This is a genomic window from Streptomyces sp. NPDC026515, from assembly GCF_055567595.1.
The window spans coordinates 1-57,671 of the sequence record NZ_JBVHQD010000027.1; the positions used below are offsets into that span (position 1 = coordinate 1).

Below are 57,671 nucleotides of genomic sequence, written 5' to 3' on the forward strand. Positions count from 1 at the left end.
ACGCCCGGTTACATTCCGAACCCGGAAGCTAAGCCTCACAGCGCCGATGGTACTGCAGGGGGGACCCTGTGGGAGAGTAGGACACCGCCGAACAATTTTTGAGGACCCCTGGTCACCAGCGTTCAGCTGGGACCAGGGGTCCTTTTGTTTTTACAATGCTTGCGGTACCGAAGACAGGAGTCACCATGTCCACCAACTCTCCCGACGAGCGACCGGAGCGCGACCAGCGGCGACGGGACAGTGGTGACCGTGGTGACCGCGGCGGGTACCGCGGAGACCGCAACGACCGCGGTAACGACCGCAGCAACGACCGTGGAGACCGCGGCGGTTACGGCCGGCGGGACGACAACCGTGGCGGTGGCGGCGGCGGTGGCTACGCTCGTCGCGATGACAACCGTGGTGGTGGGTACGGCCGTCGGGACGACCGCCGTGGTGACGAGCGGCGGGGCGACGACCGCGGTGGCCTCGGTCGCCGCGACGACAATCGCCGTGACGACAGCCGCCGTGACGACAACCGCGGTGGTGGGTACGGCCGTCGTGACGACAACCGCGGCTCCCGTCCGGCGTTCCAGCGGGACGACCGCAGGGACGACCGTGGCGGCTTCCGCCGTGACGACAACCGCGGTGGCGGCGGCGGTTACCGCGGCCGCGACGACCGACGTGACGACCGTGGTGACCGTCCGACGTTCCGTCGTGATGACCGCGACGACCGTGGCGGGCGCGGCGACTTCCGTCGTGACGACAACCGCGGTGGCGGTGGCGGTTACCGCGGCCGTGACGACCGACGCGACGACAATCGCGGGGGCGGCGGTGGCTACGGCGGTCGCCGTGACGACAACCGTGGTGGTGGCGGCTACGTGCGTCGTGACGATCGTCGCGATGACAACCGTGGTGGTGGGTACGGCCGTCGTGACGACAACCGGGGCTCCCGTCCGGCGTTCCAGCGGGATGACCGCCGGGACGACCGTGGCGGCTTCCGCCGGGACGATCGACGTGACGACCGACGTGACGACCGACGTGACGACCGTGGTGACCGCCCCGCGTTCCGTCGTGATGACCGCGACGACCGCGGCGGGCGCAGCGACTTCCGTCGTGACGACAACCGCGGCGGCGGTGGCGGTTACCGCGGCCGTGACGACCGGCGTGGTGACGACCGGCGTGACGAGCGCCGCGACGACCGGCGCGATGACAACCGGGGTGGCTTCCGGGGTCCCCGCAGCGACGACCGAGGACGTGGCCCCCGGCGTGACGACCGCCGGGACGACCGTGGCGGGCGCAGCGACTTCCGTCGTGACGACAACCGCGGCGGCGGTGGCGGTTACCGCGGCCGCGACGACCGTCGCGACGACCGGCGTGGTGACGACCGGCGTGGCGGTGGTTACGGACGCCGTGACGAGCGTGACCGCGACCGCGACCGCGAGCCGATCAAGCGGCTGCCGATCCCGGAGGACGTCACCGGCGACGAGATCGACAAGGACGTACGGCAGGAGCTCCAGAGCCTGCCCAAGACGCTCGCGGAGGACGTCGCCAAGAACCTGGTGATGGTCGCGCGGCTCATCGACGAGGACCCCGAGGGCGCGTACGGCTACTCCAGGGTGGCGCTGCGCCTCGCCTCCCGTGTCGCAGCCGTACGGGAGGCCGCCGGGTTCGCCGCGTACGCGAACCAGAAGTACAGCGAGGCGCTCGCCGAGTTCCGGGCCGCGCGGCGGATGACCGGCAGTGTCGAGCTGTGGCCGGTCATGGCCGACTGCGAGCGCGGGCTCGGGCGGCCGGAGAAGGCGCTGGACATGGCCGGCACGCCCGAGGTGCACAAGCTCGACAAGGCCGGCCAGGTCGAGATGCGCCTGGTCGCCGCCGGTGCCCGGCGTGACATGGGTCAGTTGGACGCGGCGATCGTCACGCTGCAGAGCCCCGAGCTGGCGTCCAGCTCCGTACAGCCGTGGACCGCACGGCTGCGGTACGCCTACGCCGACGCACTGCTCGCGGCCGGCCGCGTGGACGAGGCACGGGAGTGGTTCGCCAAGGCCGTGGAGGCCGACCGGGACGGCAGCACGGACGCCTCCGACCGACTGGCCGAGCTGGACGGGGTCGAGTTCGTCGACGCCCTGAACGACGAGGACCAGGACGACGAGACGGACGCCGACGAGGCGGACGAGTCCGAGGAGACCCCTGTCGAGGCCGCGACCGAGGCCGAGCCGGAGACGGTTACCGACTCGAAGTCCGAGTCGGAGTCCGAGTCCGAGGCCGACAAGGACTGATCACTGCGTCAGACGAAGGGCAGGCCCCGACCGGGGCCTGCCCTTCGTCGTACTCCCGGCCGCTCTTGGCGGGCGTCAGAAGTCGAGCGCCCGCAGCACCAGCCCCGATGCCGGCTTCGGGCCGAAGGAGGTCGACTTGCGGGGCATCGTCACGCCCTGGCGGGCCAGGTCGCGGACGACCTCCTCGCGGACCGGGTGCAGGAGGACGGCCGTACTGCCGGCGCGTTCGGCCTTGGCGACCGTCGCCGCCGTGTCGTGGATGTACGCGATGTGCGCGTTCGAGTCCTCGGGGATGCGCCAGACGTGGTCGAGGAGCGTGGCGTGCAGGACGGTGGCGTCGAGGGTACGCCAGGCGTCCGGGCGGTCGGCGGGGATCGTGCGGGCCAGGAGGTCCGGGTCCGGGCGGTCGATGAGGTGGAACGTGCCGTCACCGGCCAGCAGGAACGCGTTCCCGGTGCGGGCCGCGTCCGCGAGCGCCTCCTGCGCCTGCGGCAGGGGCACGTCGAGTCGCCGGACCCGGAAGTGATCCCGTACGGCCGTCAGGGCGTCCGGCACCGACAGGCCGTGCAGCAGGCGGTGGATGGCGCGCACGCGCAGCGGGTAGCGGCCGGTGTCGACCAGGAGGACCAGACCGTAGTCCCAGGGACTGGGGGAGGGGTGCTCCGCGCGTAGACGCAAGTAGGTGGCCCAGCGGTGGTGTCCGTCGGCGATCAGGGCCTGGTGGTGGGACAGGTCGGACTGGACCCGGGCCACCTCGCCGGGGTCCGTGACCGACCAGAGGCGGTGGTGGAAGCCGTCCTCCGTGGTGGTGGCGAGGAGCGGGGGGCGGTCGGCGGCAGCTTCGACGACCTCGGCGGTCGCGCCGTCGCCCCGGTAGGTCAGGAGCAGGGGTTCGAGGTTCGCGGAGGTCGCGCGCATCAGGGCCGCGCGGTCGGCGACCACCGGGGGCATGACCTCCTCGTGCGGCAGGACCACGCCCTCCGAGGGTTCCGAGACGCGAAGGGCGCCGATGACCCCCCGCTGGAGCATGCCGTCGCCGTCGTGCTGCTCGTAGACGTACAGGCCGGGTTCGGGGTCCGCGGTGAGGATGCCCTCGGCCTGCCAGCGCTTCAGCGTGTCGGCCGCCTGTTCAGTACCGGCACTGGGGGTACCTGCCTGGGGCAGGATCAGGCGGACGATGTTGTACGGGTCGGCGGACTGGAGGTGGTGTACGCCGTCGGGGCGTACGACGACGTCGTACGGCGGGGAAGTGACGGCGGCGAGGCTGCCGACCCGGTCGGGGTCGTAGCGGAGGCCTCGGAACGGGTTGAGTTCCAGGCCTCGGTGCTCCGTTGCTTCCGAGTGACCTGCAGTGTTCATCCCGGCATCGTACGTGTGTCAGTGCGTGCGGGATGATCGATGGGGAGAGGCGGGGCAACGAAGAGTGACGAGGAGTAACAGGGAATGAGCCAGAGTGTCAGGACTGGTCCCGAGGGCAGCGCACAGGCTCTGAACAGGGCGTATGACACGGCGCTGCTCGATCTGGACGGCGTGGTGTACGCGGGCGGCAGTGCGATCGCGCACGCGGTGGAGTCGCTGGCGACGGCACGCGAGGAAGGGATGCATCTGGCCTACGTCACCAACAACGCGCTGCGGACGCCGGACACGGTGGCCGGGCACCTCACGGAGCTGGGCATCCCGACCGGCGCCGAAGACGTCATCACCTCGGCGCAGGCGGTCTCCCGGCTGATCAGCGAGCAGGTGCCGGCGGGGGCGCGGGTGCTGGTGATCGGCGGGGAGGGGCTGCGGGTCGCCCTGCGGGAGCGGGGACTCGAACCGGTGGACTCAGCCGACGACGACCCGGCGGCCGTCGCGCAGGGGTACGGCGGCCCCGACCTGACGTGGGCGCGGTTCGCCGAGGCGTCGTACGCCGTCGCGCGCGGGGTGCCGTGGTTCGCGTCCAACACCGATCTGACGATTCCCAGCGGGCGCGGGATCGCGCCGGGCAACGGGGCGGCGGTGGAAGTCGTCCGGATCGCGACGGGTGCCGAGCCGCAGGTGGCCGGCAAGCCGCTGCCGCCGATGCACCGGGAGACGGTCCTGCGGACGGGGGCGAAGCGGCCGCTGGTGGTCGGGGACCGGCTGGACACCGACATCGAGGGCGCGTTCAACGGCGGGGTCGACTCGCTGCTCGTCCTGACCGGTGTCACCGACGGGCGCCAGCTGCTCGCCGCGCCGCCGCAGCACCGGCCGACCTATGTCGACGCCGATCTGCGGGGTCTGCTCACCGGGCAGCCGGAGGTCACGGCGGCGGGCGACGGCTTCCGTTGCGGCGGCTGGACGGCCACGGCAGGGGCGGACCGGCTGGCGCTGGAGGGTGACGGTGAGGCCCTGGACGGGCTGCGGGCGCTGTGCGCGGCCGCCTGGACGGCGGCCGGGGACGGCTCGTGTGAGGCGGACGGAGGCAAGGCGCTGGCACGGCTCGGGCTCTGAGTCCACGGTGCTCGGCCGCTGGTCACCGGTGCGCGCCGCTTGCCGGTGCGCACCCGCCGCTCACCGGTACCGGGCGCCGCTCGCCCGGACCGGCCGTCGAGAGCGTTGGGGAGGGTAGGCTAACCTAACCGGGTGTTGGTCGACAGTCCTCCTGAACAGCGCGCGGAGACCGCCCCCGCGCCCCCGACCCGCCGGGCGATACGGGCCCTTGGGCTCCTCGTCTCCGTCGTGATCCTGATGCTCGTCGCCCTGGCGAGCATCGCGATCGGGGCGAAAGAGCTGCCGCTGGACCAGGTCTGGCACGGCCTGTTCCACGACACGGGGGCCTACGGTGACGTGGTCGTCGGCGAGCGGCTGTCCCGGACCGCGCTCGGCCTGCTGGCGGGTGCCGCCCTGGGCCTGTCCGGGGCGGTGCTCCAGGCACTCACCCGCAACCCGCTCGCCGATCCCGGGCTGCTCGGCATCAACGCGGGCGCGTCGGCCGCGGTCGTCACCGCCATCACCTGCTTCGGTGTCACCACGCTCAACGGCTATGTGTGGTTCGCCTTCTTCGGGGCGGCCGCGGTGGGCGCGCTGGTGTGGTTCCTGGGCGGCAGCCGGGGCGCCACCCCGGTCCGGCTGGCGCTGGCCGGCACGGCGATCAGCGCGGCGCTCTACGGCTACCTCCAGGCCGTGATGATCACGGACGGCGCGGCGCTCAACAAGTGGCGTTTCTGGACGGTCGGTTCGCTGGCCGCCGCGAACGACTCGACGATCGTGCAGGTCCTGCCGTTCCTGGCGGGCGGCACCCTGCTCGCGCTCGGTCTCGCCCGGCCGCTGAACGCGGTGGCGATGGGCGACGACACCGCCCGTGCCCTCGGCACGAACCTGGGCCGTACCCGGGCCCTCTCCATGCTGGCCGCCGTCGTGCTGTGCGGCGCGGCCACCGCGGCCTGCGGCCCGATCGCCTTCGTCGGCCTGATGGTTCCGCACGTCGTGCGCTCCTTCACCGGCCCCGACCTGCGCTGGATCCTGCCGTACGCGACGATCCTGTCGCCCGTGCTGCTGCTCGGCGCCGATGTCGTCGGCCGGATCGTCGCCCGCCCCTCCGAACTCCAGGTGGGCATCGTCACCACGATCATCGGCGGGCCGGTCTTCATTCTTCTCGTACGACGGCGCAGGACGGCCCAGCTGTGAAGAACTCCGCCATGAAGAACACCGCTGCGAAGACATCCGCCGTGACGACAACCGCCGTGAAGAACACCGCGGGGGAGACGAGTGCCGTGCGGAACACGCGTACGCTGCGCACCCCCGGCGGGCTCTCCCTGCGGACGGACGTGCGCGCGCTCGTCGTCGTGACGGCGCTGCTGCTGGCCGCGTGTGCCGCGAGTGTCGTGCTGATCGGTACCGGCGACTTCCCGATCTCCTTCGGCGACGTGGTGAAGACGCTGGCCGGCAACGGCACCCCGGGCCAGGACTTCATCGTCAACGAACTGCGGCTGCCGCGCGTTCTGGTCGGTCTGCTGGTCGGCGCCTCGCTCGGCCTCGGCGGGGCGCTGTTCCAGGCCATCTCCCGCAACCCGCTCGGCAGTCCGGACGTCCTCGGCCTCTCCCAGGGCGCGACGTCCGGCGCGCTCGTCGTCATCGTGCTGACGTCCGGGGGCGCCGCCCAGGTCACGTTCGGCGCGCTGGTCGGCGGTCTGCTGACCGGTCTCGTCATCTACCTGCTCGCCTGGAAGCGGGGCGTGCACGGCTACCGGCTGGTGCTGGTCGGCATCGGTGTCTCCGCGGTCGTCACCGCGGTCAACGGCTACCTGCTCACCAAGGCCGACTTCGTCGACGCGACCCGCGCGGTCGTGTGGATGACCGGATCCCTCGACGGCCGGGACTGGAGCCAGGTCCGGCCGCTGCTCGCGCTGTGCGCCGTCCTCGTCCCGCTGTCGCTGGCCAACGCGCGCGGCCTGCGGATGACGGAGATGGGCGACGACGTGTCCAACGCCCTCGGGGTGCGTGTGGAGCGGGTACGGCTGCTGCTGATGGTGTCGGCGGTGCTGCTGACCGCGGCCGCCACCGCCGCCGCGGGCCCGGTCAGCTTCGTGGCGCTCACCGCCCCGCAGCTCGCCCGCCGCCTCACCCGCTCGCCCGGCCCCAACCTGCTGCCCTCCCTCTGTATGGGCGCCACCCTGCTGGTCACCGCCGACTGGGCCTCCCAGCGTGCCTTCGGCGCCGACCAGCTGCCCGTGGGCGTGGTCACCGGAGTCCTGGGCGGGGTCTACCTGCTGTGGCTCCTCGTCACCGAGCGCAGGGCGGGCCGGACATGAGCGCCCGCGGTGGGCGGGACCTGAGCGCGAACCCCCAGCCGGAAAGCAAGAGGAGCACAGTGAACCGCCTGTCCGCCCAGAACGTCACCCTCGCCTACGACCGGCGCGTCATCGCCGAGCAGCTGTCGGTGGAGATCCCCGACAACTCCTTCACGGTGATCGTGGGCCCCAACGCCTGCGGCAAGTCGACGCTCCTGCGCGCGCTGTCGCGGATGCTCAAGCCCAGCCAGGGCCGGGTGCTGCTCGACGGGCAGGTCATCCAGTCGATGCCGGCGAAGAAGGTCGCCCGCGCCCTCGGACTGCTGCCCCAGTCGTCCATCGCGCCCGACGGCATCACCGTCGGCGACCTGGTCGGCCGCGGCCGCTACCCGCACCAGGGACTGCTGCGCCAGTGGTCCACCGAGGACGAGCGGGTCGTCCAGGAGGCGATGGCGCAGACGGGGGTCGCCGAGCTCGCCGGCCGGTACGTCGACGAACTGTCCGGCGGTCAGCGGCAGCGCGTGTGGATCGCCATGGCGCTGGCCCAGCAGACCCCGCTGCTGCTCCTCGACGAGCCGACCACCTACCTGGACATCCAGCACCAGATCGACGTCCTCGACCTCTGTGCCGAGCTGCACGAGGAGCAGGGCCGGACGCTGGTCGCGGTGCTGCACGACCTCAACCACGCGGCCCGGTACGCCACGCATCTCATCGCGCTGCGCGGCGGCGAGGTGGTCGCCGAGGGCGCCCCGAACGACGTCGTCACCGCGGAGCTGGTCGAGGAGGTCTTCGGACTGCGCTGTCAGATCATCGACGACCCGGAGACCGGGACCCCGCTGGTGGTGCCCGCGGCCCGGAAGGCGCGGCTCACAGCAGCTTCCTGAGCCGGAACAGGTCCAGCAGGTTCGCGTCCAGCTTCACCCGGCCCGAGCCCCAGGCCCCGGCGAAGTTCAGCTCGCCGTCGACCAGGGCCACCAGGTCGTCGCCGGCCAAGGCCAGCCCGATCTGTGCCTTCTGACGCGGCGGCCCGGGATGCGTCTCCTCCACCTCGATCCGGCCGCCGGTGAGCCGGCCCGCGAAGGTGACGTCCAGGTCGGTGATGTGGCAGCTGACGGTGCGGTCCATGGCGGCGGCCGCACGGACGTCGCCCTCGGCGCCGCCCATGGTGTGGGAGAGCTTGTCGAGTGCGGCGCGGCACTCCTCGATCGTGGCCATCGCGATCGACGGTACCCCAGCGGTTCGAGGTAGCGTCGGGGCATGACCGACTCTGTGCCCGAGGGCCGGACGGCGGAGGCGGCGGAAGCGGTACCGGCCGAGCCCGCGTACGACCCCGCCGCCCCCGCCCCGCTGAACGTCCCCCGCACCCCCACCGGCAACGCCGAGGTCGACGAGCGGCTCGACCGGCTGGGCGACGCCGACCACCTCGCCACGGACGGGCACCTGGAGGTGTACGAGGATGTACACCGGGGGCTGCGCGACGCGCTGACCGAGCTCGACGCCCGCCCGGGGCCGCCGGGTCCCCCGCCGCCCGCACCGCCGTACGGCAACAGGGCGCCCGCACCGTCGTACCACCAGAGCAGGAGCTGAACCGAACGTGGCAGGAGTCGCACGCCGCCGTCTGGACGCGGAGCTGGTCCGCCGGAAGCTGGCGCGCTCGCGCGAGCACGCCAGCCAGCTGATCGCCGCCGGGCGGGTCACCGTCGGCAAGACCCTCGCGACCAAGCCGGCCACCCAGGTGGAGACCGCCGCGGCCATCGTCGTGCAGTCCGACGACAACGACCCCGAGTACGTCTCCCGGGGCGGCCACAAGCTGGCGGGGGCGCTGGCCGCGTTCGTCCCGCGGGGCCTCGCGGTCCAGGGGCGGCGGGCGCTGGACGCCGGTGCGTCCACCGGCGGCTTCACCGACGTGCTGCTGCGCGCGGGCGCGGCGCATGTCGTCGCCGTCGACGTCGGATACGGCCAACTCGCGTGGTCTCTGCGGAGCGATGAACGCGTCACCGTCAAGGACCGTACGAACGTACGCGAGTTGACGCTTGAAGCGATCGATGGGGAGCCTGTGGATCTTGTCGTGGGTGATCTGTCCTTCATCCCGCTCGGGCTGGTGCTGCCGGCCCTGGCGCGGTGTGTGAAGCCGGACGCCGACCTGGTGATGATGGTCAAACCGCAGTTCGAGGTGGGCAGGGAACGGCTGGGCAGCGGGGGAGTCGTACGGAGTCCGCAGCTGCGGGCGGACGCCGTGCGGGGGGTTGCCGACAAGGCGTGGGAGCTCGGACTCGGGGCGAACGGTGTCACCGCCAGTCCGCTGCCCGGGCCGTCCGGCAATGTCGAGTACTTTCTGTGGCTGCGGGCCGGGGCACCCCCACTGGACCCGGCCGACATTGACCGTGCAGTGGCGGAGGGGCCGCGTTGACACAGAACCGAGCTCGTACTGTTTTCCTGCTGGCCCACACCGGGCGGCCTGCGGCGATCCGCAGCGCCGAACTCGTGGTCAAGGGGCTGCTGGCGGCCGGAGTCGGCGTACGGGTACTGGACTTCGAGGCCGCGGACCTGCCGCTGCCGGACGAGGTCGAACTCGTCGAGGAGGCGTCGCCGCACAGCCTCGACGGCTGCGAGCTGCTGATCGTCCTCGGCGGTGACGGCACGCTGCTGCGCGGCGCCGAGTTCGCCCGGGCCTCCGGGGTGCCGATGCTCGGCGTCAACCTCGGCAGCGTCGGCTTCCTCGCGGAGGCCGAGCGGGACGACCTCGACAAGGTCGTCGACCGGGTGGTGAGCCGGGCCTACGAGGTCGAGGAACGGATGACCGTCGACGTCGTCGTGCACCGCAACGGGGACATCGTGCACACCGACTGGGCGCTGAACGAGGCGGCCGTGCAGAAGGCGGGCGCCGAGAAGCTCCTCGAAGTGGTGCTGGAGATCGACGGGCGGCCGGTGACCGGGTTCGGCTGCGACGGGATCGTGCTGTCGACGCCGACCGGGTCCACGGCGTACGCGTTCTCGGCCGGCGGCCCGGTGGTGTGGCCGGAGGTGGAGGCGCTGCTGATGGTGCCGATCTCCGCGCACGCGCTGTTCGCGAAGCCGCTGGTGACGTCGCCGGACTCGGTGCTGGCGGTGGAGGTGCTGCCGCACATCCAGCCGGGCGTGCTGTGGTGTGACGGGCGGCGGACAGTCGAGCTGCCGCCGGGGGCGCGGGTGGAGGTGCGGCGGGGCGCGGTGCCGGTGCGGCTCGCCCGGCTGCACCACGCCTCGTTCACGGACCGGCTGGTGGCGAAGTTCGCTCTGCCGGTGTCCGGATGGCGGGGTGCGCCGCAGTAGCGGTCGGTGGGGGCTGGTTTCCGGCACGCAGGCGGGTACGGGTGCGGGTGCGTGGGGGCTGATCGCGCAGTTCCCCACGCTTCTGGCCAGGTGCGCTCGCCGGGGGTGCTGAGATGGCCGGGCATCGGTACGGCCCGGCGCCCCTGGGCGGGTGGGCTCGCCGGGTGTCCAGGCGGCCGCGCGTCGGTGCCGTCCCGCGCCCTTTCGGGGCGCAGCGCCACTCGCCCGGGTGACAGGGTGCCTCGCGCTTCTCCTGCCCTACCTCGTAAGGTCTTCTCCGTGCTGGAAGAAATGCGGATACGGTCGCTCGGTGTCATCGACGACGCCGTCGTCGAGTTGTCACCGGGGTTCACCGCCGTGACCGGTGAGACCGGTGCGGGCAAGACCATGGTGGTCACCAGCCTGGGGCTGCTGCTCGGCGGGCGGGCCGATCCCGCGCTCGTGCGGATCGGCTCCGAGAAGGCGGTCGTCGAGGGGCGGCTCACCGTGCCACCGGGCGCCTCGGCGGTCCTACGGGCCGAGGAGGCCGGTGCGGAGCTGGACGACGGGGCGCTGCTGATCAGCCGTACCGTTTCCGCCGAGGGCCGCTCCCGGGCGCACCTGGGCGGCCGGAGCGTGCCCGTCGGGCTGCTCGCGGAACTCGCCGACGACCTGGTGGCCGTGCACGGACAGACCGACCAGCAGGGCCTGCTGAAGCTGTCCCGGCAGCGGCAGGCCCTGGACCGGTACGCGGGCGACGGGGTCACCGTGCCGCTCGCCAAGTACGGCGAGGCCTACCGGCGGCTGCGGGCCGTGGTGGTGGAGCTGGAGGAGATCGTCACCCGGGCACGGGAGCGGGCCCAGGAAGCCGACATGCTGCGCTACGGGCTCGACGAGATCGCGGGGGTCGAACCGCGGGCCGGCGAGGACGTGGAGCTGGCCGAGGAGGCCGAGCGGCTCGGACACGCCGAGGCGCTGTCCTCGGCCGCGACCGCAGCGCACTCCGCGCTCGCGGGCAACCCCGAGGACCCTGAGGGGATCGACGCCGGCACCCTGGTGGCGGGCGCCCACCGTGCGCTGGAGGCCGTGAGGTCGCACGATCCGGCGCTGGCCGCGCTCGCCGACCGCATCGGCGAGGTCGGGATCCTGCTGGGAGACGTGGCGGGCGAGCTGGCAGGCTACGCCGACGACCTCGACGCCGACCCGCTGCGGCTCGCGGCCGTGGAGGAGCGCCGCGCCGCGCTCACCGCGCTCACCCGGAAGTACGGCGAGAGCGTCGACGCGGTGCTGGCGTGGGCCGAGCAGGGCGCCGCACGGCTGACCGAACTCGACGGCGACGACGAGCGGATCGACGAGCTGACCGCCGAACGCGATGCCCTGCGCGCGGAACTGGGCGGGCTCGCCCAGGCGTTGACCGACGCGCGCACGGGGGCCGCCGAGCGTTTCGCGGCCGCCGTCACCGCCGAGCTGGGCTCCCTGGCGATGCCGCACGCACGGGTGTCCTTCGAGATCCGCCAGACCGAGGACCCGGAGGGCGTGGAGGTCGGCGGGCGTGCGGTCGCGTACGGCCCCTCGGGCGCCGACGAGGTCGAACTGCTCCTCGCCCCGCACCCCGGCGCCCCGCCCCGCCCGATCGCCAAGGGCGCCTCCGGCGGTGAGCTGTCCCGTGTGATGCTCGCGGTGGAGGTCGTCTTCGCGGGCACCGACCCGGTCCCCACCTACCTCTTCGACGAGGTCGACGCGGGCGTCGGCGGCAAGGCGGCGGTCGAGATCGGACGCCGCCTGGCGAAGCTCGCCAAGTCGGCGCAGGTGGTCGTGGTCACGCATCTCCCGCAGGTCGCCGCCTTCGCCGACCGGCAGTTGCTGGTCGAGAAGACGAACGACGGCTCGGTCACGCGCTCGGGCGTGAAGGTCCTGGAGGGCGAGGAGCGGGTCCGGGAACTCTCCCGGATGCTGGCCGGCCAGGAGGACTCGGAGACCGCCCGGGCCCACGCGGAGGAACTGCTCGCCACCGCGAGAGCGGACGCCTGACGCGTCACGGCGGGGGCGCGGGCCGACGGACGCCGGCGCCGCCGGGCGGACGCGACAACGCGCCCGCCCGGTCGTGCGCGCGCCCGAACCATCGCTCGCCCGGTTTGCCGTACTGTCACTCTCACGGGTGACACACTCCTGCGCGTGTCCCGCCCCGCCCCGGTATGCCCCTTCCCGGAGCCCCGCGGTGCCCCCCGCGGCCCGATACCGTCTCCACGTACCCTCGTGACCGCCCCGACGCCGAACACAGGAGCCCGGCTGCGTGAGCCCCGTGAGCAGCAACGCATCGCACGGTCAGTCGCCGCTGCGCACCGTGCAGGTGCTGGGCGGTGGCAACGCCGGCAGCAGTGCGCACGTGCGTTCGCTCGCCGCCGGTCTCGTCGCACGGGGCGTGCGGGTCACGGTGTGCGCCCCCGTCGAGGCCGATCGCGCCTATGACTTCTCGGGTGTCGGCGCCGACCACGTCCACGTACCGCGCAGCAGTGACCCGGGGTCGGTGGCGGCGCTGCGGGCCGCCTGCACCGAAGCCGACCTGGTGCACGCCCACGGTCTGCACGCGTCCTTCCGTGCCGTGCTGGCGCTCAGCGGCCGCCGTACCCCGCTCATCGTCACCTGGCACAGCCGGGCGGAGGCCGAGGGCGCCCGGGCGCAGCTGCTGCGGATGCTGGAACGGCGGGTGGTGCGCACCGCCGCCGTGGTGCTCGGCACGACCTCCGACCTGGTGGACCGGGCCCGCCGCACCGGCGCCCGGGACGCGCGGCTCGCCGCCGTGACACTGCCTGGTCTGCGAAGCCCCGGGAAACAGGAGGAGGCGGACCGGCTGCGGCCCAAGGCGCGCGCCGAACTCGGAGCCATGGGACGGCCGTTGCTCATCGCCGTGGGCTCTCTCGACCGGCACCGCGGCTATGACGTCCTGCTGGACGCGGCGCGTGCCTGGCGCCGGCTCGATCCGGTACCGCTGCTCGTCATCGCGGGGGAGGGCCCGCTGCGTACGGTGTTGCAGCGGCGGATCGAGACCGAGGAGCTGCCCGTCCGGCTCATCGGCCGTCGCGACGACGTCGGCGACCTGCTCGCCGCCGCCGATCTGGCCCTGCTGCCCAGCAGTTGGGAGTCGCGTTCGGTGCTCGCCCAGGAGGCCCTGCACGCGCGCGTGCCGCTCGTCGCGACCGCCGTGGGCGGGATCCCCGACCTGGTCGGCGACGCGGCCGAACTCGTGCCCTACGGCGACGCGATCGCCCTCGCCGACACCGTGCTACGCCTGCTCGGCGACCCCGGACGCTGCGAGGAACTGCGCGAGAAGGGTGCCCGGCAGGCGGCGAGCTGGCCCACGGAGGACGAGACGGTCACCCAAGTGCTCAGCGTGTACGACGAGTTGACCCAGCCCCGGCCGCTGTAGCGGTCACAGGACGTGCCGGCGGGCCCGCAGGGCGAGGCTCAACGCCAGTACCACCTGGGGGTCGTCGAGGTCGGTGCCGAGCAACTCGCCGATGCGGGCGAGACGGTTGTAGAGGGTCTGCCGGTTGAGGTGGAGTTCGCGGGCCGTCTCCGCCTTGCGGCCGGCGTGTGCCAGGTAGGTCTCCAAGGTGGGCAGCAGGGGCGGCCTGGAGCGGTTGTCGTGGTCGCGGAGCGGTCCGATCGCCCGGTCCACGAAGGCCGCCAGGTCCGGGTGGTCGCGCAGCCGCCACAGAAGGAGGTCGATGTCGAGGCGGCGGGCGTCGTACCAGGGGCGGTCGGAGAGGCCCTGGGCCGCCGTCGCGGTCTCGGCCGCGTGCCGCAGCCCCGCCGAGGCGGCCGCCCAGCCGCCGGCCACCCCGACCACCACGACCGGGGGAGCGGACCCGGGGCGCCGCATCCCGGCGCGCTCCACGCCCGCGCGCAGCGCCGCCGCGACCCGGTCCGCGACCGTCGTCCGCTCCGTCTCCGCGCGCAGGCCCAGCAGGAGCGGCACCCGGCCCTCCACCGGCCGTACGCCAAGGAGCACGGGCACGCCCACGGCCGCCAGCTCCTCGCCGACCGCCCGGGCCAGCACCGCCCAGCCGCCGCCCGGGGACAGGGAGTCGCCGACCCGCATGACGACCGGCAGCAGCGGGCCGGTGCCGGGCTTGAAGCCGAGGACGCGGGCCTGGGCCGGGGCGTCCGCCGCGCTGATACGGCCCTCGGCGAGGTCGGTCAGGAAGTCGCCGCGGCCGCGGGCCGCCAGCTCCTCCTCCTGACGGGCCTGCATCAGGACGACGGCCAGGATGCCGGCGGCCCGTTCGGCGGCGATCCGGTGCACCGGGGTGAGCTGCCCGAGGACCGGGAGCAGTACCAGCCGGGCCCGCACCGAGCCGCTCCCCGGTCCGCCGCCCGGCACGTCCACCAGGACCGAACCGGTCGGCGGCGGCGCGTGCTTGTGCTGGCCGCGCAGCCCCTCCCACACCTGGAGCGGATCAGCGCCCTCGGGGCCCGATCCGGCGGCGTACAGCAGCTGGCCGTCGGTGGTCTCCAGGAACACCGGGTTGCCGCTGAACCCGGCCAGGATCGCGAGGACCTGGGGGACCCCGCCGCCGCCCAGCAGGGCCTCGGTACAGCGCCGGTGCATCTCCTCGGCGCGCTGCAGGAGCGTGTAGTGGTGGTTGACGATCTCGGTGTGGATCTCCTCCGTCACCGTCACGAAGGGCACCTCGCGGTGCAGCACGACCAGCGGCAGCCCCATCGTCCGGGCGGTGTCGACGAGGGTGGCGGGCAGCCGGGAGAACCGCGGGCCCAGCTCCACCACCAGGGCGGCGATGCCCCGCTCGGCGAGCGTGCGCACGAACGCCCGCTGGTCGTGCGGCCGGGTGCCCAGCCCGTATCCGGTGGTGAGCAGGAGTTCGCCGCCCTTCAGCAGCGAGGCGATGTTGGGTACCTCGCCGGCGTGCACCCAGCGCACGGTCCGGCCCAGCCGGTCGGCGCCCGCCAGGATCTCCGGAAGCCCGCTGCGCAGCCCGGGCAGCTCCAGCGCCCGCTGCACGGTGATCCCGCCCTGGGTGTCGAATCCGCTGCCCGTACCGCTGTCCATGGGGCGGACGCTACCTGGGCGAACGCCTTCCCGGCACCTTCCGCTAGAGCGGTTCGATGTTGTGGTTGAAGCGGAAGACGTTGTCGGGGTCCCACGTCCGCTTCACCTTGCCGAGCCGCAGCGAGTTCGCCGTGCCGAGGCCGGCCCGCACCCGGTCGGGGCCCTCGTCCCCGATGAAGTTGAGATAGACCGCGCCGGTGGACCAGGGCCCCACGGCGGTCCGGACGTCCCGCACCCAGGCGATGGCCCGTTCGTCGTCGGCGGGCTCCGCCCACATGCCGAAGGGGTGCACGGCCCAGGACGCGCCCCGGTACGGCACCGGGTACTCGGCCGGACCGGCCGCGATCGCCCCGCCCTGCGGGAACAGCACGTGCTGGGTGCCGGTCGGCACCGGCATGTCCTCCGCGCAGGCGCAGTAGGCGTCCACCGCCCCGTCGGGCAGCTCGTCCAGATACTCGGCCGACCAGTAGTTCCGCTGCCCCGCCGGGAAGTCGAGCATGGACTGGGCCTGGGTGTACGGCATCGGGCCGACCACCTCGGCCTCGTGCGGCAGCGCCAGCAACGGCTCGACGACCTTCCGCAGGTCCTCCTCGCCGCCCGCGTAGGTCACCAGCGCGACGCACACCGGCCTGCCCACCAGGTGCTCCGGTACGAACGGCAGCGGCGGGCCGGTGAGGTACTGCACCGCGCCGGCCGCCTCGTCGGGACCGGTGCGGATCACCTCGCGGAAGGTGCGCACCACGTCCGGGCCGGACTGCGGCGGATACACCAGCACCGCGACCGAGAACGCCGGCAGCTCGTGCAGTTCGAGGGTGAGGGCGGTGGCGACGCCGAAGTTCCCGCCGCCGCCGTGCAGGGCCCAGAACAGCTCCGGGTTCTCGTCGGCGTTGGCGTGCACGCGCTCGCCGTCGGCGGTGACCAGCTCGACGCCGAGCAGGTTGTCGACGGCCAGGCCGAAGGCGCGGTCCAGCCAGCCCGTGCCGCCGCCCAGCACGAAACCGCCGACCCCGGTGGTGGAGGCCCGGCCGCCGGTGGTGGCGAGGCCGTACGGCTCGGCCGTCCCGTCCAGATCGCTCATCGTGGCGCCGCCCTGCACGCGTACCGCCCGCCCGGCCGGGTCGACGGCCACCGCGTGCATCCGGCGCAGGTCCACCACGAGCGCGCCGTCGCCGCTCGCCGAACCCGCGACGCTGTGACCGCCGCCCCGCACCGCGATCGAGAGGTCGAGCTCCCGGCCGAACCGCACCGCACGGACCACGTCGGCGTCGTCCGCGCACTGGGCGATGACGGCGGGCCGCCGGTCGATCATGGAGTTGAAGACGGCACGGGCGTCGTCGTACCCGACGTCCCCCGGCGCGAACACCGCACCGGCCAGATCCTCACGCAGCGCGGCGAGCGCCGTACCTGCCTTAGACGGGGAAGCCATGGCAGTCCCCTTCCGGAAAAGGAGGAGTCTCTCCCGACCAGCCTAGGCAGAGCGCCCCGAAGAGGCGCGGGTAAGCGTCAGACACGCGGCTGCCGCCGCGCGGGCGCGACCAGCCGCCACGCACCCGCGGCCGAAGAACGACCGCTCACTACCCTCCGTACGCCCCGGACGCCGTGAGCCGCAGCGCGGTGTCGATCAGCGGCACATGGCTGAACGCCTGCGGGAAGTTCCCCACCTGCCGCTGCAGCCGCGGATCCCACTCCTCGGCCAGCAGCCCGAGGTCGTTGCGCAGCGCGAGCAGCTTCTCGAACAGCTTGCGGGCCTCGTCGACGCGGCCGATCATCGCGAGGTCGTCGGCCATCCAGAACGAGCAGGCCAGGAATGCCCCCTCGTCACCGGGAAGGCCGTCCACGCCCTCCTCGCCGCCCGAGGTCGGGTAGCGCAGGATGAAACCGTCCGACGTGGACAGCTCGCGCTGGATCGCCTCGATGGTGCCGATCACCCGCTTGTCGTCCGGCGGCAGGAAACCCATCTGGGGGATCAGCAGCAGCGACGCGTCCAGCTCCTGGGAGCCGTACGACTGCGTGAACGTGTTCCGCTCCTTGTCGTAGCCCTTTTCGCAGACGTCCCGGTGGATGTCGTCGCGCAGTTCCTTCCAGCGCTCCAGCGGGCCGTCCGCGTCCCCGGACTCGATCAGCTTGATGGTGCGGTCCACCGCGACCCAGGCCATCACCTTGGAGTGGACGAAGTGCCGGCGCGGGCCGCGCACCTCCCAGATGCCCTCGTCCGGCTCGTCCCAGTGGTCCTCCAGGTAGCGGATGAGCTTCAGCTGGAGGAGGGAGGCGTAGTCGTTGCGCGCGAGGCCGGTCATGTGGGCCAGGTGCAGGGCCTCGGTGACCTCGCCGTAGACGTCCAGCTGGAGCTGGTGCGCCGCGCCGTTGCCGACCCGGACCGGAGCGGAGTGCTCGTAGCCGGGCAGCCAGTCGAGCTCCGCCTCGCCCAGTTCGCGCTCGCCCGCGATGCCGTACATGATCTGCAGGTTCTCCGGGTCGCCGGCTACCGCGCGCAGCAGCCACTCGCGCCAGGCACGGGCCTCCTCGCGGTATCCGGTGCGCAGCAGCGAGGAGAGCGTGATGGCCGCGTCGCGCAGCCAGGTGTAGCGGTAGTCCCAGTTGCGGACGCCGCCGATGTCCTCCGGCAGGGAGGTGGTGGGCGCGGCGACGATGCCGCCGGTGGGGGCGTAGGTCAGCGCCTTCAGCGTGATCAGGGAGCGGACCACCGCCTCGCGGTACGGGCCGTGGTACGTACAGTGCTCGACCCACTCGCGCCAGAACTCCTCGGTCGCCTCCAGCGACTGCTCGGGCTCCGGCAGCGCCGGCGGCTCCTTGTGCGAGGGCTCCCACGAGATGGTGAACGCGATCCGGTCGCCCGGGGCGACGGTGAAGTCGGCGTAGGTGGTGAGCGCCTTGCCGTAGGTCTCCGCCGAGGTGTCGAACCACACGGAGTCGGGTCCGGCGACGGCGACCGTACGGCCCTCGTGCTTGTGCACCCAGGGGACGACCCGGCCGTAGGAGAACCGCATCCGCAGCACCGAGCGCATCGGCACCCGGCCGGTGACGCCCTCCACGATCCGGATCAGCTGGGGCGCGCCGTCACGCGGGGGCATGAAGTCGGTGACCCGGACCGTGCCGCGCGGGGTGTCCCACTCCGACTCCAGGATCAGCGAGTCGCCGCGGTAGGTACGGCGGGCCGCGGTCGGCGGTTCGGAGTCGGCCGCGTGGGCCGGGCCGAGCCGCCAGAAGCCGTGTTCCTCGGTGCCGAGCAGACCGGCGAAGATGGCATGCGAGTCGAAGCGGGGCAGGCACAGCCAGTCCACCGTGCCGTCCCGGCAGACCAATGCCGCGGTCTGCATGTCTCCGATGAGTGCGTAGTCTTCGATGCGCCCGGCCACGTGCAACTCCAGTCGAACGGCCACGTCGCCCCCCAGGCAGAAGGGGGCTGTCGCTAGTGCGGTCAAGGGGGGTTGTTGTTGTGCGTCGTTAAGCGGTGAAGCAAAGCAGCCCGCCGCGCCCTGAGGCAAAACGACAGTCATAGCTCAACGAACTGCCGAGCTCTCGTGTTCCGGGGGTGACGGGCGGGGGTGTGCCGTGTTTTCCGGCCGGCTCGGCAGCGAGTGTCCGAGCAGGATACGACGCACGTAGATGATCTGCGTGCCGCTCCGGGCAACCCGCGTGGGCCGAATGGGTGAGCCCTGAGTGAAAACCCGGTAAGCAGGCACCACGTCCGTACCGATGTGTGTACGGAGCGTGGCCGTAAGCCATCTCTCCGCGGCGCTGATACCCTGGTAGCCCGTGGACCGGTGGGCCCGAAACCCCCGAACCGCAGCGACGGCACCCCCGGAAATCCGGTGCCGGACCGCATGACAGACCGCGACCACGGGAGCACCCTCTTGGCCATGCCGCCGAAATCCACGACGACCAAGCACATCTTCGTCACCGGGGGTGTCGCCTCCTCGCTCGGCAAGGGCCTCACCGCCTCCAGCCTGGGCATGCTGCTCAAGGCCCGCGGCCTGCGTGTGGTGATGCAGAAGCTCGACCCCTACCTGAACGTCGACCCGGGCACGATGAATCCCTTCCAGCACGGTGAGGTGTTCGTCACCAACGACGGTGCCGAGACCGACCTGGACATCGGCCACTACGAGCGTTTCCTCGACCGCGACCTGGACGGCTCCGCCAACGTCACCACGGGTCAGGTCTACTCGACGGTGATCGCCAAGGAGCGGCGCGGCGAGTACCTGGGCGACACGGTCCAGGTCATCCCGCACATCACCAACGAGATCAAGCACCGCATCCGGCGGATGGCCACCGACGAGGTGGACGTGGTCATCACCGAGGTCGGCGGCACGGTCGGCGACATCGAGTCGCTGCCGTTCCTGGAGACGGTCCGCCAGGTCCGCCACGAGGTCGGCCGGGACAACGTCTTCGTGGTGCACATCTCGCTCCTTCCGTACATCGGCCCGTCCGGCGAGCTGAAGACCAAGCCCACCCAGCACTCCGTGGCCGCCCTGCGGAACATCGGTATCCAGCCGGACGCGATCGTCCTGCGCTGCGACCGCGAGGTGCCCACCGCCATCAAGCGCAAGATCTCGCTGATGTGCGACGTCGACGAGGCCGCCGTGGTCGCCTGCCCCGACGCCCGCTCGATCTACGACATCCCGAAGACCGTGCACGGCGAGGGCCTGGACGCCTACGTCGTCCGCAAGCTGGACCTGCCGTTCCGGGACGTGGACTGGCGGACCTGGGACGACCTGCTCGACCGCGTCCACAACCCCGACCACGAGATCACCCTCGCGCTGGTCGGCAAGTACATCGACCTGCCCGACGCCTACCTCTCGGTCACCGAGGCGCTGCGCGCGGGCGGCTTCGCCAACAAGGCCCGCGTGAAGATCAAGTGGGTGACGTCGGACGACTGCAGGACCCCGGCCGGGGCGGCCGCGCAGCTCGGTGACGTCGACGGCATCTGCATCCCGGGCGGCTTCGGCGACCGCGGTGTGCTCGGCAAGGTCGGCGCCATCAGGTTCGCCCGCGAGAACCGGATCCCGCTGCTCGGCCTCTGCCTGGGCCTGCAGTGCATCGTGATCGAGGCCGCGCGCAACCTGGCCGACATCCCGGACGCCAACTCCACCGAGTTCGACTCCGCCACCGGCCACCCGGTCATCTCCACCATGGCCGAGCAGCTGGACATCGTCGCCGGCGAGGGCGACATGGGCGGCACCATGCGACTGGGCATGTACCCGGCCAAGCTGGCCGAGGGCTCGATCGTGCGCGAGGTGTACGACGGCAAGGAGTACGTCGAGGAACGCCACCGGCACCGCTACGAGGTGAACAACGCCTACCGCGCGGAGCTGGAGAAGAAGGCCGGCATCCAGTTCTCCGGCACCTCCCCGGACGGCAAGCTCGTCGAGTACGTCGAGTACCCGCGTGACGTCCACCCCTACCTGGTCGCCACCCAGGCGCACCCGGAGCTGCGGTCCCGCCCGACCCGCCCGCACCCGCTCTTCGCAGGCCTGGTGAAGGCGGCGGTCGCCCGTCAGCAGGGCGCCGCCGAGCAGGAGAATTCGAAGTAACACACCAGTTGTACGGTGGCCGGGGCGCATCCCTTCAAAGGCGCGCCCCGGTTTTCTTCTCGCACGTGGAAGGCGGCACGGCATGACCATCAAGGACACCCCCGAGGAGTGGGAGATCCGGGCGACGGAGACCCCCTTCGTGGGCAACAAGACCTCCGTGCGCACGGACGAGGTGGTCATGCCCGACGGGTCGGTGGTCCGCCGTGACTACCAGGTCCACCCCGGCTCGGTCGCCGTCCTCGCCCTGGACGAGGAGGACCGGGTGCTGCTCATCCGCCAGTACCGGCACCCGGTCCGGCAGAAGCTCTGGGAGATCCCGGCCGGGCTGCTCGACGTCCCCGGCGAGAACCCGCTGCACGCGGCCCAGCGTGAGCTGTACGAGGAGGCACACGTCAAGGCGGGGGAGTGGCGGGTGCTCACCGACCTCTACACGACTCCCGGCGGATGCGACGAGGCGGTACGGATCTTCCTCGCCCGTGACCTGTCCGAGGCCGAGGGAGAGCGCTTCGAGACCGAGCACGAGGAGATCGACCTGGAGTACGCCCGCGTGCCGGTCGGCGAACTCGTGCGCCTGGTGCTCGCCGGCGACGTGCACAACAACTGCCTGGTGACGGGTGTCCTCTCGCTGGTCGCCGCCCGCACCGGCGACGGCGTCGACGCGCTGCGCCCGGCGGACGCGCCCTGGCCGGCCCGCCCCTTCGCCTCCTGAGTCCACCCTTCGGGCGTAGTGGTGTGACCATCGCCTGATCCGATCGGGCGATGTCCCCGCCGCGCTCCGCCCGGAACGTCCGTGCACGTGAACTAGGCTCGACGCGATTGAGCCGAAAGGCCCGAACCGGAGTCCCGGCGGGCAGGCGTGTGCGGTGGGACGGGAGTGTGGCCCGTGACGGATCAGGCGGTGGACACAGGCGGTGCACGACTCGCGGCGCCCGCGGCCCCGGACGACCAATTCCTGGGCCGTACAAGAGAGTTGAAGGAACTGCGCGCCGACATCGAGCGCGCAGGCCTGGACACCATCGCCGGCCGCAAGGCCCCCCGTGCCCGGGTCCTGCTGATCGCGGGCAGACCCGGATCCGGACGCACCGCCCTGGCCGCGGAACTCGTCCGGCAGGTCGCCGCCGACTACCCAGACGGGGTGCTGCGCGCCCGCCTGGCCGAGCCCGACGGCACCCCCGTCCCCGTCGAGCGCGCCGCCCGCGAGCTCCTCACCGCCCTGCGGCTGCCCACTCCGGCCGGCGCCGGTGAGGACGACCTCACCCACGCGCTGCGCACCGCCCTCGCCGAGCGCCGGATGCTGCTCCTGCTCGACGACGCGCCCGGCGCCGAACACGTCGACGCGCTGCTCCCGGACACGCCCGACTGTCTGGCCGTCGCCGTCTCCGGCGGCCCGCTCACCGGGATCTCCGACGTCCGCCCGTGCACACTGGGCGGCCTGGACACCAAGTCGGGCGTGGAACTCCTGGCCCGGTACACCGGCTCGGTCCGCGTCACCGTCGACCCGCGCTCCGCCGAGGCGCTGGCCGAGGTGTGCCAGGGGCAGCCCGCCGCGCTCACCCTGGCGGGCGGCTGGCTGTCGGCACACCCCCAGGTGGCCGTCTCCGACCTCGCCAAGCGGCTGCACGCCGACCCCGAGGACGGCACCGCCCTCGCCCGGGTCTTCCGGTTCGTCCACGGCGACCTGCCCGCCCAGGCCGCCCGGATACTGCGACTTCTCTCGCTGGCCCCGGCCGGCCTGGTCGACCCGCACACCGCCTCGGCGCTGGCAGGCTGCTCGGTCGACACCGCCCGCACCACCCTGGACGAGCTGGCCCGCCTCGGCCTGCTGCACCCACTGGCCACCTCGCTGCCCCAGTACGAGGTCCCCGGCTGTCTGCACCCCCTGCTGCGGGGACTGGCTGAGACCCAGGAACGCGCCGGGGAACTCCAGCTGGCCCGGGCCCGGATGCTGGAGCGCACGGTACGGCTGCTGCAGTCCTGCCGGGCGATCACCGAGACGGACAACCCGCAGGCCCGCGAGAAACTCCAGGCGCTCCCCCGCGAGCTGCGCTTCCCCACGCCTCGGGCCGCCGCCGACTGGCTGCGGATCAGGCGCCCGGCCCTGCTCGCCGCGGCCCGCGCGGCGGTCGTCGACGGCGAGCTGGACACCCTGGCCCGCCGGCTGATGTCCCAGCTGGTCAAGGCCATGGCGGCGCACTTCGGCACCCAGGCGGCCGCTCCCGACCTGTACGGGATCCACCGGCTGGTGCTCGATGTCGCCGAGCGCCGCCACCTGCCCCGTGAGCAGGCCGCCGCGCTGCTGAACCTGGCCGACCTGGATGCGCAGACCGGACGCACCATGGACGCGCTGGTGCGCTATCGGTCTGCTTTGAACGCCGGACGCAGTGCAAATGACCCGTACGCGACCGGACGCGCAATGGAATCCGTAGGTGGCGCGTACCAGGAGCTGGGGGACTACGACCGGGCCGCCGACTGGTTCGGCCGCGCCCTCGCCGAGCGACTCGCCCGCGACGAGCGGGCCGAGGCCGCCCGGCTCTACGGCCGCATCGCCGGGGCGCACACCTACGCGGGCCGCTACGGCGAGGCGCTGCGGGCCTGGCGGGCGGCCGTCTCCGGGCACCGCAAGAACGGCGATGTGGCCGCGCAGGCGCGGGCGTTGAGCGAGCTGGCCCGGGTGCAGGAGTACGCCGGCCGGCCCGCGGAGTCGCTGCGCACCTGCCAGGAGGCGGTCGAGTGGGCGCGGCGCGCCGAGGACACCCGGCTCCAGGCCGCGCTCCAGCTGCGGCTCGCCGACACGCTGGAGCGCCTCGGGGACTCCGCCGCCGCGAGCCTGCACCGCTCGGCCGCCGAGCGCATGCTGGGTGAGGAGCCACCCGACCAGGACTCCAGCCCGGAACCGCGAGATAACACCTGCGAAATCCGTAGCGTCTCCGGCGAAGATTGATGCAATGAAAGGCTAGACAGTCGGAACGCCTTCATTAAACTGGCTCTGCCGCCGGTTCTCCTGCGGTGTCTCCTGGTGTGCTCCTTCATGCCGGGTATGTGCTGTTGTGCCCCCACACCCTCTGAGCCAAGGACCGTGATCCACGTGAAGGTCGGCATCCCCCGCGAGGTCAAGAACAACGAGTTCCGGGTGGCCATCACCCCCGCCGGTGTGCACGAGCTGGTGCGCCACGGCCACCAGGTCGTCATCGAGCGCGGCGCCGGTGTCGGCTCGTCGATCCCGGACGCGGAGTACATCGCCGCCGGCGGGCAGATCCTGGACACCGCCGACGAGGTGTGGGCCACGGCCGACCTGCTGCTGAAGGTCAAGGAGCCGATCGCGGAGGAGTACCACCGCCTCCGCAAGGACCAGACCCTCTTCACCTACCTGCACCTGGCCGCGTCCAAGGAGTGCACCGACGCCCTCCTGGAGTCCGGCACCACCGCCATCGCCTACGAGACCGTCGAGCTGCCGAGCCGCGCCCTGCCGCTGCTCGCGCCGATGTCCGAGGTCGCGGGCCGGCTCGCCCCCCAGGTCGGCGCCTACCACCTGATGCGCGCGGCCGGCGGCCGCGGCGTCCTGCCCGGCGGTGTCCCGGGTGTGCTGCCCGCCAAGGCCGTCGTCATCGGCGGTGGCGTCTCCGGCTGGAACGCCGTGCAGATCGCCATCGGCATGGGCTTCGACGTGACCCTGCTCGACCGCGACATCAACAAGCTGCGCGAGGCCGACAAGATCTTCGGCACCAGGGTCAAGGCCGTCATGTCCAACTCCTTCGAGCTGGAGAAGGCCTGCCTGGAGGCCGACCTGGTGATCGGCGCGGTGCTCATCCCGGGCGCCAAGGCCCCCAAGCTGGTCACCAACGAGCTGGTCTCCCGCATGAAGCCGGGAAGTGTTCTTGTCGACATCGCGATCGACCAGGGCGGCTGCTTCGAGGACTCCCGCCCCACCACGCACGCCGAGCCGACCTTCCGGGTCCACGAGTCGGTCTTCTACTGCGTCGCCAACATGCCCGGCGCGGTGCCCAACACCTCCACCTACGCGCTCACCAACGCCACGCTGCCCTACATCGTGTCGCTCGCGGACAACGGCTGGGTCGAGGCGCTGCGCCGCGACGCCGCGCTCGCCAGGGGCCTCAACACCCATGACGGCAAGGTCGTTTACCGCGAGGTCGCCGAGGCGCACGGCCTGGAGCACATCGAGCTCGACACGCTGCTGGACTGAGCCGCCGTTCCGCGGCGGTGGCTAAGTCACCTTTTCGTAAAGGCGATACGTCAACAAGCCGCGTCAAGCACGCCCATCCGGCCGGACCTTGCCCGACAAGGTCCGGCCGGATGTGTGTATGGTCACTTTGCGACGCTCGGTCAACTCGCCTCGAACGTAACTCTTCAACCGATTCGTACACCGGTGAAACCTGCTGTGCGACGGCCGTACGCCCTTGACAGCGAGATGTTTCATTGCCGACACATCCTGCCGGGTCCGGCGGATTGTGTTGCTGCGGATGCCCGACACGCCATAGAGTCGCCGACTGTCGGCATGGTGCCACGCTGACCTGTCTAGAAGTTTCCTGGTCACCAAGGAGGTAAGACGACTTGTGAATGAGTCGACATTTTCTCCCGGGGGTGGTCAACCAGGAATGCCGGTGAGGGACCAGGGTCCCGCGGGGTTCGAGGCTGTCGGCTCCGTCGCGGTGCGCACCTTCGCAGCCCATCAGAGTTCGCTGACCACGCGGACAGCACACCAGAGCATGGATGGCCATCACGTGAACGCCATGGCCGGCGACGGAAGTGGCGCGCCCCACAGCCAGTTCGCCGACTACGACGAACTGCCCGACGGGCACTTCTACGACCCCGACGCCGAGTACGAGCCCGATCCGGAGTACGCGGCCACGCTGGCGCCCGACGCGGCCCGCCAGCGCCGTGAGCGCATCGGCCCGACCGGGCGCCCACTGCCGTACTTCCCGATCCCGGGCCCGGTGACCAGTCACGGCCCCGCGACGATCATCGCGATGTGCAACCAGAAGGGCGGCGTCGGCAAGACGACGTCGACCATCAACCTGGGTGCCGCACTCGCGGAGTACGGCCGACGGGTGCTGCTCGTGGACTTCGACCCGCAGGGCGCGCTGTCGGTCGGTCTGGGCGTCAACCCGATGGAGCTCGACCTCACCGTCTACAACCTGCTCATGGAGCGGGGCATGGCGGCGGACGAGGTGCTCCTGAAGACGGCGGTCCCCAACATGGACCTGCTGCCCTCCAACATCGACCTGTCGGCCGCCGAGGTCCAGCTGGTCTCGGAGGTCGCCCGGGAGTCGACGCTGCAGCGCGCCCTGAAGCCGCTGCTGCCCGACTACGACTACATCGTGATCGACTGTCAGCCCTCGCTGGGCCTGCTCACGGTCAACGCGCTGACGGCCGCCCACAAGGTGATCGTGCCGCTGGAGTGCGAGTTCTTCGCGCTGCGTGGTGTCGCCCTGCTGACCGAGACCATCGAGAAGGTCCAGGAGCGGCTCAACCCGGAGCTGGAGCTCGACGGCATCCTCGCCACCATGTACGACTCCCGCACCGTGCACAGCCGTGAGGTGCTCGCGCGTGTCGTCGAGGCCTTCGACGACCACGTCTACCACACGGTCATCGGACGCACGGTCCGCTTCCCGGAGACCACGGTCGCCGGTGAGCCGATCACCACGTACGCCTCCAACTCCGTCGGTGCCGCCGCCTATCGCCAGCTCGCCAGGGAGGTGCTCGCCCGGTGTCACGCCGAGTGAGTCTGCCGGGGGCCGACGAACTGTTCCGTACGACCGGGGGGATGGCGCTGCAGCCGTCCACTCCCAGGCGCCCGGCCAACGGCGAGGCCCGGGTGCCGGCTCCCGCGAGTCCCGCGGAGAGCGAGGACGCGGCGGCGGAGTCCGGCGCCGACGCGCCGCAGTCGGTGCCCGTGCAGGGCGGCGACGGCGAGGGCGCGGAGCACGCGGCGGCGGATGCCGAACCGGCCGGCGCCGGCGAGTCCCGCAACCACGTCCCGGCGCCGGCCGGGTCCTCGGCGACGATCACGCCGTCGGCGGACCGGTCCGGGCGGCGGCAGGCGGCGCAGGAAGGTTCTGGCGCCTCCGCCGAGCAGGCCCAGCCCCGCAAGCGCGGCGGCCGGGCACCCGCGCGGCGGCCCAGCGGCCGCGAACGGCACGACGAGAAGATCACTGTCTACGTCTCCGCCGAGGAGCTGATGGACCTGGAGCACGCGCGTCTCGTGCTCCGAGGTGAACACGGACTGGCCGTGGACCGGGGACGGATCGTCCGCGAGGCGGTAGCCGTGGTGCTGGCCGACCTGGAGTCCCGGGGGGACGCGAGCATCCTCGTACGACGGCTGCGCGGCCGTTAGGGGTAGCCTGCGGGGGCTATGACCTCGACCGACGCTCCCGTTTCCGGCCCCTCCGGGGGCCGTCGGCGTGTGCTGGGGCAGGGGCCCGGCACGGCGACCGCTCCCGCGCAGGCGGAGGCGGAGTCGGCGGAGCCCGAGGCGGCGGCGCAGGTGGCGCCCGAGGCCGTCGTGACGGTGCCCGAACCCGTCGAACCGGAGCCGGAGCCCGTCCCCGACGGCGTCTTCAAGGTCCGGCTCGCCAACTTCGAGGGTCCCTTCGACCTCCTCCTCCAGCTGATCTCCAAGCACAAGATGGACGTCACCGAGGTCGCGCTCTCCAAGGTCACCGACGAGTTCATGGCGCACATCCGGGCCATGGGTCCGGACTGGGACCTGGACCAGACGACCGAGTTCCTCGTCGTCGCGGCCACCCTGCTCGACCTCAAGGCCGCCCGGCTGCTGCCCGCCGCCGAGGTCGAGGACGAGGCCGACCTCGCGCTCCTCGAAGCCCGGGACCTGCTCTTCGCGCGGCTGCTGCAGTACCGCGCGTACAAACAGATCGCCGACATCTTCAACCGGCGCCTGGACGAGGAGGCCCGCCGCTGGCCCCGTACCGTCGGTCTGGAGCCGCACCTGGCCGAGCTGCTGCCCGAGGTCGTCATCAGCATCGGTCCCGAGGGGTTCGCCAAGCTCGCGGTCAAGGCGATGCAGCCCAAGCCCAGGCCGCAGGTGTACGTCGACCACATCCACGCCCCGCTGGTCAGCGTGCAGGAGCAGGCCCAGATCGTGGTGGCCCGGCTGCGTGAGCTGGGCGAGGCCAGTTTCCAGTCGCTCATCGAGGACACCGGCGACACCCTCACCGTCGTAGCCCGCTTCCTGGCCCTCCTTGAGCTGTACCGCGAGAAGGCCGTCGCCCTGGACCAGGAGACCGCGCTCGGCGATCTGATCGTGCGGTGGACGGGCGGGGACGGGGAGTCCCGGCCCGTGGTGACCGACGAGTTCGACCGGCCGCCGGAGCCGCCCAAGGAGGACAAGGCGTGAGCGAGAACACCACAGAGCTGCCGGCCGGGCTGCGTCCGGTCGCCGAACTAGATCTCAAGCCGGCCCTGGAGGCCGTCCTCATGGTCGTGGACGAGCCCGCCACCGCCGAGCACCTTGCCAAGATCCTGGAGCGGCCGAGGCAGACGATCACGAAGGCGCTGCGGGCCCTGGCCGAGGAGTACACGGCCCAGGGCCGCGGCTTCGAGCTGCGGTTCGTCGCGGGCGGCTGGCGCTTCTACACCCGGGGCGAGTTCGCGCCCGCCGTCGAGCGGCTGGTCCTGGAGGGCCAGACGGCCCGGCTCACCCAGGCCGCGCTGGAGACCCTGGCGGTCGTCGCGTACCGCCAGCCGGTGAGCCGCAGCCGCGTCTCGGTCGTGCGGGGGGTCAACTGCGACGGTGTGATGCGCACCCTCCTCCAGCGCGGTCTCGTCGAGGAGGCGGGCGCGGAACCCGAAACAGGTGCGATCCTGTACAGGACGACGAACTACTTCCTGGAGCGGATGGGCCTGCGCGGCCTGGACGAACTCCCGGAACTCGCGCCCTTCCTCCCGGAGGCGGAGGCGATCGAGGCCGAGACCCAGGAGGGCGTGCCGTCGTTCGATCCGGACGCTCCGGATTCCGAGGACGCAGACGACAAGACGGAACTTTGATGCGAAGCAGCAGCGGCAGGAACAGCAGCGGAAACAACGGCGGGAGCCGTGGTGGCAACAGCGGCGGCCGCGGCGGGAGCAGCGGTGGCCGCGGCGGGAGCAGCGGTGGCCGCGGTAACTACCGCGGTGCCGGAAACGCCCGCGACGACAAGCAGGGCGGCCGGCCGAAGAAGCCGCGCCCGGAGGAGCGGCGTTACGACGTGGGCCCCGGCGCCACCCAGGACGGCCCGAAGTCGGGCCGCGGCGCCTCGGCGCGCGGCGGCGCCAAGGGCGGCCCCCGGCAGGGCCAGGGCACCGGGCGCGGCCGTACGGCGCCGGCGAGCTCCCGTGAGTACGACGCCCGCGCCGAGGAGCGCAACCGGGAGCGGTACGCCGGCAAGCCGGACGTGAAGCTCCCCAAGACCTTCCCGGGCGCCGAGCAGGAGGGCGAGCGGCTGCAGAAGATCCTCGCCCGCGCGGGCTACGGCTCGCGGCGTGCCTGCGAGGAGCTGATCGAGCAGTCCCGGGTCGAGGTCAACGGCGAGATCGTCGTCGAGCAGGGCAAGCGGATCGATCCGGAGAAGGACGAGGTCAGGGTCGACGGACTGACCGTCGCCACGCAGTCGTACCAGTTCTTCTCGCTGAACAAGCCGGCCGGTGTGGTCTCCACCATGGAGGACCCGGACGGGCGGCAGTGCCTCGGCGACTACGTCACCAACCGGGAGACCCGGCTCTTCCACGTGGGGCGCCTGGACACCGAGACCGAGGGCGTCATCCTGCTCACCAACCACGGCGAGCTGGCGCACCGGCTGACCCACCCCAAGTACGGCGTGAAGAAGACCTACCTCGCGCACATCGTGGGCCCCATCCCGCGCGACCTGGGCAAGAAGCTCAAGGACGGCATCCAGCTGGAGGACGGGTACGCGCGCGCCGACCACTTCCGGGTCGTCGAGCAGACCGGCAAGAACTACCTGGTCGAGGTCACCCTGCACGAGGGCCGCAAGCACATCGTGCGGCGCATGCTGGCCGAGGCCGGCTTCCCGGTCGACAAGCTGGTGCGGGTGTCCTTCGGGCCGATCACCCTCGGCGACCAGAAGTCGGGCTGGCTGCGCCGCCTGTCCAACACCGAGGTCGGGATGCTGATGAAGGAAGTCGACCTCTAGAAAGCCCTGCGAGAAGGTCTGAGCCTTCTCCTGACGGCCGGTTCCGTGTGTGGCGGGGCCGGCCGTCGTCGTTTCCGCGAACGGGGCTCCAGCGGCCGCTGAGGGCCTTGCGCGGGAACCGGCGCATTCTTTATAGTCGTAGCGACTATTAACGGGAGTGATCCGTGACCGCGACCAGCAAGGGGGTGGACGGGCCCGTGCGAGGCTACGACAAGCACGCCTACGAACCCTTCGCCGTCACCGTCGACCTCGCCGTCCTCACCCTGCGCGCGGGGGCCCTGCACGTGCTGCTCGTCGAGCGCGGGCAGGAGCCGTACGCCGGACAGTGGGCGCTGCCGGGCGGCTTCGTGCTGCCCCGGGAGTCGGCCGAGACGGCGGCCCGGCGGGAACTCGCCGAGGAGACCGGACTGTCGGACGTGTCGGGGCTGCACCTGGAGCAGCTGCGCACCTACAGCGAGCCGGACCGTGACCCGAGGATGCGGGTCGTCTCCGTCGCCTTCACCGCGCTGCTGCCCGACGCGCCCGAACCGCGCGGCGGCGGTGACGCGGCCCAGGCGCGGTGGCTGCCGTACGACCCGGCGCGGCCGCTCGCCTTCGACCACGAGCGGATCCTGGCCGACGGCCACGAACGCGTCGGCGCGAAGCTGGAGTACAGCTGTCTGGCCACCGCCTTCTGCCCGCCCGAGTTCACGCTCGGCGAGCTGCAGAACGTCTACGAGACCGTCTGGGGCGTCGAGCTGGACCGCCCCAACTTCCGCCGCAAGGTGCTCGCCACGCCCGGATTCGTCGAACCTGTGCCGGGCGCCGCCCGATTGACCGGAGGCCGTGGCAAGCCGGCCGCGCTCTACCGCGCGGGCACCGCCGCCACGCTCCACCCGCCCCTGCTCCGCCCGTCCCGGGAAGGACGCCCATGACCTCGCCCCTCCGTTACAAGCGTGCCGCCGGCGGCTCCCTGATCGGTCTCGCCCTCGGGGACGCGCTCGGCTTCCCGACCGAGTTCAACGACGTGCCCTCGATCCTCGCCAAGTGCGGTCCGTGGCGCGAGATGGAACTGCCCGCGCGGGCCTTCGTCTCCGACGACACCCAGATGACCCTCGCGGTCGGGCACGGACTGCGCACCGCCATGGACCGGGGCGTGCTCGCGCCCAAGCGGCTGGAGCGGCCGCTGCGCGAGGAGTTCGTGGACTGGTACCAGTCGCCCGAGAACAACCGGGCGCCCGGCCGGACCTGCCTGCGGGCCTGCGAGCTGCTGAGGAAGGAGGGGCGGGCCTGGCAGGACGCCAGCCAGATCGACTCCAAGGGGTGCGGGGCCAACATGCGGGTCGCGCCGGTCGGGCTCGCGCCCGGGCTGACCGACGAACAGCGCGCCGGCGCCGCCCAGTTGCAGTCCGCGCTCACCCACGGGCACCCCACCGCCCTGGCCGCCTCCGACCTGACCGCGCGGGCCGTGCGGCTGCTGGCGACCGGGACCGAACCGGCCGCCCTGATCGGGCGGTTGCGGGACTACGCCCTCGACAACCGCACCCACTACCGCCAGACCTGGCTCGGCGACCTGTGGACCCGGAGCCACGACGCGAGCCCCGAGACGTTCGCCGCGCGCGGCTGGGACGAGTGCCTGGCGGTACTCGACCGCCTCCAGGAGGCCGTGCGGACCGCCTCCCCGGAGGACGACCCGTGCCTGGCCACCGGCGCCGGCTGGATCGCCGAAGAGGCTCTGGCGACCGGGCTGCTGTGCTTCCTGCTCTTTCCCGGTGAACCGGTCACGGCCCTGCGCCGGGCCGCCTGCACCTCCGGCGACTCGGACTCCATCGCCTGCCTGACCGGCGCCTTCGCGGGAGCCTGGCTGGGCGCCGACGCCTGGCCGGCGCAGTGGGCCGACCGGATCGAGCACCGGGCGGACCTGATGACGCTCGGAGCGCTCTGGGACGCTTAGCCCCGTGATCGACGACATCGACCTGACGCACATAGTCGCGGAACAGCCCCACCCGCTGCTGTTCGCGACCGTCTCCGGGGCGCACCTGTACGGCTTCCCGTCCCGGGACTCCGACGTGGACCTGCGGGGCGTCCATCTGCTGCCCGCCGCCGACCTGCTCGGACTGCGGGAGCCGGAGGAGACCCGCTCACGGATGTGGGTCGAGCACGGCGTGGAGATGGACCTCGTCACCCACGACCTGCGCAAGTTCGTCCGGCTGATGCTGCGCCGCAACGGCTACGTGCTGGAGCAGCTCCTGTCGCCGCTCGTCGCGCACACCGGTGACACGCACCGCGAGCTGGCCGCCCTGGCCCCGGGCGTGCTCACCAGCCACCACGCCCACCACTACCGGGGCTTCGGGGTCACCCAGTGGCGGCTGTTCGAGAAGTCCGGTGAACTCAAGCCGCTGCTCTACACGTTCCGGGTGCTGCTCACCGGGATCCATCTGATGCGCAGCGGCGAGGTGCAGGCCCATCTGCCCACCCTCGTCGACGAGGTCGCCGAGGCCCCGGCCTACCTGCCCGAGCTGATAGCCGCCAAGGCCGAGCGGGAACACGGCAGAGCCGGTGCCGAGCACGCGCGCGTGGCGGCCGACGTGGGACGGCTGCACGGGCTGCTCGACGACGCGCAGCACACCTCAGCGCTGCCAGGGACCCCCGCCGGGTACGACGCCCTGCACGACCTGGTGGTCCGGGCGCGCCTCAAGGGCTGACGCGCGCCGGACCCGGAACAGGAAGTCCGCCACCCGTGCGCGGTCCGGCTCGGCCGGCAGCGGGCTGACGCTCAGGGCCCGGTCGGTCTCCTCGCCGAGCCGGGCCATCCGGGACTCGACCTCCGCCCAGGAGACCTCGCCCCGCTTCACCGCCAGCAGTTCCTCGCGCCGGTCGCCGACGTCGATCGTCAGGGCTCCGGTGCGTAGCAGGTCCCGGGCGCTGGTCAGCAGCCGCAGCAGATGCATCGCGTGCTTCCAGCGCGGGGCGCCGTGCGTACGGACGTCGGCGTCGAGTTTCCTGCGCTGGCCGAGGGCGTACCGCGTGAAGGTGCCGTACGCCAGCCGGGACAGGAAGGCGTCACGCAGCGCCAGCAGCTCGCGGCCGGTGTCGTCGGCGTGCTCGACCAGGGGCGAGTGCAGGCACTCCAGGATGTTCGGGTTGGCCCGCAGCGCCAGCTCGCAGAATCGTTCCAGCTCCCAGGAGAACCGCTCCTCGCCCGGACCCTCCACATGCGTCGGCGGCTTCTCGAAGCGCCAGAACAGGGGCGTGGGGGCGAGGAACACGCCCCTTCGGTCGGTGTCGCTGTCCCGCGTGGCCAGTCCGAAGGCGCGCGACCCCATGACGCAGGTGTAGACCGTGTGGGCGCGTACCAGGTCCTCGGGCTGCATGCCCCGGAGCGTACGCGGCCCGTCACGTCAGGGTGATCGAATTTCCGCTCACCGTGATGGACTCCGCGGGCAGCGGCCTGGTGGCCGGGCCGTGCGCCACCGAGCCGTCGGCGATGTGGAACCTGCTGCCGTGGCAGGGGCAGTCGATGGTGCCGTCCGCCACCTGCGACACCGTGCAGCCCTCGTGGGTGCAGATCGCCGAGAAGGCCTTGAACTCGCCCCTCGCCGGCTGCGTCACCACGATCTTCTGCTCCTTGAAGATCATGCCGCCGCCCTCCGGGATCTGGCTGGTCTGCGCCAGCGCCTTCCCGGCGGCCGCGCTCGCCGGCCCGGAGGAGGGCGCCTCGGCGGAGGCCGATGCCGAGCCGGACCCGGTGGCCGAGGCGGAGGCGGCGGCTGATTCGGAGGAACCGGAGGAGCCGTTGCCGTTGTCGCTGCCGCATCCCACACAGCACACCGCGAGCGCCGACGCGCCCGTCGTGAGCATTGTGCGGCGGGTGGATCCGTCGGTCATGTCGTCACTCCGAACGTGCGGAAGAACCAGGAGGCGGACGCCAGGGAGTCGCTCCGAGCGGAGCAGCAGCATCTTGGCATCGAAAGCACCGAAGACGAAGCAGATCGGTATGAAGCACCGCAAAACGCGCTTTCCGTACGTCTGACAGCCCAACGAGCCCGGACTGGCTCAGGCAGGACGGGCGTTCCGCCCGAGTAGCGGGACGCGGTGATCCGGACGACATTGACCAGGGGGTCCGCCGGCGCCCGCCGGCGTCGTCTCGAAGACGTGGAAAGGCATGGTCATGGCAGGCAACGATCTGGAAAGCATGCTCGGCAGCCTGCTGGGCGGCGACGGCAAGGACGCCGGGCTCCTGGGCGCGCTGATCGGCTCCCTCAGTCACGGCCAGGGCGGCGGTTCGCTGGGAGGCCTCCTCGACAGCCTGGCCAGGTCCGGTCTCACCACGCAGAAGGACTCCTGGGTCGGCACCGGCACCAACCAGCCCGTCACCGGAGGCCAGATCCAGCAGGCCCTGCCGGACGACACCCTTCAGGAGGTTGCCGAGCAGGCCGGCGTCAGCCCGCGGCAGGCCGCCGACCGGATCGCCCGGGAACTGCCCCAGGTCGTCGACCGGCTCACCCCCGAGGGCGCGGTGCCGCGGGCCTCGATCGAGGAACTGGTCCGGGAGCAGACCCGGTGACCGCCGTCTCAGGGGGCGGGCACCGCGCACCGGCCCGCCGGCGGTCTGACTAGGCTGGACGGATCAGGACGACGACGTGGGACGACGTGAGAACAGGAGCAGCGCCGTGGCGGTACGAGCGGTCCGGGGGGCCGTCCAGCTGGAGCGGGACGAGGCCGGCCACATGGACGAGCAGGTCGGAGCGTTGCTCACCGCCGTCCTGGAGCGGAACGGGCTGACCGCCGACGACCTGATCAGCATCTGGTTCACGGCCACGCCCGACCTGCACAGCGACTTCCCGGCGGCCGCCGCGCGCAAGCTCGGCATCGTCGACGTCCCCCTGATCTGCGCCCAGGAGCTGGACATCGAGGGCGCCATGCCCCGTGTCGTACGGGTCCTCGCGCACATCGAGTCCGAACGGCCCCGCACCGAGATCAACCACGTCTACCTCGGCGCGGCGGCCGCCCTGCGCAAGGACATCGCCCAGTGAGGACCGCGCTCGTCATCGGTACCGGTCTCATCGGTACGTCCGCCGCTCTCGCCCTCTCCCAGCGCGGTGTCGTCGTCCACCTCGCCGACCACGACCCCGAGCAGGCCCGCATGGCCGCCGCGCTCGGCGCCGGCAGCGACGAGACCCCGCGTGGACCCGTCGACCTGGCGATCGTCGCCGCCCCGCCCGCCCACGTGGCCGCCGTCCTCGCCGGCGCGATGGGCAGGGGCCTGGCCCGCGGCTACATCGACGTGGCCAGCGTCAAGGGCGGCCCGCGCCGCGAGCTGGAGGCGCGGGGCCTGGACCTGGCGTCGTACATCGGGACACACCCCATGTCCGGCCGGGAGAAGTCCGGGCCGCTGGCGGCCACCGCCGACCTCTTCGAGGGCCGCCCCTGGGTGCTCACCCCCACCCGGGACACCGACACCGAGGTGCTCAACCTCGCCCTGGAGCTGGTCTCGCACTGCCGTGCCGTGCCGGTCGTCATGGACGCCGACGCCCACGACCGCGCCGTGGCCCTGGTCTCCCACATGCCCCACCTGGTCTCCAGCATGGTCGCGGCCCGGCTGGAGCACGCCGAGGAGGCCGCCGTCCGGCTGTGCGGGCAGGGCATCCGGGACGTGACCCGGATCGCCGCCTCCGACCCCGGGATGTGGATCGACATCCTCTCCGCGAACCCCGGCCCCGTCGCCGACCTGCTCGCCGACGTCTCCGCCGACCTGGACGAGACCGTGCGCGCGTTGCGGGCCCTGCAGTCCTCGGACGACGTCAAGCGGCACGAGGGCGGAGCCGGCATCGAGGACCTGCTGCGGCGCGGCAACGCGGGCCAGGTCCGGGTGCCCGGCAAGCACGGGTCCGCACCTCGCGCCTACGAGGTCGTGGCGGTGCTCATCGACGACCAGCCCGGCCAGCTGGCCAGGATCTTCGCGGACGCCGGCGCGGCCGGGGTCAACATCGAGGACGTGCGCATCGAGCACGCGACCGGACAGCAGGCCGGTCACGTCCAGATCTGGGTGGAGCCCAAGGCGGTGCCGGTGCTCACCGCGGCGCTGCGGGACCGCGGCTGGGCGCTGCGGCAATAGGCTGAATCAGGCGGTCGCGGGGGCCGGTAACCTTGTGCGGGGCGCGACGGCGCCCCGCCACCACCCACCACCCTGCACCCGGAAGGTGTCCCCCCGTGGAAAACGGCGCCGCAAAGCCCGTGATTGTCGCGATCGACGGCCCCTCGGGCACCGGCAAGTCGAGCACGTCCAAGGCCGTGGCCGCCAAGCTGGGCCTCAGCTACCTGGACACCGGCGCCCAGTACCGGGCGATCACCTGGTGGATGGTGCACAACGGCATCGACCTCACCGACCCGACCGCCATCGCCGCGGTCGCCGGCAAGCCGGAGATCGTCTCCGGGACCGACCCGGCCCACCCGACGATCACCGTCGACGGCGTGGACGTCGCCGGCCCGATCCGCAGCGCCGAGGTCACCTCCAAGGTCAGCGCGGTCAGCGCCGTCCCGGAGGTGCGCACCCGGATCAGCGAGCTGCAGCGGTCGCTGGCCCGTGCCACCGCGACCGGGATCGTCGTCGAGGGCCGGGACATCGGTACGACCGTGCTGCCCGACGCCGACCTGAAGATCTTCCTCACCGCCTCCGCCGAGGCCCGTGCGGCCCGGCGCAGCGGGGAACTCAAGGGCGCCGACGTCAACGCCACCCGCGAGGCCCTGGTCAAGCGGGACGCGGCCGACTCCACCCGCAAGACCTCGCCGCTCGCCAAGGCGGACGACGCGGTCGAGGTGGACACCACCGAGCTGACGCTGGTCCAGGTCATCGAGTGCGTCGTCACCCTCGTCGAGGAGAAGCGGGCGGCGAAGTGAGCCTTGCGTCGATTCCGTCACAGCGGGGCGCCGAGGTGGGCCGGCGCATCGGTGTCGGCCTCATGTACGGGCTGTGGAAGCCGCGCGTGCTCGGTGCCTGGCGGATGCCGGCCCACGGCCCCGCGATCCTCGCCGTGAACCACTCGCACAACATCGACGGCCCGATGGTCATGGGCGTGTCGCCCCGGCCGACGCACTTCCTCATCAAGAAGGAGGCGTTCATCGGGCCGCTGGACCCGTTCCTGAACCGGATCGGCCAGCTGAAGGTGGACCGGCAGTCCACCGACCGCACGGCTGTCACCCGCGCGCTCGGCGTGCTGGCGGCCGGGGGAGTGCTCGGCATATTCCCCGAGGGCAGCCGGGGCGAGGGCGACTTCGCCTCGCTGCGTGCGGGCCTCGCCTACTTCGCGGTGCGCTCCGGGGCGCCGATCGTGCCCGTGGCCGTGCTGGGCAGCTCGGAGCGGCGCGGCCGGCTGGTGAAGGGCCTGCCCCCGCTGCGCGCCCGCGTCGACGTCGTCTTCGGCGACCCCTTCGAGGCGGGGGACGGCAGCGGCCGGCGCACCCGCAGCGCCCTGGACCAGGCCACCGAGCGCATCCAGAAGCAGCTCACCAGCCACCTGGAAAACGCCAGGCGTCAGACCGGACGCTGGGCGACACTTAAGTAGTGGATCAGCCCGGTACGGGCCTGTCCACCGATCACCACGATGAACGACGAGGTACGGACTTCATGAACGACCACATCCAGCCCGGCGACTCGGCTGAGCACGAGTACGACCACGGGGCGCTCGGCGACGCCGAGTACACGGAGTTCATGGAGCTCGCCGCCGAAGAGGGCTTCGACATCGAGGATGTCGAGGGTGCCATCGAGGCGGCGGGCCACGGCCCGCTGCCCGTGCTCGCGGTCGTCGGCCGCCCGAACGTCGGCAAGTCGACTCTCGTGAACCGCATCATCGGCCGCCGCGAGGCCGTCGTCGAGGACAAGCCCGGTGTCACCCGCGACCGGGTGACCTACGAGGCCGAGTGGGCCGGCCGGCGCTTCAAGGTCGTCGACACCGGCGGCTGGGAGCAGGACGTCCTCGGTATCGACGCCTCCGTGGCCGCCCAGGCCGAGTACGCGATCGAGGCGGCCGACGCGGTCGTCTTCGTCGTGGACGCCAAGGTCGGTGCCACCGACACCGACGAGGCGGTCGTACGGCTGCTGCGCAAGGCCGGCAAGCCCGTGGTGCTGGCTGCCAACAAGGTCGACGGCCCCAGCGGCGAGGCCGACGCGGCCTCCCTCTGGTCCCTCGGCCTCGGCGAGCCGCACCCCGTCTCCGCCCTGCACGGCCGCGGCACCGGCGACATGCTCGACGCCGTCCTGGAGGCGCTGCCGGAGGCGCCCGAGCAGACCTTCGGCACGGCGGTCGGCGGCCCGCGCCGGATCGCGCTCATCGGCCGGCCGAACGTCGGCAAGTCCTCCCTCCTCAACAAGGTGGCGGGCGAGGAGCGGGTCGTCGTCAACGAACTCGCCGGCACCACCCGCGACCCGGTCGACGAGCTGATCGAACTCGGCGGGATCACCTGGAAGTTCGTCGACACCGCCGGTATCCGCAAGCGGGTCCACCTCCAGCAGGGCGCCGACTACTACGCCTCGCTGCGCACCGCGGCCGCCGTCGAGAAGGCCGAGGTCGCGGTCATCCTGATCGACGCCTCCGAGAACATCTCGGTCCAGGACCAGCGGATCGTCACCATGGCCGTCGAGGCGGGCCGCGCCATCGTCGTCGCCTACAACAAGTGGGACACCCTCGACGAGGAGCGTCGCTACTACCTGGAACGCGAGATCGAGACCGAGCTCGCCCAGGTCGCCTGGGCGCCCCGGGTCAACGTCTCCGCGCAGACCGGCCGCCATATGGAGAAGCTGGTCCCCGCCATCGAGACCGCCCTCGCCGGCTGGGAGACGCGGGTCCCCACCGGCCGCCTGAACGCCTTCCTCGGCGAGCTGGTGGCGGCCCACCCGCATCCGGTCCGCGGCGGCAAGCAGCCCCGCATCCTGTTCGGCACCCAGGCCGGCACCAAGCCGCCGCGGTTCGTTCTTTTCGCCTCCGGCTTCATCGAGGCGGGCTACCGGCGCTTCATCGAGCGCCGGCTGCGCGAGGAGTTCGGCTTCGAGGGCACCCCGATCCACATCTCCGTACGGGTGCGCGAGAAGCGCGGCAAGAAGAAGTAGACGCCACGCCTGAGGGGCGGTCACCGATCTCGGTGGCCGCCCCTCAGGCGTGACTGCGGGCGAACCCGCGGCGGGTCTTCACAGACCCCGGCGCGGCGCCGGTGGAAGCGCCGCAGGTACCGGGATCATCCCGGTGTCGTGGGAGCGCCCGAGCGTCCCGATCCGCTGCCACTGGGGCGCTTGCGGCTGGTCACCGCCGTTGCGGGCGCTGTAGGCGCCCGCGCTGTACGCGCTGTACGGGTTCCCCCCGTACATCCCCAGGGCGTACGTGCCGGTGCTGAACGGAGTCGTCCCGAAGGCGACGAAGCCCAGCTCCTCCTCACCGCTGCGGTCACCCGGCAGCGTCCGGAAGTTCTTGACCCACTCCGTGTAGAGCGAGTCGTAGATCGGCGTGGCGGAGACCCCGCCTGACGCCTCCCGTGCCGTTCGAGCGGACGGGACAGCGGAGAAGGACGGCCGGCGAGGCGGAAGGTCGTATGCGTGCACGTATGTCCAAACGACCGGGTTGTCTCGGGGATGCGGCCCGCCGGAGTGCTTTTGGGGGCGCCGGCCTGCGGGGGATGTGCCGCCGCCGTGCGGGCGCCCCTCAGATCCCCGCGAGGGGAAGCGCCGCCGCCACCAGCTTCCCGTTCGCCGCGGCCTTGTCGAGCGCGTCGCGCAGCAGGTCCTCCCGGGGCTGCCGCCCGATCGACCCCACCGGCGCCGCGAACATCAGCACCTGCTGGTGCTTGTTGGCGGCGGCCCGCCAGCCGTCGGTCACCTGGAGCGGCTGGTGCGCCTGCCACCAGGCCACCGGCTGGCCGCCGTTGTTCCCCGGCTGGAGCACCGCGTGCAGCTGTCCCACCGCCAGCAGCACCGACCATCCGTGCAGCACCGGCGGCACCCCGGTCAGCTGTGTCACCGGCATGAAGCCCTGCTCGATGAGGAGCGGCAGGAAGTCGTCGCTCACCCCGTCCGTGCCCGGCCGCACGATCGGCGAGGTCGGCTCGACGACGAGCGCGGGGTGCAACTCCCCGGCGATCAGTACGAGTCCGCTGGTCACGCCGAGCACCGCCTGCTCGGGTACGGACTTCTGCCCCCCGCCGCCCGGCGCGCCGTCACCGCTGATGGAGCGGACCGCGCCCTGCAGTTGTTCCTCGGTGACCTGGACGACCTGCGAGGGCAGGCAGCCCGCGTGGGCGAAGGCGAGGACGGCGGTCTCGTCCCCGATGAACAGGACGGTGCTGGTGCGCTCCTGTTCGGAGTCGCCCGGGGTACGGCAGGAGGTGCAGTCGTAACTGCCCGGGGCGTTGTCTCCGGCGAGCAGCCGGTCGGCTTCTTCGTCGCCGATCTCGGCGCGTACCTCGTCGCTGACGTCGAGCATGCGCGGCACGGTGGCTCCCTCGGGGTGCGGTACGTGAAGGACCGGGTGGATCCCGGCCCATGAGCCCCAGGGGGTTGCGGGCTCATGAAGAAGACAACGGGTGATCTGTGGTGGTGGTCACGCCCCGGAGGGATCGGGATCCGACCATCCCTCACGCGTGGTCACTCAACGTGCGCGAAACCGCACTCTTCGTCAACTCTGCGCAAGCCAAAGGAGTTTGACGCGGTGAAGTGGGTCACAGATCCATCGATCACATGGTCGACAAATGATGAAATCAGGGAATGTAGTGGGTGGCCGGAAATCGCCGCTACCTGCGGTAACGTCGAACTGGCCTGGCCCGACGGGGAGTTGGTTGATTTCGGACGTTCCCGATCTCTAGATTCCTGCGCCGTGTGCAACGAGCACCGCTCGGGTACGTCCGTCGGCCGGCACCAGGCAGAGCACCATCGCCGTACCGGCCGCCGCGGACGGGGCGAGCGCGACGAACCGCGTCCATCGCGCGGGGACCGCGTCCCGCTTGGGGGATCCCGGGTATGTGGAGAGGGAAATACATGTCCGAGTGTGCCGATACCACCCGTGAGACCGTCGCCAAGAACGGCTCCCGCAAGGGCCGTACGACGGCGGCCCTGGCTGGAGCGGCGCTGCTCGCCCCGCTGGGCCTGCTGGCCGCGACCGGCAACGCCGAGGCGGCGGACAACGGGGTGTGGGACCGCATCGCCCAGTGCGAGAGCGGCGGCAACTGGCACATCAACACCGGCAACGGCTACTACGGCGGACTTCAGTTCTCCGCCTCCACCTGGCGCGCTTACGGCGGCTCCGCCTACGCGTCGACGGCCGACCAGGCCTCCAGGGAAGCGCAGATAGCCGTCGCCACCAGGGTTCAGCAGGCCCAGGGCTGGGGCGCATGGCCGGTCTGCTCGGCGCGGGCCGGAGCCGCCGGTCCGGCACCCGAGGGCGCCTCCGCGACCACGAGGAGCCGCACCGAGTCGGCGACCAGGTCCACCGGCGGATCGGCCGCCAGGTCGGCCCCTGCGCAGCGCAAGGCCCAGCGCCCGGCGGCCCGCACCGGCCGTGACTCCGCTCGGGGTGACTACACCGTCCGTGAGGGCGACACCCTGAGCCGGATCGCCGAGCGCCACGGCACCACCTGGCAGCGCCTGTACGCCGCCAACGAGGCCGTCATCGGCGACGACCCGAACCTCATCGTGCCCGGGCAGCGTCTCGCGCTCTGACGCGCGCCCCTGCCCCGCACCGCCCTGCCCCACCCGGTCCGACCGGGCGGGGCAGGGCGCGTTGTGAGGGTGATTCACGGGAGGCCGAGCGGCTCCGAGTTCGCCCGCCCGGAACCGGCTTCGGGCCGCGCCCGTACGGGGGTTCTGTGCCGAAGCGGTGAAACTCTTATGCGGTGTCAGCTTCCGCGGAGGCCTGTGGATTCGGAATGGAATGGACTCCCGTGAGCGCCTCTGATCCTTACTTCCGGTTCTTTCCGGCTGGCTTTTCGGAAGACCCTACCGGCGTTCGGTAATTGCACGAGAATGAGCCAGGAAGGTGTACTGGACCGCCCATACGTGTGACAGAGTTCGAACGAAACGCGTGTCGTGATTCTGTGACAGAAGCGTGACCGGCCAGGGACGGCGGACTTCGCGGGCCGTTCCCGACTTCCGTCGCCGCGGGAAGCGGCCTAGCGTGGCCGCATGGCACCGAATCCGGCTCCGCCGAAGGAGCCCCAGGACAGCCCGCAGGGGTACGTAGGCCTCGAGGCGGGCGACGCGGAACGGCTCGCCCGGCAGCGGGGATGGCCGACGGTCCGGTCGCTGCCGCCGGGCGCGATCATCACCATGGAGTACCGGACGGGACGGCTCAACTTCGAGGTACGGGACGGCGTCGTGGCGCGTGCCTGGAAGGGCTGACCGGCCGGACGACGGCGAAGGCCCCGGTTCCCGCGGTGGGGAACCGGGGCCTTCGGCGTGCGGGCCGGCTGTGCGTACCGGGCGCCCGCGCCGCCGTGTCCGTCCGGCCGTCAGCCGCCCGTCAGCGGGCGGGCCGGCTGGGTGGCGCCACCGCCGCGCGGCTGACGCTCGGGGTGCTGCGGCCGGCGGCTGCCGACCGGGGTCACCGGGGTGCGCTCCGAGCGTGCCGTGTGCGGGCCGGGGGCCAGGTGGATCGGGGCCCGGGGGGAGCGGGCCGAGGAGACCGGCTCGCGCTCCGGTGCGGGCGCGTCCTCGGCGGGCACCGTACGCGGCTTGAGCACCACCGGCGAGACCGGGACGGGCGCGGGCAGGGGGGCCGTGCGGCCGCGGCCGGCGCGCCAGCGGTCGCGCAGGTCGAAGAGCCAGGTCTCGGTACGGGCGATGAACGGCTCGCACCAGGGCAGTGCCAGCAGGATCAGCAGCCCCGCGGCCCAGCCCAGCAACACGTCGCTCAGCCAGTGCGTACCGAGGTAGACGGTGGACATGCCGACGCCGAGCGAGGTGACCGCGGAGGCCGCGGAGAGCCAGCGGCGAGCTCGCGGGGTGGAGGCCAGATACGCAAGAATTCCCCAGGTCACCACCGCGTTGGCGGTGTGCCCGCTGGGGAATATATCGCCGCCCAGGCCCATCTCGTTCGAGCCGATCAGGGTCGCGTAGTGCGGTCCGAGGCGCCCCATGCCGAGCTTGGCGGCGCCGACCGTGATGTTGAGCAGCAGCAGTGAGGCGCCGAGGGTGAGCATCGGGCGCAGGGTGTGCTGCCGCCAGGAGCGCCAGCCCAGCCAGGCCGCGACCATCACGGCGGTCGGGCCGCGCTGGCCGAGGACCACGTAGTAGTCGACGAACCAGTGGATTCCCGACCACTGCTGGTACGGCCGGAAGAACATGACCTGCCAGTCGAGCCGGACCAGCCAGGACGTGATCACGACGGCCCACACGATCGCCAGGTAGAAGGCGAGGGTCGCGGTGAACAACACGACCCGGTGCCGGCTCATCTTCGGCACATCAATGTGGGCCGGTCGTTCCGGCTCACGGTCCAGCCTGGCGAACACCCGGTCCAGACGGGTGAGGTTTCGTTCGGTACGCACCCAATCGACGTTACAGCGAGTGAGCTCTGTTCCCGGTCGAAACAGCGGCTTTGTGATGACGATGTGATGTGGGAAACCTCTCAGGAGGTCTCCGAATTCTAAGGATTCCGTAATCCTCGGCGGGCCCGCCCTTCAATTCCTTTGATCATGCCGGGCGGCCGTTTTATGGCACTTATGAATTCGTTAACCAAGGCGTGGTGTGGAATCCTCCGGCTGCTCACCGTCGCCACGCCGATGATCATGGTGGCCCCGAGCCGTTCAGCCAGAACGCGCCATACAGCGCCGAGGCCACCGCCACCGCGGCCGTCACCAGCACCGCTGTACGGGTGCGCGCCCGGGCGAGGGCCCGGGCCAGGGGCAGCAGCACCGGGAAGGCCGGCATCAGCAGGCGCGGCTTGGAGCCGAAGTAGCTCGACGCGCAGAGCGCGAGCGCGAGGACGACACCTGTGTAGACCAGCAGGGGAAGAGGCTGCCGCTGCCGGACGCCGGTCACGTAGAGCCACAGCAGCAGGCAGACGCCGGCGATCAAACCCGCTCCGGCGAGGGCGGACGGAATTGACGTGAACTTGTCGGCGACGAAGCGCGCGAACGCGTAACCGCCGTCGAAGCCGTTGCGCCAGCCCGCCTGGACGTCCAGATAGCCGAGCGGGCCCTTGCCGGTGCGGTGGCCGACCCACAGGACGTAGGCGGCGGCGCCGGCGGGGGCGAGGAGCATGCCGAGGGCGCGGCGCCACGGGGGTGCGCCGGGGGCGGGTGTGCCGCCGGCGGTGCGGGGGGCGCGTGACAGGTGTGGGGCGCACGTCGTGCGGGGTGCGCCGGATGTTCGCCGAACGCGCCGGGCGCGGGCGGCGTCGGACGGTTCCGGGGCGTGTCCGTCGTCCCGCACGCCGGGTGCGTGCTTCTGGCTACTGTCTTGAGTGCCCACGCTCCGGTCTCGCACGAACGAGACCACGCCGGCCGTCCACACCGCCGCCACGACGGCGAGCCCCACCGGCCGGGTCAGCCCCGCCAGCGCGGCCGACACACCCGCCGCGACCCAGCGGCCGGTCAGCACGGCGTACAGCGACCACGCGGCCAGCGCCGTGAAGAGGGACTCGCTGTAGGCCATCGACTGCACGATCCCGACCGGCAGGACGGCCCACAGCAGCACCGCGCAGAGGCCGGTCCGCGCGCCGTACACGAAGTCGGCGACCGAGAAGATCCCCCAGGCCGCGGCGAGCGAGGCGAGCAGGGCGACCGTGAAGCCCGCGCCGGCGCAGGAGAGGGGCGTGAGCGCGTGCAGCCCCCGCTCCAGCCAGGGCAGCAGCGGGAAGAAGGCGAGGTCGGAGTGGACGTCGCCGTTCGGCAGCCGTACCTCGTAGCCGTACCCGTGCGCGGCGACGCGCGCGTACCACAAGGAGTCCCAGCGCGCCGTCAACAAGGTGTACGCGCTCTTGCCGCGCGCCCCGCTCCACACGGCCAGCGCGAGCAGGCCGAGGGCGCGCACGGCGGCGTACCCGAGCAGGGCCGGCACCGCCCGGCGCAGGGCCGGGACGCGTGGAGCCGCCACGGGCCTGTCAAGATCGGTCACAGGCTCGATTATCGACGGGCCTCGGAACCGCGGGCCCCACCCCGGCGTGGTGCGCGGGGGGCCAGTGGTGTACGCCACACGACTTCCGCAGAGCGTGTGAGAGGTCCGCCACGTGCCACCGGAACGAACTCGCGTACGCTGATGTGTCACTCGCGTTCGTATGCGCGGGCCGGAGATCCCGCTCCTCTCCGGCCGTACGACGGGGAGTCCCCGCCCCGCCGATTCCGCCGCACGCGAGGGATCACCTGGGAGGTACGTTCATGTCCGGGACGACCACGGCAGCCGTACGGCCGCGCCGTCGGGCGGCCGGTGCCCGGGCCGGTGCCAACCGCTGGGTCGTCCTCGTCGTCCTCTGCGTCAGCCTGCTGCTGGTCGCCCTCGACGCGACCGTGCTGCACGTCGCGGTGCCGGCCGTCACCGAGGACCTCAAGCCCGGCGCCATGGAACTGCTCTGGATCGTCGACGTCTACCCGCTGGTCTGCGCCTCGCTGCTGATCCTCTTCGGCACGCTCGGCGACCGGGTGGGCCGGCGGCGCGTCCTGCTCCTCGGGTACGCCCTGTTCGGGATCGCCTCGGCGCTGGCCGCCGTCGCACCGACCGCCGAGGCGCTGATCGGGGCCCGGGCGCTGCTCGGTGTCGGCGGTGCGATGATCATGCCGGCGACGCTGTCGATCCTCCGGCAGGTCTTCCCCGACCGCCGTGAACGCGCCCTGGCCATCGGCGTATGGAGCGCGGTGGCGGCCGTCGGCGCGGCCGTGGGGCCGCTGTTGGGCGGCTTCCTGCTCGAACACTTCTGGTGGGGCTCGGTCTTCCTGGTCAACATCCCCCTGATGCTGATCAGTCTCCCGGTGGGGCGGCTGCTGCTGCCCGAGTCGCGTGGTGACCGCACCGGGCCCTGGGACGTCGTGGGCGCCCTGATGGCGGCGGTCGGGCTGTTCGGCGTGGTGTTCGCCGTGAAGCGGCTGGGCAGCGGTGAGCCGGCCGCCGACGCGCTGACGGTGGCGCCGCTGGTGTGCGGTGCGCTGCTGCTGTTCCTGTTCGTGCGGCGGCAACGGCGGCGTACATACCCGTTGGTGGACCTGAAGATGTTCGCGCGGCCGGCCTTCAGCACCGCGGTGGGCTGCATCGTGCTGGCGATGCTCGCACTGGTGGGGCTCGAACTGATCGCCGCGCAGTACCTGCAACTGGTGCTGGGCCTCTCGCCCCTGCAGACGGGGCTCCGGCTGCTGCCGCTCACACTCGCCGCGATGGCGGCCGGGCTGGCCGGGGCACGGCTGCTGCGGCGGGTCGGGCCGCGCCGGATGGTGTGCTTCGGGTTCTGCCTGACCGCGGCGGCGGTGCTGACGCTGACCTCGATGGGCGGGGTGGACAACGCGGGTCTGCTGCTGTTCGGCTTCGTGCTGCTCGGCTTCGGCCTGGAGACCACGCTCTTCGGGGCGTACGAGTCGATGCTGAGCGAGGCGCCCGCGGCGCAGGCCGGCGGAGCGGCGGCGATCGGCGAGACCTCCTACCAGTTGGGGGCGGGCATCGGGATCGCGCTCCTCGGCAGCGTGATGAACGCGGCGTACGCGCCCGGACTGTCCCGGGTCCCCGGGGTGCCGGAGTCGGCGTCCGCGGCCGCGAGCCATTCGCTGGGCGAGGCCTACGAGGTCGCCGGACGGCTCGGCGGCCCGACGGGTGCGGCGTTGCGCCGGGCGGCGCGGGACTCCTTCGTGCACGGTCTGCACGTGACGCTGCTGGTGAGCGCGGGACTGCTGCTGCTGGGCGCGGTGATGGCGCTGCGGTTGCCCCGGGCGATGCAGTGCGAGGAGCCGGCGGTGGAGCTCCCGGCTCCCAGGGAGCCCCAGATGTCCCGCGTCTCGGCATGACCCGCCCCTGCGAGGCTGTGCGAACAGGGAGACTGCGCGTAGCCTGGGGTAACTAGCGGTGCTAGTTTTAGGAGGGTTTTCATGTCCGCGTCCGGAAAGTTGCCTCCGTTCGATGCCGGTGATCCGCTCGGCATCGACGATCTTCTGGAGCCGGAGGATCTCGCCGTCCGGGAGACCGTGCGGAGCTGGGCGGCGGACCGGGTGCTGCCGTTCGTCGCCGAGTGGTACGAGAGCGGGGAGCTGCCGGGCATCAGGGGGCTCGCCAAGGAGCTGGGCGGCATCGGTGCCCTCGGGATGTCACTGACCGGCTACGGCTGCGCGGGCGCGTCCGCCGTGCAGTACGGCCTCGCCTGTCTGGAGCTGGAGGCCGCCGACTCGGGCATCCGCTCGCTGGTGTCCGTGCAGGGATCGCTGGCCATGTACGCCATTCACCGGTTCGGGAGCGAGGAGCAGAAGTCCCGGTGGCTGCCCGCCATGGCCGCCGGTGACGTCATCGGGTGCTTCGGTCTCACCGAGCCCGACCACGGCTCCGACCCCGCCGCGATGCGCACGTACGCCAAGCGCGAGGCCGGCGGCGACTGGGTGCTCAACGGGCGCAAGATGTGGATCACCAACGGCTCGGTGGCCGGCGTTGCCGTCGTGTGGGCGCAGAGCGACAACGGGATCCGCGGGTTCGTCGTGCCGACCGACGCGCCCGGGTTCTCGGCGCCGGAGATCAAGCACAAGTGGTCGCTGCGGGCGAGCGTCACCAGCGAGCTGGTGATGGACGACGTGCGGCTGCCCGCCGATGCCGTGCTGCCCGAGGTCACCGGCCTCAAGGGCCCGCTCAGCTGTCTGTCGCACGCCCGCTACGGGATCGTCTGGGGCGCCATGGGCGCGGCCCGCACCTGCTTCGAGGCGGCCGTCGGCTACGCGAAGTCGCGGGAGCAGTTCGGCAGGCCCATCGGCGGCTTCCAGCTCACCCAGGCCAAACTCGCCGACATGGCGGTAGAACTGCACAAGGGGATCCTGCTCGCCCATCACCTGGGGCGGCGGATGGATGCCGGCCGCCTGCGTCCCGAGCAGGTCAGCTTCGGCAAGCTCAACAACGTACGGGAGGCGATCGAGATCTGCCGTACGGCGCGGACGATCCTCGGGGCGAACGGGATCTCGCTGGAGTATCCCGTGATGCGGCACGCGACCAACCTGGAGTCGGTGCTCACCTATGAGGGCACCGTCGAGATGCACCAGCTCGTGCTGGGCAAGGCGCTCACCGGGCTCGACGCCTTCCGGTGAACCCTGCGCGGGGGCAGGGCCGGCGAGCGGCCCTGCCTCAGCTCTGATTGAAGAAACCGTCTTCCCGGCGCGAGGCCGGCTCACCGTTGACGATCTCGGTGTTGGCGGGGGAGAGCAGGAAGACCCGGTTGGACACCCGGTCGATGGAACCCCGGAGGCCGAAGATCAGCCCGGCCGCGAAGTCGACGACCCGCTTGGCGTCGCCGGCCTCCATGGCCGTGAGGTTCACGATGACCGGCACACCCTCGCGGAACAGCTCGCCGATCGCGCGGGCGTCCCGGAAGCTGTCCGGGGTGACCGTGCCGATCCGGCGGCCCTTCTCCTCGGCGGTGTCCGAGGCCACCTTGACCCGCGGGTCGGTGACCCAGGCATCCCCGGGCTGCTCGGTCCCTTCGGAGTAGTCGTCGTCGTAGTAGCGCTCGTCATCGTTGTCGTCGACGAGGCCAAGCCAGGCACTCGCCTTGCGTACCGATCCCATGGACGCCTCCTCTCACAGCGGTCTTTCATGCTTCCGCATCCCTATGGTCGTCCATGATGCGGATGGCGCGCCAAGTGGATAGACGCCGCGCGGGGGGTTTGTGACGGTACTGGTGCAGAGCGCATACGTCGAGAGCCCAGGTACCCCAAGGGTCGTGACCCACACGGCTGCTGACTGTGAGTGAAATATGATTGTTCTGGGCGTATGGGTGATAAGCGGTGCGTCCGGGTGAACCGGCTACGGGTGACGAACCGACAGTAAGCCGATATGACAAAGCAGCTCAGCGTCGCAACGGCCCTGACATACCGTCAATTCTTCTGTTCCGGCGATGAGATCCGTGCGAGGGCGAGGGGAGGGGTGCACGTGTGAAGGCGGAGCGAGGAACGCGAGGAAGAACGCGAGAAGTCCCCGCCGTCGGCGGGGCGCGCAGTGGGTCAGCTCAACAGGAACAGGACCACACGCGACCGAAGTCGATGTGGGAGCGGGTGACCAGCCACTGCTGCGGGTGCATGGGCCAAGTGGAACAGGTCTCCGGTTTCCCGTCAACCGACTTGAGACGCGCTGCTCACAGTCCGGACAGCCTTGACAGAGTGGGGAAACGGACCCGTACAGTCGAGGGACGGCCCTGCTGAGGGGCTCGGCCGTAAGAGCGCCGCCCAGCGGCGTTCCGTGTGAAGGCACCCGCCGCACCACCGTGCGCGCGTCCACCGTGTTCGCTTGATCCGCCACGGAGCCTTCGCATGTCATCCGACACCCTGGTCACAGCCCCAGCCACCCCCGGCATATCCGACCCGTCCGAGCGCGCGGACGTCCCGAGAACCGTCCCGCGGCGCCGCCGCCACGTCGAGAGGCACCACGCACGCGGCACGGGGACGGCCCGATGAGGCCCCGGCTGGTGATCGTGGGAGCCGGTCCGCGGGGGACCGGGCTCCTCGAACGCATCGCCGCCAACGCGCCCGAGCTGTACGCGGGCACGGGCCTCGACATCCACCTGGTCGACCCGCACCCACCGGGCGCCGGCCGGATCTGGCGGGCCGCCCAGTCGCCGCTGCTGTGGATGAACTCGCACGCCGAGGACGTCACCATGTTCACCGACGAGTCGGTGCGGATGAGCGGCCCGGTGCGCGAGGGACCGACCCTGCACGAGTGGGCGGGACTGGACGGCCGTACCTTCGCCGACCGGCAGATCCAGGGCCGGTATCTGCGGCACGTCTACGACCGCGCCGTGGCCGACCTGCCCGAGGGCGTCACCGTGCACCACCACCCCTGCCGTGCCCTGCGGGTGAGCGGGCCGCGCGAGGGACGCCAGCAGGTCTGGCTGGAGGGACGCCGGAGCCCGCTCCCCGCCGACCTCGTGGTCCTCGCCCTCGGTCATCTGGACGCCGACCTCGACCCCGAACAGACCGCCCTGGCCGCGTACGCCGACGCGCACGGCCTGGTCCACCTGCCGCCGGACTTCACCGCCGACAGCGACCTGTCCGCACTGCGGCCCGGTGAGCCGGTGCTGGTGCGCGGCTTCGGCCTCGCCTTCGTCGACCTGATGGTGCTGCTCACGGAGGGCCGGGGCGGACGGTACGACAAAGACACCTACCTGCCGTCCGGACGGGAGCCGGTGCTGTACGTCGGGTCGCGGCGCGGAGTGCCGTACCACTCGAAGATCGGCTACGACTGGACCGGCGAGCGGCCGCCGCTGCCCCGGTTCCTCGGACCCGGCGAGGTCGACGAACTGCGAGCCCGGCCGGGCGGTTTCGACTTCCGGCGGGACGTGTGGCCGCTGGTGGAGAAGGAACTGGGCTTCGCCCACTACCACCGCCTGTTCACCGTCCACCCCGAGCGGACGGCCATCGCCTGGCGGGACTTCGAGGAGAAGTACGCCGCCGCCGAGGGCGACGCCGAGACCCGGGCCCTGGTGTCGGCCGCCGTGCCGGACCCGGCGGACCGGCTCGACCTCGCGGCGCTGGACCGCCCGCTGGACGGGGTGCGGTACGGGTCGCACGAGGAGTTCCAGGAGGGGCTGCGGGCCCATGTCGAGGAGGACCTGAGCCGTCGGCACGACCCGCGGTACAGCCCCGATCTGGCGGTCTTCCTCGAACTGCTCTCCGTCTACGGGCAGTTGGTGCGGCTCGGGGACATCGGGTCCTGGTGGCACGGGTTCTTCAGCTGTCTGGCCTCCGGACCGCCCGGGCCCCGGCTGCGGCAGCTGCTCGCGCTGTCCCGGGCGGGGGTGGTCCGGTTCGTCGGCGCCGGGATGACGGTGACGGCGCGGGACGGGGTGTTCCGGGCGTCCGCGGACACCGTGCCCGGGTTCGCCGTCGAGGCGCGGGCACTGGTCGAGGCCCGGCTGCCCGAACCGACCGTGGAGCGGGCCCGGGACGCGCTGCTGCGCGAGCTCCAGACGGACGGGGCCGCCGAGACGCCCGAGGGGCTGCTCCGGGTGGACCCCGTGGACGGACGGATCCTCGACGGGGGCGGGCTGCCGCATCCCCGGCGGTTCGCGCTCGGTCCGTTCACCGACGGCCGTACGCCCGGCGCGTTCACCCGGCCGCGCACCGGAGGGCCCGCGTTCAGGCAGAACGACGCCACGGCGCGGGCGGCGCTGGTCTTCCTCCGGGACCTGACGGACCGGTCCGCCCGGTCCGCCCGGTCCGCAGGGCCGTCCCCCGCCGGCTCCCCGGAGGAATCCACTCCATGAGGGTCACGGCCGGCAGGCTCTACGGACCGCCCGAGCGGGAGACACGACGGGTCGGGGAAGCCGGGCCGTCGACACAGGTGCCGCAGGCTCCGGGCCAGGAGCGGACCCGGGCGTTTCCTTCCGAGGCGCCGTGATGCGCCGAGAGGACGGTTTCTCATGACCGGCTCGTACGGCCGGGGGCTGCTGCATCTGGCCGCCGCCGTGGACCAGGTCGGCGTGTTCGAGGCGGAGCGGTACGTCGAGCTGGCGCGGCTCGCCGAGAGCGGGGGCCTGGACTTCGTCACGCTCGACGGCCGGTTCGGGTGGGCGGAGTCCGACCCGCTCGGCGTGCTGACGCAGGTGGCCCCGGCCACCCGGCGGATCGGGCTGGTGCCGCTGGTGACCGCCGCGCAGAGCGCCGTCGCCCACCTCGACCGGGTCAGCCGGGGCCGGGCCGGCTGGTGGAGCGAGACGCCGGAGCCCTCGTCCGGGCATCCGGTCCGGGTGGCCGACGCCGGCGAGGGGGCCGGCCGCCGGACCGCGGCCCGGTACGCGGATGTCGTGCTGGTGCGGGCCGCGAGCTCCGCGCAGGCCGCCGCCGTACGCGACGAACTGCGGAGCCGTGCAGCGGAGTTCGGGCGGGAGCCGGACGAACTGCGGGTGCTGGTGAGTCTGCTGGTGGATCTGGGGGACGGGGAGCGCGCGGCGGAGCCGGGGCACGGTGGCGGCGGCCCCCGGCAGACCGTGCGGGGGCCGCTGTACCGGGGCGGTCCGGTCGACCTCGCGGAGCTGATCGCCGGCTGGCACGGCGAGGGCGCCGCCGACGGCTTCCACCTGGTCCCCGCCGAACCGCGCCGCGATCTGGAGCGGCTGGTCAACGGCACCGTGGCGCTGCTCCAGCACCGCGGGCTGTTCCGTACCTTCTACCCGGGCAGCACCCTGCGCGAGCACCTGGGCCTGGCCCGGCCCGCAGGCCAGTTGGCCGCGCCCTGAGACGACCGGGATCCCGGCCGCCCCGACCCGCCGAACGACCGTTTCGGGTTCATCTATTCGGCCGCCCCGGGCGCCGAGGGCTCCACCACCGGCGACCGCGACCGGGGCGCGGTGGCCGCCGGGCGCCTGCGCGGACCATTTCATCTGCCCCTTCCCGTCGCCGGGGAACAGGCCGGGCCGCGCGGCCGGGGCGGGGGAGCGGACAGTGACCCGAGGGTTTCGAGGGAATTGTGACCGGGCGTCATCCCGCCCGGACCACGACGAGATCACACAAAGTCGGCATGGTTCGAACACAGTCGCACGGCCGAAAGGCACTCTTGCGGGCACCGGTCGTTCGCCCGAATACTCCCCCACAGCGCTTGTCAGGGGCATTGCATGTCCGGAACCCGGACGTCACCCCCGGCTGCGCCTCACGGGCCCCGACCCCACGCGGGCCCCCTGATTCCCCTGGGAGGGAACGAAAAGTGAGGATCAAGCGCACGACCCCCCGCAGCGGCATCACGAGACGGACCCGGCTGATCGCCGTGGGCACCGGCTTCCTGGCCGCGGCAGCGTTCGCCGTCCCCACCGCGAGCGCGAGTACCGTCCACACCTTCAGCGCGAGCGAACTGAAGGCCGTGAACAGCTCCGTTCTGAAGGCGGACGTCCCCGGCACCGCCTGGGCCGTCGACAGCAAGACCAACCGTGTCGTCGTCACCGCCGACTCCACGGTCTCCGCCGCCGAGATCGCCAAGATCAAGCAGCAGGCGGGCGCCGACTCCGGCGCGATCACCATCAAGCGCACCCCCGGCACCTTCAAGAAGCTGATCACCGGCGGCGACGCCATCTACGGCGGCTCCTACCGCTGCTCGCTCGGCTTCAACGTGCACAGCGGCAGCACGTACTACTTCCTGACCGCCGGGCACTGCGGTGAGGTGGCCTCGACCTGGTACAGCAACTCCGGCCACACCACGGTCCTGGGCACCAACGTCAGCTACAGCTTCCCGACCAACGACTTCGCGCTGGTCCGCTACACCAACACCTCGATCGCGCACCCGAGCGCGGTCGGCAGCCAGACCATCTCCAGCGCGGCCACGCCCAGCGTCGGGACGACGGTGTACCGCCGCGGCTCGACCACCGGCACCCACAGCGGCCGGGTCACCGCGCTCAACGCCACCGTCAACTACGGCAGCGGTGACGTCGTCTACGGGATGATCCAGACCACGGTCTGCGCCGAGGGCGGCGACAGCGGCGGCCCGCTCTACGGCGGTTCCGTCGCCTACGGTCTGACCTCCGGCGGCAGCGGCAACTGCACCTCCGGCGGTACGACCTTCTTCCAGCCGGTCACCGAGGCGCTGAGCTACTACGGCGTGAGCGTCGGCTGACGATCCTCCAGGATCCGCTCCCGGTGGGCCCCCGTACGCAACCGGCGTGCGGGGGCCCCCTTTTGACGGGGTCTCCCTTTCGGCGGGGTACCGGAGTTACCGTCGAAGGACCATTGGAGTCACCCCCTGGGGGCCGGCATGGTCGAGGCGCTGGTGGCGGCCGGAGCCGCTCTCGTGTCCGTCGGAGCGGTCTACGCACTGGCCGCGGCACGGGTCGTCAGACAGTACGAGCGAGGCGTGGTGTTCCGCCTCGGCCGGCTCCGGCCTGAGGTGCGCGAGCCCGGCTTCACCATGATCGTGCCGTTCGTGGACCGGCTTCAGAAGGTCAACATGCAGATCGTCACGATGCCGGTGCCCGCGCAGGAGGGCATCACCCGGGACAACGTGACCGTCCGCGTCGACGCCGTCGTCTACTTCAAGGTGACCGGTCCGGCCGAGGCGGTCGTCCGGGTCGAGGACTACCGGTTCGCGGTCTCGCAGATGGCGCAGACGTCACTGCGGTCCATCATCGGCAAGAGCGAGCTGGACGACCTGCTGTCGAACCGTGAAAAGCTCAACCAGGGCCTGGAGCTGATGATCGACAGTCCGGCCGTGGAATGGGGCGTCACCATCGACCGCGTCGAGATCAAGGACGTCTCGCTGCCCGAGACCATGAAGCGGTCCATGGCCCGGCAGGCCGAGGCCGACCGGGAGCGCCGGGCCCGGGTCATCAACGCCGACGCCGAACTCCAGGCCTCCAAGAAGCTGGCCGAGGCGGCCAAGGAGATGTCCGAGCAGCCCGCCGCGCTCCAACTGCGGCTGCTGCAGACGGTGGTGGCGGTCGCCGCCGAGAAGAACTCGACGCTGGTGCTGCCGTTCCCGGTGGAACTGCTGCGGTTCCTGGAGCGGGCCCAGCAGCAGCTTCCCGCCGCGGCCGACGGGTCCGCGGCGACCGGTGCCAAGGGCGAGCCCGGCGGGCCGGGAGAGCCTGGAGGGGCACATTCCGGCCAGGGGTAGCAGTCACTCTTCGCCGATGGTTACTCGCCCGTAGTGTTTGCAGTGCGAATCCTCCAGGGGTGACTGTGGACGGCCCGGGCACAGGGGGCGCACAACATCCGCGCACGCGAGTCCTGAAGTCGACCTTGTGTGCTCCCTGTGGGTGTCGGAATAGTAGGCGCCCGTCAACCGGCCTTCCGGCCCCCGAGGTCCCCACAACCTCATGGGCCGACCCCCCCACAGGAGGACATGAGTTGAAGCACCGACGCATACCCGGGCACCGGGCGGCCCTCGCCGGCGCGGGGGCAGCCGCGCTCGTCGCCGCCGGAGTGACCTTCCAGAGTGCGAACGCCAGCGAGCCCACCCAGGCCGCCGCCCCGCAGATCCTGTCCGGGCCGGCGGCCGGAAAGCTCGCCTCGACGCTCGCCGCCGACCTTGGCACCGACGCGGCCGGCACCTACTACGACGCCAGGACGAAGAGTCTCGTCGTCAACGTGCTCGACGACACCGCCGCGCGAACCGTCGAGGCGGCCGGGGCCAGGGCGAGACTCGTCGCCAACTCCCTCGCCGAACTCGACGGCGCACGGACCACGCTGAAGCAGGACGCCACCATCCCCGGCACGTCGTGGGCGACCGACCCGGTGACCGACAAGGTCGTCGTCACCGCCGACAAGACCGTCGCCGGAACCGCGCTGAGCAAGCTCGGCAAGGTCGTCGACGGGCTCGGCGGGAAGGCTGAACTGCGGCACTCGAAGGGGGAGTTCAAGCCCTTCATCGCCGGTGGTGACGCGATCAGCGGATCCGGCGGGCGCTGCTCGCTCGGGTTCAACGTGGTCAAGGGCGGCGAGCCGTACTTCCTGACCGCCGGACACTGCACCGACGCCATCTCCAGCTGGTCGGACTCCTCCGGCGACGTGATCGGCACGAACGCCCAGTCCAGCTTCCCGGGCAACGACTTCGGCCTGGTCAAGTACACCTCCGCGGTGGACCACCCGAGCGAGGTCGACCTCTACGACGGCTCCACCCAGAAGATCACCGGCGCGGCCGAGGCGACCGTGGGCATGAAGGTGACCCGCAGCGGCTCCACCACCCAGGTCCACGACGGCACGGTCACCGGGCTCAACGCCACCGTGAACTACTCCGAGGGCACCGTGAGCGGGCTCATCCAGACCGACGTGTGCGCCGAGCCGGGCGACAGCGGCGGCTCGCTCTTCTCCGGCGGCAACGCGATCGGCCTGACCTCGGGCGGCAGCGGCGACTGCACCTCCGGCGGGGAGACGTTCTTCCAGCCGGTGACGGAAGCCCTGTCGGCCACCGGCACCCAGATCGGCTGACCACCCGCACCCGGTCCCCGCACTGCCCCGCCCCCGTCCCCGGGGGCGGGGCAGCTCCATGCCGTGCGCCGGGCCTGTCATGGCCACGGTGGGATCGCCGGGCCGAGGGGCGGGCGAGGAGCGGTGCACCGGGGCTCGGTGCAGGCTGGACTAGGGAGGTGGGTTGCCGTGGCGCACAACGAAGCCGTCTCGCCGGGCAAGGGTGCCGCAGTGCTGGAGGCCCTGTTCCACCAGTCGCCCACCGGCCTGCTGATCCTCGACACGCACCTGCGCATCCTGCGGATCAACCTCGTCAGACCGGATCTGCACGGCGTGTCCCAGGACCGGATCGTGGGCCGGCACGTCAGCGACGTGTACGACCTTTCCACCCCCGGCGAGGTGGAGGCGATGCTGCACGGCGTGCTGGAGAGCGGCGAACCGGTGCGGGGGCGGCTGGTGGGCGTGCGGCGCAAGGGCTCACCGGGACCGTCGTACCTGTTCTCCGTCTCCGCGACCCGTCTGGAGGACGCGCAGGGGAGGGCCTGGGGCGTGCTCACGGAGATGATCGACGTCACCGAGTGTGAACGGGTGAGTCTGCGCATGAGGGTCCTCGGCTCCGTGCGCGAGCACGTGGGACGGACCCTCGACGTGGTCGTCACCTGCGAGGAACTGGCGCAGGCCGTGGTGCCGGACCTCGCGGACATCGTGGTGGTGGAAGTGGTGGACGCCGTGATACGCGGCGAGGAACCTCCGCTGAGCCCGCTGGGACCGGAGGTGCCGCTGCGCCGGGCCGCCTACGGCCACAGCGGCGGCGAGGAGCAGACCCAGGCACATCCGGTGGGCGACGTACGCGCCCTGCCCTTCCCCACGCCCTACGCCCAGACGCTGACCGACCTCAAGCCCCGCCTCGTCACCCTGACCCCCGACACGCCCTGGCTGGCGGCGGACCCGCCACGCGCCGAGGCGATCCGCGCCTCCGGTGCCCGCCTCCTCATCACGGCACCCCTGACCGTGCGCGGAACCGTGCTGGGCCTGCTGAGCCTGTACCGCACCAGCCAGGCCGACGACTACGACGAGGGCGATGTCACCCTCGCCCTCGAAGTGGCCGCCCACACCGCGCTGTGCATCGACAACGCCCGCCGCTACACCCGCGAACACACCATCGCCCTGACGGTCCAGCGGCATCTGCTGCGGCTCCAGCCCGCGCCGCGGAGCACCGTCGAGACGGCGTACCTGCACGTGCCCTCCGCGGCGGGCGGGGGCGGCGGGTTCGACACCTTCGCCCTGTCCGGTGCCCGCACCGCGCTGGTGGTCGGCGAGGTCGCCGGCGAAGGCATCCACGCGGCCATCACGATGGGTCAGATGCGGACCGCCGTCCACTCCCTGTCCGCTCTCGACCTGGAGCCGGACGAACTCCTCGCCCGCCTGAACGACACCGCCCTCAGCCTCGCCGACGAACGCTCGACGCTGGCGCCCGGCGATCCCGTGCCCCTGACGGGAAGCTGTCTGTACGCGGTCCACGACCCGTTCGCCCAGACCTGCACCGTGGCCCTGGCCGGGCATCCGCCACCCGT

49 protein-coding genes, 1 rRNA gene and 2 pseudogenes (1 of these 52 running past the window's edge) are annotated in these 57,671 nt (G+C 72.0%); 39 read left to right on the forward strand and 13 right to left on the reverse strand.

Annotated elements, in window-relative coordinates:
- Window positions 1-93, forward strand: a 5S ribosomal RNA gene (gene rrf / locus ACZ4O3_RS38350); the annotation flags it as partial.
- 1,340 nt (window positions 94-1,433) lie between these two features.
- A complete protein-coding gene (locus ACZ4O3_RS38355) occupies window positions 1,434-2,258 on the forward strand; it encodes a tetratricopeptide repeat protein (protein ID WP_467726927.1) in 825 nt (274 codons plus the stop codon).
- A gap of 75 nt (window positions 2,259-2,333) precedes the next feature.
- Here ACZ4O3_RS38355 and ACZ4O3_RS38360 read toward each other — a convergent pair whose 3' ends face one another.
- Window positions 2,334-3,617 (reverse strand): DUF1015 domain-containing protein, encoded by a 1,284-nt coding sequence (locus ACZ4O3_RS38360; protein WP_362730775.1) that lies wholly within the window; start codon window positions 3,615-3,617, stop codon window positions 2,334-2,336.
- 84 nt (window positions 3,618-3,701) lie between these two features.
- Here ACZ4O3_RS38360 and ACZ4O3_RS38365 point away from each other — a divergent pair, with 84 nt between their 5' ends.
- The 4 genes from ACZ4O3_RS38365 (at window position 3,702) to ACZ4O3_RS38380 (ending at window position 7,893) form a co-directional block, all read left to right on the forward strand.
- Entirely contained in the window at window positions 3,702-4,730 is a 1,029-nt protein-coding gene (locus ACZ4O3_RS38365) for an HAD-IIA family hydrolase (RefSeq protein WP_467726849.1), read from the forward strand.
- A 132-nt stretch (window positions 4,731-4,862) separates the two neighbouring features.
- Window positions 4,863-5,906: a FecCD family ABC transporter permease gene (locus ACZ4O3_RS38370; protein WP_467726851.1), complete on the forward strand. Its 1,044-nt coding sequence runs from the start codon at window positions 4,863-4,865 to the stop codon at window positions 5,904-5,906.
- Window positions 5,907-5,917: 11 nt separating this feature from the next.
- Window positions 5,918-7,030 (forward strand): FecCD family ABC transporter permease, encoded by a 1,113-nt coding sequence (locus ACZ4O3_RS38375; RefSeq protein WP_467726852.1) that lies wholly within the window; start codon window positions 5,918-5,920, stop codon window positions 7,028-7,030.
- Window positions 7,027-7,893 carry an ABC transporter ATP-binding protein gene (locus ACZ4O3_RS38380; RefSeq protein WP_362727032.1) on the forward strand — a complete coding sequence of 289 codons (867 nt, stop codon included), beginning with the start codon at window positions 7,027-7,029 and terminating at the stop codon, window positions 7,891-7,893. Before ACZ4O3_RS38375 ends, ACZ4O3_RS38380 begins: the two co-directional genes overlap by 4 nt.
- On the opposite strand, the gene ACZ4O3_RS38385 is transcribed toward ACZ4O3_RS38380, so the two are convergent.
- A complete protein-coding gene (locus ACZ4O3_RS38385) occupies window positions 7,877-8,224 on the reverse strand; it encodes a sterol-binding protein (RefSeq protein WP_384996839.1) in 348 nt (115 codons plus the stop codon). The genes ACZ4O3_RS38380 and ACZ4O3_RS38385 overlap by 17 nt on opposite strands.
- 42 nt (window positions 8,225-8,266) lie before the next feature.
- On the opposite strand from ACZ4O3_RS38385, the gene ACZ4O3_RS38390 reads away from it, so the two are divergent.
- From ACZ4O3_RS38390 to ACZ4O3_RS38410, 5 genes are all read left to right on the forward strand, one after another.
- Entirely contained in the window at window positions 8,267-8,596 is a 330-nt protein-coding gene (locus ACZ4O3_RS38390) for a hypothetical protein (RefSeq protein WP_467726853.1), read from the forward strand.
- Window positions 8,597-8,603: 7 nt separating this feature from the next.
- A complete protein-coding gene (locus ACZ4O3_RS38395) occupies window positions 8,604-9,419 on the forward strand; it encodes a TlyA family RNA methyltransferase (protein WP_384996835.1) in 816 nt (271 codons plus the stop codon).
- Window positions 9,416-10,321, forward strand: a complete 906-nt coding sequence (locus ACZ4O3_RS38400; RefSeq protein WP_351320730.1) for an NAD kinase — start codon at window positions 9,416-9,418, stop codon at window positions 10,319-10,321. The genes ACZ4O3_RS38395 and ACZ4O3_RS38400 overlap by 4 nt, the downstream gene beginning before the upstream one ends.
- Before the next feature lie 291 nt (window positions 10,322-10,612).
- Window positions 10,613-12,331 (forward strand): DNA repair protein RecN, encoded by a 1,719-nt coding sequence (gene recN / locus ACZ4O3_RS38405; RefSeq protein ID WP_467726928.1) that lies wholly within the window; start codon window positions 10,613-10,615, stop codon window positions 12,329-12,331.
- A 262-nt stretch (window positions 12,332-12,593) separates the two neighbouring features.
- On the forward strand, window positions 12,594-13,727 hold the full coding sequence (locus ACZ4O3_RS38410; RefSeq protein ID WP_467726855.1) for a glycosyltransferase family 4 protein: 1,134 nt from the start codon (window positions 12,594-12,596) through the stop codon (window positions 13,725-13,727).
- A 3-nt stretch (window positions 13,728-13,730) separates the two neighbouring features.
- On the opposite strand, the gene ACZ4O3_RS38415 is transcribed toward ACZ4O3_RS38410, so the two are convergent.
- The 3 genes from ACZ4O3_RS38415 to ACZ4O3_RS38425 form a co-directional block, all read right to left on the reverse strand.
- Window positions 13,731-15,371, reverse strand: coding sequence for a PucR family transcriptional regulator (locus tag ACZ4O3_RS38415; RefSeq protein WP_467726856.1), 1,641 nt, complete (start codon window positions 15,369-15,371; stop codon window positions 13,731-13,733).
- Window positions 15,372-15,414: 43 nt separating this feature from the next.
- On the reverse strand, window positions 15,415-16,797 hold the full coding sequence (locus tag ACZ4O3_RS38420; protein WP_467726857.1) for an FAD-binding oxidoreductase: 1,383 nt from the start codon (window positions 16,795-16,797) through the stop codon (window positions 15,415-15,417).
- A 148-nt stretch (window positions 16,798-16,945) separates the two neighbouring features.
- A complete protein-coding gene (locus tag ACZ4O3_RS38425) occupies window positions 16,946-18,748 on the reverse strand; it encodes a glycoside hydrolase family 15 protein (RefSeq protein ID WP_362726075.1) in 1,803 nt (600 codons plus the stop codon).
- Window positions 18,749-19,252: 504 nt separating this feature from the next.
- Here ACZ4O3_RS38425 and ACZ4O3_RS38430 point away from each other — a divergent pair.
- The 12 genes from ACZ4O3_RS38430 (at window position 19,253) to ACZ4O3_RS38485 (ending at window position 32,771) form a co-directional block, all read left to right on the forward strand.
- Window positions 19,253-20,923 (forward strand): CTP synthase, encoded by a 1,671-nt coding sequence (locus tag ACZ4O3_RS38430; protein WP_362726072.1) that lies wholly within the window; start codon window positions 19,253-19,255, stop codon window positions 20,921-20,923.
- An 82-nt stretch (window positions 20,924-21,005) separates the two neighbouring features.
- Window positions 21,006-21,632 (forward strand): NUDIX hydrolase, encoded by a 627-nt coding sequence (locus ACZ4O3_RS38435; protein WP_362726069.1) that lies wholly within the window; start codon window positions 21,006-21,008, stop codon window positions 21,630-21,632.
- 174 nt (window positions 21,633-21,806) lie between these two features.
- Window positions 21,807-23,864, forward strand: a complete 2,058-nt coding sequence (locus tag ACZ4O3_RS38440) for a tetratricopeptide repeat protein (protein ID WP_467726858.1) — start codon at window positions 21,807-21,809, stop codon at window positions 23,862-23,864.
- A 135-nt stretch (window positions 23,865-23,999) separates the two neighbouring features.
- Entirely contained in the window at window positions 24,000-25,124 is a 1,125-nt protein-coding gene (gene ald / locus ACZ4O3_RS38445) for an alanine dehydrogenase (RefSeq protein WP_362729941.1), read from the forward strand.
- 412 nt (window positions 25,125-25,536) lie between these two features.
- The gene (locus ACZ4O3_RS38450) at window positions 25,537-26,664 is read left to right on the forward strand and encodes a ParA family protein (RefSeq protein ID WP_384996821.1); all 1,128 of its coding nucleotides are present in this window, start codon (window positions 25,537-25,539) and stop codon (window positions 26,662-26,664) included.
- Window positions 26,649-27,275 (forward strand): hypothetical protein, encoded by a 627-nt coding sequence (locus ACZ4O3_RS38455; RefSeq protein ID WP_467726861.1) that lies wholly within the window; start codon window positions 26,649-26,651, stop codon window positions 27,273-27,275. The genes ACZ4O3_RS38450 and ACZ4O3_RS38455 overlap by 16 nt, the downstream gene beginning before the upstream one ends.
- An 18-nt stretch (window positions 27,276-27,293) precedes the next feature.
- Window positions 27,294-28,295, forward strand: a complete 1,002-nt coding sequence (locus tag ACZ4O3_RS38460) for a segregation and condensation protein A (RefSeq protein WP_362731972.1) — start codon at window positions 27,294-27,296, stop codon at window positions 28,293-28,295.
- Complete coding sequence (gene scpB / locus ACZ4O3_RS38465) at window positions 28,292-28,945, forward strand: SMC-Scp complex subunit ScpB (protein ID WP_362731970.1); 654 nt, start codon at window positions 28,292-28,294, stop codon at window positions 28,943-28,945. Before ACZ4O3_RS38460 ends, scpB begins: the two co-directional genes overlap by 4 nt.
- Window positions 28,945-30,087 (forward strand): pseudouridine synthase, encoded by a 1,143-nt coding sequence (locus ACZ4O3_RS38470; RefSeq protein WP_467726863.1) that lies wholly within the window; start codon window positions 28,945-28,947, stop codon window positions 30,085-30,087. The genes scpB and ACZ4O3_RS38470 overlap by 1 nt, the downstream gene beginning before the upstream one ends.
- 164 nt (window positions 30,088-30,251) lie before the next feature.
- Window positions 30,252-31,001: an NUDIX hydrolase gene (locus ACZ4O3_RS38475; protein WP_362716665.1), complete on the forward strand. Its 750-nt coding sequence runs from the start codon at window positions 30,252-30,254 to the stop codon at window positions 30,999-31,001.
- The gene (locus ACZ4O3_RS38480; protein WP_362716668.1) at window positions 30,998-32,020 is read left to right on the forward strand and encodes an ADP-ribosylglycohydrolase family protein; all 1,023 of its coding nucleotides are present in this window, start codon (window positions 30,998-31,000) and stop codon (window positions 32,018-32,020) included. Before ACZ4O3_RS38475 ends, ACZ4O3_RS38480 begins: the two co-directional genes overlap by 4 nt.
- Window positions 32,021-32,024: 4 nt before the next feature.
- A complete protein-coding gene (locus tag ACZ4O3_RS38485) occupies window positions 32,025-32,771 on the forward strand; it encodes a nucleotidyltransferase domain-containing protein (protein ID WP_362716671.1) in 747 nt (248 codons plus the stop codon).
- On the opposite strand, the gene ACZ4O3_RS38490 is transcribed toward ACZ4O3_RS38485, so the two are convergent.
- The 3 genes and pseudogenes from ACZ4O3_RS38490 to ACZ4O3_RS38500 form a co-directional block, all read right to left on the reverse strand.
- Window positions 32,697-33,440, reverse strand: coding sequence for a nucleotidyltransferase domain-containing protein (locus tag ACZ4O3_RS38490; RefSeq protein ID WP_362716673.1), 744 nt, complete (start codon window positions 33,438-33,440; stop codon window positions 32,697-32,699). The genes ACZ4O3_RS38485 and ACZ4O3_RS38490 overlap by 75 nt on opposite strands.
- Before the next feature lie 22 nt (window positions 33,441-33,462).
- Window positions 33,463-33,954 carry a Rieske (2Fe-2S) protein gene (locus ACZ4O3_RS38495; protein ID WP_467726930.1) on the reverse strand — a complete coding sequence of 164 codons (492 nt, stop codon included), beginning with the start codon at window positions 33,952-33,954 and terminating at the stop codon, window positions 33,463-33,465.
- Window positions 33,955-34,035: 81 nt separating this feature from the next.
- Window positions 34,036-34,107 (reverse strand): annotated as a pseudogene (locus ACZ4O3_RS38500) (hypothetical protein); the annotation flags it as partial.
- A gap of 121 nt (window positions 34,108-34,228) precedes the next feature.
- Here ACZ4O3_RS38500 and ACZ4O3_RS38505 point away from each other — a divergent pair.
- The 6 genes and pseudogenes from ACZ4O3_RS38505 to der form a co-directional block, all read left to right on the forward strand.
- Window positions 34,229-34,633: pseudogene (locus tag ACZ4O3_RS38505) on the forward strand (YidB family protein); the annotation flags it as partial.
- A gap of 106 nt (window positions 34,634-34,739) precedes the next feature.
- Window positions 34,740-35,102 carry a chorismate mutase gene (aroH, locus tag ACZ4O3_RS38510; protein ID WP_362716680.1) on the forward strand — a complete coding sequence of 121 codons (363 nt, stop codon included), beginning with the start codon at window positions 34,740-34,742 and terminating at the stop codon, window positions 35,100-35,102.
- Window positions 35,099-36,184: a prephenate dehydrogenase gene (locus ACZ4O3_RS38515; RefSeq protein WP_467726866.1), complete on the forward strand. Its 1,086-nt coding sequence runs from the start codon at window positions 35,099-35,101 to the stop codon at window positions 36,182-36,184. The genes aroH and ACZ4O3_RS38515 overlap by 4 nt, the downstream gene beginning before the upstream one ends.
- A gap of 95 nt (window positions 36,185-36,279) precedes the next feature.
- On the forward strand, window positions 36,280-36,966 hold the full coding sequence (cmk, locus tag ACZ4O3_RS38520) for a (d)CMP kinase (protein WP_362716685.1): 687 nt from the start codon (window positions 36,280-36,282) through the stop codon (window positions 36,964-36,966).
- Between the two features lie 62 nt (window positions 36,967-37,028).
- Window positions 37,029-37,631 (forward strand): lysophospholipid acyltransferase family protein, encoded by a 603-nt coding sequence (locus tag ACZ4O3_RS38525; protein WP_467726932.1) that lies wholly within the window; start codon window positions 37,029-37,031, stop codon window positions 37,629-37,631.
- A gap of 62 nt (window positions 37,632-37,693) precedes the next feature.
- Window positions 37,694-39,172, forward strand: a complete 1,479-nt coding sequence (der, locus tag ACZ4O3_RS38530; RefSeq protein WP_362726986.1) for a ribosome biogenesis GTPase Der — start codon at window positions 37,694-37,696, stop codon at window positions 39,170-39,172.
- 78 nt (window positions 39,173-39,250) lie between these two features.
- On the opposite strand, the gene ACZ4O3_RS38535 is transcribed toward der, so the two are convergent.
- Entirely contained in the window at window positions 39,251-39,658 is a 408-nt protein-coding gene (locus ACZ4O3_RS38535) for a hypothetical protein (protein ID WP_467726868.1), read from the reverse strand.
- A 100-nt stretch (window positions 39,659-39,758) separates the two neighbouring features.
- Window positions 39,759-40,544 carry a hypothetical protein gene (locus tag ACZ4O3_RS38540; RefSeq protein WP_467726870.1) on the reverse strand — a complete coding sequence of 262 codons (786 nt, stop codon included), beginning with the start codon at window positions 40,542-40,544 and terminating at the stop codon, window positions 39,759-39,761.
- Window positions 40,545-41,086: 542 nt separating this feature from the next.
- On the opposite strand from ACZ4O3_RS38540, the gene ACZ4O3_RS38545 reads away from it, so the two are divergent.
- Together ACZ4O3_RS38545 and ACZ4O3_RS38550 are read left to right on the forward strand one after the other, a co-directional pair.
- A complete protein-coding gene (locus ACZ4O3_RS38545) occupies window positions 41,087-41,767 on the forward strand; it encodes a transglycosylase family protein (protein WP_362726994.1) in 681 nt (226 codons plus the stop codon).
- 462 nt (window positions 41,768-42,229) lie between these two features.
- On the forward strand, window positions 42,230-42,445 hold the full coding sequence (locus ACZ4O3_RS38550) for an I78 family peptidase inhibitor (RefSeq protein ID WP_362726997.1): 216 nt from the start codon (window positions 42,230-42,232) through the stop codon (window positions 42,443-42,445).
- 110 nt (window positions 42,446-42,555) lie between these two features.
- On the opposite strand, the gene ACZ4O3_RS38555 is transcribed toward ACZ4O3_RS38550, so the two are convergent.
- Window positions 42,556-43,590, reverse strand: a complete 1,035-nt coding sequence (locus tag ACZ4O3_RS38555) for a phosphatase PAP2 family protein (RefSeq protein WP_467726872.1) — start codon at window positions 43,588-43,590, stop codon at window positions 42,556-42,558.
- A gap of 238 nt (window positions 43,591-43,828) precedes the next feature.
- On the reverse strand, window positions 43,829-45,160 hold the full coding sequence (locus tag ACZ4O3_RS38560) for a mannosyltransferase family protein (RefSeq protein ID WP_467726874.1): 1,332 nt from the start codon (window positions 45,158-45,160) through the stop codon (window positions 43,829-43,831).
- A 260-nt stretch (window positions 45,161-45,420) separates the two neighbouring features.
- Here ACZ4O3_RS38560 and ACZ4O3_RS38565 point away from each other — a divergent pair, with 260 nt between their 5' ends.
- Complete coding sequence (locus ACZ4O3_RS38565; RefSeq protein WP_362723200.1) at window positions 45,421-47,028, forward strand: MFS transporter; 1,608 nt, start codon at window positions 45,421-45,423, stop codon at window positions 47,026-47,028.
- An 81-nt stretch (window positions 47,029-47,109) separates the two neighbouring features.
- Window positions 47,110-48,303 carry an acyl-CoA dehydrogenase family protein gene (locus ACZ4O3_RS38570; RefSeq protein WP_362723203.1) on the forward strand — a complete coding sequence of 398 codons (1,194 nt, stop codon included), beginning with the start codon at window positions 47,110-47,112 and terminating at the stop codon, window positions 48,301-48,303.
- A 37-nt stretch (window positions 48,304-48,340) separates the two neighbouring features.
- Here ACZ4O3_RS38570 and ACZ4O3_RS38575 read toward each other — a convergent pair whose 3' ends face one another.
- A complete protein-coding gene (locus ACZ4O3_RS38575; RefSeq protein ID WP_351699550.1) occupies window positions 48,341-48,781 on the reverse strand; it encodes a cell division protein SepF in 441 nt (146 codons plus the stop codon).
- 880 nt (window positions 48,782-49,661) lie between these two features.
- On the opposite strand from ACZ4O3_RS38575, the gene ACZ4O3_RS38580 reads away from it, so the two are divergent.
- From ACZ4O3_RS38580 to ACZ4O3_RS38605, 6 genes are all read left to right on the forward strand, one after another.
- Window positions 49,662-51,473 (forward strand): FAD/NAD(P)-binding protein, encoded by a 1,812-nt coding sequence (locus ACZ4O3_RS38580; protein WP_467726876.1) that lies wholly within the window; start codon window positions 49,662-49,664, stop codon window positions 51,471-51,473.
- Window positions 51,474-51,629: 156 nt separating this feature from the next.
- Window positions 51,630-52,445: an LLM class flavin-dependent oxidoreductase gene (locus ACZ4O3_RS38585; protein ID WP_467726878.1), complete on the forward strand. Its 816-nt coding sequence runs from the start codon at window positions 51,630-51,632 to the stop codon at window positions 52,443-52,445.
- Window positions 52,446-52,909: 464 nt separating this feature from the next.
- Window positions 52,910-53,809 carry a S1 family peptidase gene (locus ACZ4O3_RS38590; protein ID WP_362720133.1) on the forward strand — a complete coding sequence of 300 codons (900 nt, stop codon included), beginning with the start codon at window positions 52,910-52,912 and terminating at the stop codon, window positions 53,807-53,809.
- 138 nt (window positions 53,810-53,947) lie between these two features.
- Complete coding sequence (locus tag ACZ4O3_RS38595) at window positions 53,948-54,805, forward strand: slipin family protein (RefSeq protein WP_362720136.1); 858 nt, start codon at window positions 53,948-53,950, stop codon at window positions 54,803-54,805.
- Between the two features lie 233 nt (window positions 54,806-55,038).
- Window positions 55,039-56,118, forward strand: coding sequence for a S1 family peptidase (locus tag ACZ4O3_RS38600; RefSeq protein WP_467726879.1), 1,080 nt, complete (start codon window positions 55,039-55,041; stop codon window positions 56,116-56,118).
- Between the two features lie 168 nt (window positions 56,119-56,286).
- Window positions 56,287-57,671, forward strand: partial view of a SpoIIE family protein phosphatase gene (locus ACZ4O3_RS38605; protein WP_362720144.1) — the 5' portion only. Its footprint extends 700 nt past the window's final position; the window shows 1,385 of its 2,085 coding nt (coding positions 1-1,385); it begins with the start codon at window positions 56,287-56,289; its stop codon lies off the right edge, out of view.

Bases quoted from the DNA above. Each gene is read 5' to 3' on its own strand.
- ACZ4O3_RS38360 (WP_362730775.1), bottom strand. From the start codon at position 3,617: ATGAACACTGCAGGTCACTCGGAAGCAACGGAGCACCGAGGCCTGGAA.
- ACZ4O3_RS38365 (WP_467726849.1), top strand. From the start codon at position 3,702: ATGAGCCAGAGTGTCAGGACTGGTCCCGAGGGCAGCGCACAGGCTCTG.
- ACZ4O3_RS38375 (WP_467726852.1), top strand. From the start codon at position 5,918: ATGAAGAACACCGCTGCGAAGACATCCGCCGTGACGACAACCGCCGTG.
- ACZ4O3_RS38380 (WP_362727032.1), top strand. From the start codon at position 7,027: ATGAGCGCCCGCGGTGGGCGGGACCTGAGCGCGAACCCCCAGCCGGAA.
- ACZ4O3_RS38385 (WP_384996839.1), bottom strand. From the start codon at position 8,224: ATGGCCACGATCGAGGAGTGCCGCGCCGCACTCGACAAGCTCTCCCAC.
- ACZ4O3_RS38390 (WP_467726853.1), top strand. From the start codon at position 8,267: ATGACCGACTCTGTGCCCGAGGGCCGGACGGCGGAGGCGGCGGAAGCG.
- recN (WP_467726928.1), top strand. From the start codon at position 10,613: ATGCGGATACGGTCGCTCGGTGTCATCGACGACGCCGTCGTCGAGTTG.
- ACZ4O3_RS38415 (WP_467726856.1), bottom strand. From the start codon at position 15,371: ATGGACAGCGGTACGGGCAGCGGATTCGACACCCAGGGCGGGATCACC.
- ACZ4O3_RS38420 (WP_467726857.1), bottom strand. From the start codon at position 16,797: ATGGCTTCCCCGTCTAAGGCAGGTACGGCGCTCGCCGCGCTGCGTGAG.
- ACZ4O3_RS38430 (WP_362726072.1), top strand. From the start codon at position 19,253: ATGCCGCCGAAATCCACGACGACCAAGCACATCTTCGTCACCGGGGGT.
- ACZ4O3_RS38435 (WP_362726069.1), top strand. From the start codon at position 21,006: ATGACCATCAAGGACACCCCCGAGGAGTGGGAGATCCGGGCGACGGAG.
- ACZ4O3_RS38450 (WP_384996821.1), top strand. From the start codon at position 25,537: ATGCCGGTGAGGGACCAGGGTCCCGCGGGGTTCGAGGCTGTCGGCTCC.
- ACZ4O3_RS38460 (WP_362731972.1), top strand. From the start codon at position 27,294: ATGACCTCGACCGACGCTCCCGTTTCCGGCCCCTCCGGGGGCCGTCGG.
- ACZ4O3_RS38470 (WP_467726863.1), top strand. From the start codon at position 28,945: ATGCGAAGCAGCAGCGGCAGGAACAGCAGCGGAAACAACGGCGGGAGC.
- ACZ4O3_RS38480 (WP_362716668.1), top strand. From the start codon at position 30,998: ATGACCTCGCCCCTCCGTTACAAGCGTGCCGCCGGCGGCTCCCTGATC.
- ACZ4O3_RS38490 (WP_362716673.1), bottom strand. From the start codon at position 33,440: ATGCAGCCCGAGGACCTGGTACGCGCCCACACGGTCTACACCTGCGTC.
- ACZ4O3_RS38495 (WP_467726930.1), bottom strand. From the start codon at position 33,954: ATGACCGACGGATCCACCCGCCGCACAATGCTCACGACGGGCGCGTCG.
- ACZ4O3_RS38525 (WP_467726932.1), top strand. From the start codon at position 37,029: ATGTACGGGCTGTGGAAGCCGCGCGTGCTCGGTGCCTGGCGGATGCCG.
- der (WP_362726986.1), top strand. From the start codon at position 37,694: ATGAACGACCACATCCAGCCCGGCGACTCGGCTGAGCACGAGTACGAC.
- ACZ4O3_RS38545 (WP_362726994.1), top strand. From the start codon at position 41,087: ATGTCCGAGTGTGCCGATACCACCCGTGAGACCGTCGCCAAGAACGGC.
- ACZ4O3_RS38550 (WP_362726997.1), top strand. From the start codon at position 42,230: ATGGCACCGAATCCGGCTCCGCCGAAGGAGCCCCAGGACAGCCCGCAG.
- ACZ4O3_RS38565 (WP_362723200.1), top strand. From the start codon at position 45,421: ATGTCCGGGACGACCACGGCAGCCGTACGGCCGCGCCGTCGGGCGGCC.
- ACZ4O3_RS38570 (WP_362723203.1), top strand. From the start codon at position 47,110: ATGTCCGCGTCCGGAAAGTTGCCTCCGTTCGATGCCGGTGATCCGCTC.
- ACZ4O3_RS38575 (WP_351699550.1), bottom strand. From the start codon at position 48,781: ATGGGATCGGTACGCAAGGCGAGTGCCTGGCTTGGCCTCGTCGACGAC.
- ACZ4O3_RS38580 (WP_467726876.1), top strand. From the start codon at position 49,662: ATGAGGCCCCGGCTGGTGATCGTGGGAGCCGGTCCGCGGGGGACCGGG.
- ACZ4O3_RS38585 (WP_467726878.1), top strand. From the start codon at position 51,630: ATGACCGGCTCGTACGGCCGGGGGCTGCTGCATCTGGCCGCCGCCGTG.
- ACZ4O3_RS38595 (WP_362720136.1), top strand. From the start codon at position 53,948: ATGGTCGAGGCGCTGGTGGCGGCCGGAGCCGCTCTCGTGTCCGTCGGA.